This window comes from Erwinia phyllosphaerae, assembly GCF_019132875.1.
In the GTDB taxonomy this organism is placed as follows: Bacteria; Pseudomonadota; Gammaproteobacteria; order Enterobacterales; family Enterobacteriaceae; genus Erwinia; species Erwinia phyllosphaerae.
In genome coordinates this window covers 115,344-169,492 of the sequence record NZ_JAHSPF010000009.1, presented here as the reverse complement: position 1 = coordinate 169,492, position 54,149 = coordinate 115,344, and the positions used below count along the sequence as shown (strand labels likewise).

At 52.1% G+C, this 54,149-nt stretch carries 67 protein-coding genes, 1 tRNA gene and 4 pseudogenes (2 of these 72 cut by a window edge); 21 read left to right on the top strand and 51 right to left on the bottom strand.

All coding sequences use genetic code 11. The features are described from left to right. Positions 1–339: the 3' portion of a YbaK/EbsC family protein gene (locus tag KUE00_RS16360; protein WP_246760969.1), read on the top strand. The gene continues 129 nt to the left of window position 1, outside the view; only the last 339 of its 468 coding nucleotides appear in the window; its start codon lies off the left edge, out of view; its stop codon occupies positions 337–339. 220 nt (positions 340–559) lie between these two features. On the opposite strand, the gene KUE00_RS16355 is transcribed toward KUE00_RS16360, so the two are convergent. The 4 genes from KUE00_RS16355 to KUE00_RS16340 form a co-directional block, all read right to left on the bottom strand. Further along, on the bottom strand, positions 560–1,768 hold the full coding sequence (locus KUE00_RS16355) for an MFS transporter (RefSeq protein ID WP_246760967.1): 1,209 nt from the start codon (positions 1,766–1,768) through the stop codon (positions 560–562). A 172-nt stretch (positions 1,769–1,940) separates the two neighbouring features. Continuing rightward, positions 1,941–2,918 (bottom strand): nucleoside hydrolase, encoded by a 978-nt coding sequence (locus tag KUE00_RS16350; RefSeq protein WP_246760965.1) that lies wholly within the window; start codon positions 2,916–2,918, stop codon positions 1,941–1,943. Further along, positions 2,915–3,955 carry a LacI family DNA-binding transcriptional regulator gene (locus KUE00_RS16345; protein ID WP_246760964.1) on the bottom strand — a complete coding sequence of 347 codons (1,041 nt, stop codon included), beginning with the start codon at positions 3,953–3,955 and terminating at the stop codon, positions 2,915–2,917. Before KUE00_RS16345 ends, KUE00_RS16350 begins: the two co-directional genes overlap by 4 nt. A gap of 48 nt (positions 3,956–4,003) precedes the next feature. Further along, on the bottom strand, positions 4,004–5,389 hold the full coding sequence (locus KUE00_RS16340; RefSeq protein WP_246760962.1) for an MFS transporter: 1,386 nt from the start codon (positions 5,387–5,389) through the stop codon (positions 4,004–4,006). Positions 5,390–5,935: 546 nt separating this feature from the next. On the opposite strand from KUE00_RS16340, the gene KUE00_RS16335 reads away from it, so the two are divergent. Further along, positions 5,936–6,505, top strand: coding sequence for a histidine phosphatase family protein (locus tag KUE00_RS16335; protein ID WP_246760961.1), 570 nt, complete (start codon positions 5,936–5,938; stop codon positions 6,503–6,505). Between the two features lie 173 nt (positions 6,506–6,678). Beyond that, positions 6,679–6,754, top strand: a tRNA-Ile gene (locus KUE00_RS16330). A gap of 144 nt (positions 6,755–6,898) precedes the next feature. Here the strand turns inward: KUE00_RS16330 and KUE00_RS16325 are convergent. The 24 genes from KUE00_RS16325 to KUE00_RS16215 all read right to left on the bottom strand — a co-directional run bounded on the left by KUE00_RS16325 (position 6,899) and on the right by KUE00_RS16215 (position 25,867). Further along, a complete protein-coding gene (locus KUE00_RS16325) occupies positions 6,899–7,810 on the bottom strand; it encodes a toll/interleukin-1 receptor domain-containing protein (RefSeq protein WP_246760959.1) in 912 nt (303 codons plus the stop codon). A 280-nt stretch (positions 7,811–8,090) separates the two neighbouring features. Further along, on the bottom strand, positions 8,091–8,384 hold the full coding sequence (locus KUE00_RS16320) for a hypothetical protein (RefSeq protein ID WP_246760958.1): 294 nt from the start codon (positions 8,382–8,384) through the stop codon (positions 8,091–8,093). A 571-nt stretch (positions 8,385–8,955) separates the two neighbouring features. Then, a complete protein-coding gene (locus KUE00_RS16315) occupies positions 8,956–10,632 on the bottom strand; it encodes a phage baseplate assembly protein V (protein ID WP_246760956.1) in 1,677 nt (558 codons plus the stop codon). A gap of 2 nt (positions 10,633–10,634) precedes the next feature. Beyond that, positions 10,635–11,180 (bottom strand): baseplate complex protein, encoded by a 546-nt coding sequence (locus KUE00_RS16310; protein WP_246760955.1) that lies wholly within the window; start codon positions 11,178–11,180, stop codon positions 10,635–10,637. Next, positions 11,152–11,877 (bottom strand): hypothetical protein, encoded by a 726-nt coding sequence (locus KUE00_RS16305; protein WP_246761026.1) that lies wholly within the window; start codon positions 11,875–11,877, stop codon positions 11,152–11,154. Before KUE00_RS16305 ends, KUE00_RS16310 begins: the two co-directional genes overlap by 29 nt. Beyond that, complete coding sequence (locus KUE00_RS16300; RefSeq protein ID WP_201252116.1) at positions 11,867–12,397, bottom strand: tail fiber assembly protein; 531 nt, start codon at positions 12,395–12,397, stop codon at positions 11,867–11,869. Before KUE00_RS16300 ends, KUE00_RS16305 begins: the two co-directional genes overlap by 11 nt. Next, on the bottom strand, positions 12,394–14,301 hold the full coding sequence (locus tag KUE00_RS16295; protein ID WP_246760953.1) for a phage tail-collar fiber domain-containing protein: 1,908 nt from the start codon (positions 14,299–14,301) through the stop codon (positions 12,394–12,396). The genes KUE00_RS16300 and KUE00_RS16295 overlap by 4 nt, the downstream gene beginning before the upstream one ends. Before the next feature lie 9 nt (positions 14,302–14,310). Beyond that, positions 14,311–14,898 (bottom strand): phage tail protein, encoded by a 588-nt coding sequence (locus tag KUE00_RS16290; protein ID WP_187494304.1) that lies wholly within the window; start codon positions 14,896–14,898, stop codon positions 14,311–14,313. Continuing rightward, positions 14,891–16,075 (bottom strand): baseplate J/gp47 family protein, encoded by a 1,185-nt coding sequence (locus tag KUE00_RS16285; RefSeq protein WP_246760951.1) that lies wholly within the window; start codon positions 16,073–16,075, stop codon positions 14,891–14,893. The genes KUE00_RS16290 and KUE00_RS16285 overlap by 8 nt, the downstream gene beginning before the upstream one ends. Then, on the bottom strand, positions 16,072–16,401 hold the full coding sequence (locus KUE00_RS16280; protein WP_187494302.1) for a DUF2590 family protein: 330 nt from the start codon (positions 16,399–16,401) through the stop codon (positions 16,072–16,074). Before KUE00_RS16280 ends, KUE00_RS16285 begins: the two co-directional genes overlap by 4 nt. Next, complete coding sequence (locus tag KUE00_RS16275; protein WP_246760949.1) at positions 16,398–18,371, bottom strand: phage tail tape measure protein; 1,974 nt, start codon at positions 18,369–18,371, stop codon at positions 16,398–16,400. Before KUE00_RS16275 ends, KUE00_RS16280 begins: the two co-directional genes overlap by 4 nt. After that, positions 18,368–18,511, bottom strand: a complete 144-nt coding sequence (locus tag KUE00_RS21990; RefSeq protein WP_392391217.1) for a DUF6890 family protein — start codon at positions 18,509–18,511, stop codon at positions 18,368–18,370. Before KUE00_RS21990 ends, KUE00_RS16275 begins: the two co-directional genes overlap by 4 nt. A 47-nt stretch (positions 18,512–18,558) precedes the next feature. Beyond that, on the bottom strand, positions 18,559–18,822 hold the full coding sequence (locus KUE00_RS16270) for a putative phage tail assembly chaperone (RefSeq protein WP_246760947.1): 264 nt from the start codon (positions 18,820–18,822) through the stop codon (positions 18,559–18,561). A 132-nt stretch (positions 18,823–18,954) separates the two neighbouring features. Continuing rightward, positions 18,955–19,311 carry a hypothetical protein gene (locus KUE00_RS16265; protein ID WP_201252112.1) on the bottom strand — a complete coding sequence of 119 codons (357 nt, stop codon included), beginning with the start codon at positions 19,309–19,311 and terminating at the stop codon, positions 18,955–18,957. Further along, the gene (locus KUE00_RS16260; RefSeq protein ID WP_182687451.1) at positions 19,311–19,652 is read right to left on the bottom strand and encodes a M15 family metallopeptidase; all 342 of its coding nucleotides are present in this window, start codon (positions 19,650–19,652) and stop codon (positions 19,311–19,313) included. Before KUE00_RS16260 ends, KUE00_RS16265 begins: the two co-directional genes overlap by 1 nt. Before the next feature lie 2 nt (positions 19,653–19,654). Continuing rightward, positions 19,655–19,939: a phage holin family protein gene (locus KUE00_RS16255; protein ID WP_201252111.1), complete on the bottom strand. Its 285-nt coding sequence runs from the start codon at positions 19,937–19,939 to the stop codon at positions 19,655–19,657. 10 nt (positions 19,940–19,949) lie between these two features. Next, a complete protein-coding gene (locus tag KUE00_RS16250) occupies positions 19,950–20,405 on the bottom strand; it encodes a phage protein (protein ID WP_137241211.1) in 456 nt (151 codons plus the stop codon). Next, positions 20,402–21,538, bottom strand: a complete 1,137-nt coding sequence (locus KUE00_RS16245) for a DUF2586 domain-containing protein (protein WP_246760946.1) — start codon at positions 21,536–21,538, stop codon at positions 20,402–20,404. Before KUE00_RS16245 ends, KUE00_RS16250 begins: the two co-directional genes overlap by 4 nt. Next, positions 21,535–22,242, bottom strand: coding sequence for a phage virion morphogenesis protein (locus KUE00_RS16240; protein WP_246760944.1), 708 nt, complete (start codon positions 22,240–22,242; stop codon positions 21,535–21,537). Before KUE00_RS16240 ends, KUE00_RS16245 begins: the two co-directional genes overlap by 4 nt. Continuing rightward, a complete protein-coding gene (locus KUE00_RS16235; RefSeq protein ID WP_246760942.1) occupies positions 22,239–22,730 on the bottom strand; it encodes a phage tail protein in 492 nt (163 codons plus the stop codon). The genes KUE00_RS16240 and KUE00_RS16235 overlap by 4 nt, the downstream gene beginning before the upstream one ends. Next, on the bottom strand, positions 22,727–23,179 hold the full coding sequence (locus tag KUE00_RS16230) for a head completion/stabilization protein (protein ID WP_246760940.1): 453 nt from the start codon (positions 23,177–23,179) through the stop codon (positions 22,727–22,729). Before KUE00_RS16230 ends, KUE00_RS16235 begins: the two co-directional genes overlap by 4 nt. Positions 23,180–23,274: 95 nt before the next feature. Further along, positions 23,275–23,976 (bottom strand): phage terminase small subunit, encoded by a 702-nt coding sequence (gene gpM, locus KUE00_RS16225; RefSeq protein ID WP_246760939.1) that lies wholly within the window; start codon positions 23,974–23,976, stop codon positions 23,275–23,277. Positions 23,977–23,978: 2 nt separating this feature from the next. Further along, positions 23,979–24,998 (bottom strand): phage major capsid protein, P2 family, encoded by a 1,020-nt coding sequence (locus tag KUE00_RS16220; protein WP_182687438.1) that lies wholly within the window; start codon positions 24,996–24,998, stop codon positions 23,979–23,981. A gap of 56 nt (positions 24,999–25,054) precedes the next feature. Continuing rightward, entirely contained in the window at positions 25,055–25,867 is an 813-nt protein-coding gene (locus KUE00_RS16215; protein ID WP_182687532.1) for a GPO family capsid scaffolding protein, read from the bottom strand. Positions 25,868–26,052: 185 nt separating this feature from the next. Here KUE00_RS16215 and KUE00_RS16210 point away from each other — a divergent pair, with 185 nt between their 5' ends. From KUE00_RS16210 to KUE00_RS16200, 3 genes are read left to right on the top strand one after another with little or no spacing between them, the layout of a single operon-like run. After that, positions 26,053–27,822, top strand: coding sequence for a terminase large subunit domain-containing protein (locus KUE00_RS16210; protein WP_246760938.1), 1,770 nt, complete (start codon positions 26,053–26,055; stop codon positions 27,820–27,822). Continuing rightward, positions 27,819–28,850 carry a phage portal protein gene (locus KUE00_RS16205; protein WP_246760936.1) on the top strand — a complete coding sequence of 344 codons (1,032 nt, stop codon included), beginning with the start codon at positions 27,819–27,821 and terminating at the stop codon, positions 28,848–28,850. The genes KUE00_RS16210 and KUE00_RS16205 overlap by 4 nt, the downstream gene beginning before the upstream one ends. Continuing rightward, entirely contained in the window at positions 28,847–29,161 is a 315-nt protein-coding gene (locus tag KUE00_RS16200; protein WP_137241202.1) for an Ogr/Delta-like zinc finger protein, read from the top strand. The genes KUE00_RS16205 and KUE00_RS16200 overlap by 4 nt, the downstream gene beginning before the upstream one ends. On the opposite strand, the gene KUE00_RS16195 is transcribed toward KUE00_RS16200, so the two are convergent. From KUE00_RS16195 to KUE00_RS16155, 9 genes are all read right to left on the bottom strand, one after another. Next, positions 29,158–29,355: a hypothetical protein gene (locus tag KUE00_RS16195; RefSeq protein ID WP_246760934.1), complete on the bottom strand. Its 198-nt coding sequence runs from the start codon at positions 29,353–29,355 to the stop codon at positions 29,158–29,160. The genes KUE00_RS16200 and KUE00_RS16195 overlap by 4 nt on opposite strands. A 112-nt stretch (positions 29,356–29,467) precedes the next feature. Continuing rightward, entirely contained in the window at positions 29,468–31,462 is a 1,995-nt protein-coding gene (locus KUE00_RS16190) for a replication endonuclease (RefSeq protein WP_246761024.1), read from the bottom strand. Positions 31,463–31,512: 50 nt separating this feature from the next. Then, positions 31,513–32,349, bottom strand: a complete 837-nt coding sequence (locus KUE00_RS16185; RefSeq protein ID WP_246760933.1) for a DNA adenine methylase — start codon at positions 32,347–32,349, stop codon at positions 31,513–31,515. After that, positions 32,340–32,579, bottom strand: a complete 240-nt coding sequence (locus KUE00_RS16180; protein ID WP_143991422.1) for a DUF2732 family protein — start codon at positions 32,577–32,579, stop codon at positions 32,340–32,342. Before KUE00_RS16180 ends, KUE00_RS16185 begins: the two co-directional genes overlap by 10 nt. Before the next feature lie 73 nt (positions 32,580–32,652). Next, positions 32,653–33,081 (bottom strand): hypothetical protein, encoded by a 429-nt coding sequence (locus KUE00_RS16175; protein ID WP_246760932.1) that lies wholly within the window; start codon positions 33,079–33,081, stop codon positions 32,653–32,655. Between the two features lie 9 nt (positions 33,082–33,090). After that, positions 33,091–33,483 carry a hypothetical protein gene (locus KUE00_RS16170; RefSeq protein WP_246760930.1) on the bottom strand — a complete coding sequence of 131 codons (393 nt, stop codon included), beginning with the start codon at positions 33,481–33,483 and terminating at the stop codon, positions 33,091–33,093. Beyond that, the gene (locus KUE00_RS16165) at positions 33,467–33,619 is read right to left on the bottom strand and encodes a phage filamentation protein Fil family protein (protein WP_182687419.1); all 153 of its coding nucleotides are present in this window, start codon (positions 33,617–33,619) and stop codon (positions 33,467–33,469) included. The genes KUE00_RS16170 and KUE00_RS16165 overlap by 17 nt, the downstream gene beginning before the upstream one ends. Before the next feature lie 7 nt (positions 33,620–33,626). Continuing rightward, complete coding sequence (locus KUE00_RS16160) at positions 33,627–34,133, bottom strand: phage regulatory CII family protein (protein ID WP_246760928.1); 507 nt, start codon at positions 34,131–34,133, stop codon at positions 33,627–33,629. A gap of 30 nt (positions 34,134–34,163) precedes the next feature. Then, positions 34,164–34,385, bottom strand: coding sequence for a regulator (locus tag KUE00_RS16155; protein WP_246760926.1), 222 nt, complete (start codon positions 34,383–34,385; stop codon positions 34,164–34,166). 136 nt (positions 34,386–34,521) lie between these two features. Here KUE00_RS16155 and KUE00_RS16150 point away from each other — a divergent pair, with 136 nt between their 5' ends. From KUE00_RS16150 to KUE00_RS16130, 5 genes are read left to right on the top strand one after another with little or no spacing between them, the layout of a single operon-like run. Then, a complete protein-coding gene (locus KUE00_RS16150; RefSeq protein ID WP_246760925.1) occupies positions 34,522–35,106 on the top strand; it encodes a phage repressor protein CI in 585 nt (194 codons plus the stop codon). 50 nt (positions 35,107–35,156) lie between these two features. Next, positions 35,157–36,266, top strand: coding sequence for a hypothetical protein (locus tag KUE00_RS16145; protein WP_246760923.1), 1,110 nt, complete (start codon positions 35,157–35,159; stop codon positions 36,264–36,266). Next, positions 36,263–36,583 (top strand): STAS-like domain-containing protein, encoded by a 321-nt coding sequence (locus KUE00_RS16140; RefSeq protein ID WP_246760922.1) that lies wholly within the window; start codon positions 36,263–36,265, stop codon positions 36,581–36,583. The genes KUE00_RS16145 and KUE00_RS16140 overlap by 4 nt, the downstream gene beginning before the upstream one ends. Beyond that, positions 36,580–37,038 (top strand): hypothetical protein, encoded by a 459-nt coding sequence (locus tag KUE00_RS16135; RefSeq protein ID WP_246760921.1) that lies wholly within the window; start codon positions 36,580–36,582, stop codon positions 37,036–37,038. The genes KUE00_RS16140 and KUE00_RS16135 overlap by 4 nt, the downstream gene beginning before the upstream one ends. Before the next feature lies 1 nt (position 37,039). Beyond that, complete coding sequence (locus KUE00_RS16130) at positions 37,040–38,101, top strand: phage integrase (RefSeq protein ID WP_246761023.1); 1,062 nt, start codon at positions 37,040–37,042, stop codon at positions 38,099–38,101. 1,213 nt (positions 38,102–39,314) lie between these two features. On the opposite strand, the gene KUE00_RS16125 is transcribed toward KUE00_RS16130, so the two are convergent. The 3 genes and pseudogenes from KUE00_RS16125 to KUE00_RS16115 all read right to left on the bottom strand — a co-directional run. Then, on the bottom strand, positions 39,315–39,527 hold the full coding sequence (locus KUE00_RS16125; RefSeq protein WP_246761022.1) for an ogr/Delta-like zinc finger family protein: 213 nt from the start codon (positions 39,525–39,527) through the stop codon (positions 39,315–39,317). A gap of 15 nt (positions 39,528–39,542) precedes the next feature. Beyond that, positions 39,543–39,725, bottom strand: a pseudogene (locus KUE00_RS16120) (phage major tail tube protein); the annotation flags it as partial. 10 nt (positions 39,726–39,735) lie between these two features. After that, positions 39,736–40,314: pseudogene (locus KUE00_RS16115) on the bottom strand (phage tail sheath C-terminal domain-containing protein); the annotation flags it as partial. Positions 40,315–40,541: 227 nt separating this feature from the next. On the opposite strand from KUE00_RS16115, the gene KUE00_RS16110 reads away from it, so the two are divergent. Both KUE00_RS16110 and KUE00_RS16105 read left to right on the top strand, forming a co-directional pair. Continuing rightward, a complete protein-coding gene (locus KUE00_RS16110) occupies positions 40,542–41,207 on the top strand; it encodes a hypothetical protein (protein ID WP_246760919.1) in 666 nt (221 codons plus the stop codon). A 20-nt stretch (positions 41,208–41,227) separates the two neighbouring features. Then, on the top strand, positions 41,228–41,668 hold the full coding sequence (locus KUE00_RS16105) for a WapI family immunity protein (protein ID WP_246760917.1): 441 nt from the start codon (positions 41,228–41,230) through the stop codon (positions 41,666–41,668). A gap of 54 nt (positions 41,669–41,722) precedes the next feature. Here KUE00_RS16105 and KUE00_RS16100 read toward each other — a convergent pair. The 5 genes and pseudogenes from KUE00_RS16100 to KUE00_RS21985 all read right to left on the bottom strand — a co-directional run. Beyond that, positions 41,723–41,848, bottom strand: a pseudogene (locus tag KUE00_RS16100) (tail fiber assembly protein); the annotation flags it as partial. A 215-nt stretch (positions 41,849–42,063) separates the two neighbouring features. Next, a pseudogene (locus tag KUE00_RS16095) lies at positions 42,064–42,219 on the bottom strand (baseplate assembly protein); the annotation flags it as partial. Position 42,220: 1 nt separating this feature from the next. Beyond that, on the bottom strand, positions 42,221–42,568 hold the full coding sequence (locus KUE00_RS16090; RefSeq protein WP_281434653.1) for a GPW/gp25 family protein: 348 nt from the start codon (positions 42,566–42,568) through the stop codon (positions 42,221–42,223). Continuing rightward, on the bottom strand, positions 42,568–43,125 hold the full coding sequence (locus tag KUE00_RS16085) for a phage baseplate assembly protein V (protein WP_246760914.1): 558 nt from the start codon (positions 43,123–43,125) through the stop codon (positions 42,568–42,570). The genes KUE00_RS16090 and KUE00_RS16085 overlap by 1 nt, the downstream gene beginning before the upstream one ends. A 706-nt stretch (positions 43,126–43,831) precedes the next feature. Further along, complete coding sequence (locus tag KUE00_RS21985) at positions 43,832–44,167, bottom strand: STM2901 family protein (RefSeq protein WP_484840048.1); 336 nt, start codon at positions 44,165–44,167, stop codon at positions 43,832–43,834. 203 nt (positions 44,168–44,370) lie between these two features. On the opposite strand from KUE00_RS21985, the gene KUE00_RS16075 reads away from it, so the two are divergent. From KUE00_RS16075 to KUE00_RS16065, 3 genes are read left to right on the top strand one after another with little or no spacing between them, the layout of a single operon-like run. Beyond that, a complete protein-coding gene (locus KUE00_RS16075) occupies positions 44,371–44,694 on the top strand; it encodes an antibiotic biosynthesis monooxygenase family protein (RefSeq protein ID WP_246760913.1) in 324 nt (107 codons plus the stop codon). Beyond that, positions 44,687–45,079, top strand: coding sequence for an amino acid-binding protein (locus tag KUE00_RS16070; RefSeq protein ID WP_246760911.1), 393 nt, complete (start codon positions 44,687–44,689; stop codon positions 45,077–45,079). The genes KUE00_RS16075 and KUE00_RS16070 overlap by 8 nt, the downstream gene beginning before the upstream one ends. After that, positions 45,076–45,789, top strand: a complete 714-nt coding sequence (locus KUE00_RS16065; RefSeq protein WP_246760909.1) for an ArsR/SmtB family transcription factor — start codon at positions 45,076–45,078, stop codon at positions 45,787–45,789. The genes KUE00_RS16070 and KUE00_RS16065 overlap by 4 nt, the downstream gene beginning before the upstream one ends. Positions 45,790–45,945: 156 nt before the next feature. Here KUE00_RS16065 and KUE00_RS16060 read toward each other — a convergent pair whose 3' ends face one another. After that, entirely contained in the window at positions 45,946–46,245 is a 300-nt protein-coding gene (locus KUE00_RS16060) for a DUF1493 family protein (RefSeq protein ID WP_246760908.1), read from the bottom strand. Between the two features lie 224 nt (positions 46,246–46,469). Here KUE00_RS16060 and KUE00_RS16055 point away from each other — a divergent pair, with 224 nt between their 5' ends. Both KUE00_RS16055 and KUE00_RS16050 read left to right on the top strand, forming a co-directional pair. Continuing rightward, entirely contained in the window at positions 46,470–47,561 is a 1,092-nt protein-coding gene (locus KUE00_RS16055) for an acyltransferase family protein (protein WP_246760907.1), read from the top strand. A gap of 248 nt (positions 47,562–47,809) precedes the next feature. Continuing rightward, entirely contained in the window at positions 47,810–49,018 is a 1,209-nt protein-coding gene (locus KUE00_RS16050) for an FAD-dependent oxidoreductase (RefSeq protein WP_246760905.1), read from the top strand. 103 nt (positions 49,019–49,121) lie between these two features. Here KUE00_RS16050 and KUE00_RS16045 read toward each other — a convergent pair whose 3' ends face one another. Beyond that, entirely contained in the window at positions 49,122–50,231 is a 1,110-nt protein-coding gene (locus tag KUE00_RS16045) for an AI-2E family transporter (protein WP_246760904.1), read from the bottom strand. Between the two features lie 148 nt (positions 50,232–50,379). Then, positions 50,380–50,499: a Hok/Gef family protein gene (locus KUE00_RS16040; RefSeq protein WP_416706462.1), complete on the bottom strand. Its 120-nt coding sequence runs from the start codon at positions 50,497–50,499 to the stop codon at positions 50,380–50,382. 288 nt (positions 50,500–50,787) lie between these two features. On the opposite strand from KUE00_RS16040, the gene KUE00_RS16035 reads away from it, so the two are divergent. Beyond that, complete coding sequence (locus KUE00_RS16035; protein WP_246760902.1) at positions 50,788–50,949, top strand: hypothetical protein; 162 nt, start codon at positions 50,788–50,790, stop codon at positions 50,947–50,949. Between the two features lie 104 nt (positions 50,950–51,053). Here the strand turns inward: KUE00_RS16035 and KUE00_RS16030 are convergent, their stop codons facing one another. From KUE00_RS16030 to KUE00_RS16020, 3 genes are all read right to left on the bottom strand, one after another. Continuing rightward, complete coding sequence (locus tag KUE00_RS16030; protein ID WP_416706462.1) at positions 51,054–51,173, bottom strand: Hok/Gef family protein; 120 nt, start codon at positions 51,171–51,173, stop codon at positions 51,054–51,056. 300 nt (positions 51,174–51,473) lie between these two features. Further along, positions 51,474–51,632: a hypothetical protein gene (locus KUE00_RS16025; RefSeq protein WP_246760900.1), complete on the bottom strand. Its 159-nt coding sequence runs from the start codon at positions 51,630–51,632 to the stop codon at positions 51,474–51,476. A gap of 119 nt (positions 51,633–51,751) precedes the next feature. Beyond that, a complete protein-coding gene (locus KUE00_RS16020) occupies positions 51,752–51,907 on the bottom strand; it encodes a Hok/Gef family protein (RefSeq protein WP_246760897.1) in 156 nt (51 codons plus the stop codon). A gap of 648 nt (positions 51,908–52,555) precedes the next feature. Here KUE00_RS16020 and KUE00_RS16015 point away from each other — a divergent pair. Then, positions 52,556–53,935 carry an MFS transporter gene (locus KUE00_RS16015; protein ID WP_246760896.1) on the top strand — a complete coding sequence of 460 codons (1,380 nt, stop codon included), beginning with the start codon at positions 52,556–52,558 and terminating at the stop codon, positions 53,933–53,935. Positions 53,936–53,950: 15 nt separating this feature from the next. Continuing rightward, positions 53,951–54,149: the 5' portion of a gallate dioxygenase gene (locus KUE00_RS16010; RefSeq protein ID WP_246760895.1), read on the top strand. 1,061 nt of this gene lie beyond the right edge of the window; only the first 199 of its 1,260 coding nucleotides appear in the window; its start codon is at positions 53,951–53,953; its stop codon lies off the right edge, out of view.

Here is a 54,149-nt window from a genome sequence, read left to right as displayed (position 1 = left end):
GCCAAAACGCTGTCGCTAAAGGTGAAAAACCAGGTGATATTGATTGTCACCTGCGGCGATTTAAGGCTGGATAATCGCAAGCTGAAAGCGATGCTGGGCAGCAAGGCCCGCATGCTCAGCAGCGATGAGGTAGTCAGCTGGACAGGTCATCCCGTTGGCGGCGTCTGCCCTTTTGGTCTGGAAACGCCCTTGCCGGTTTTTTGCGATCTGTCGCTGAAGCAGTATGAGGAAGTGTTGCCGGCAGCCGGTTCAATTTACAGCGCGGTGCGCATTTCGCCGCAGCTGCTGGCGGAACTGACCGACGCGACCTGGGTTGATGTCTGCCAGCCAGCGGAATAGCCCGGCAGGAGCTGGGTTGACGATTGCCAGCCAGCGCAATAGCCCGGCGGGATCTGGGTTGACGTCTGCCAGCCAGCGCAATAGCCCGGCGGGATCTGGGTTGACGTCTGCCAGCCAGCGCAATAGCCCGGCGGGATCTGAGTTGACGTCTGTCAGCCAGCGGAATAGCCCGGCGATTCGGCAACGTGGCGACAAATTTCAAGCCACGTTGCCGGACGCGCTATTTCTTCTGCGCGGTAATTTCAATTCCTCTGGTTTCCTTACCGCAGGCGACAATCAGCGCAATCAGCACAGCAACCGTTCCGGCGACTATCGCCATCGCCAGCCCATAGTTGTTGTTGTGCGCTTCGGCGATATGCGACTGTAGCGTGGCGTTAACCGAAGCAATAAGGTTACCCAGCTGATAAACAAAGCCTGGCAGTACCGCGCGCGTATTGGCAGGTACCAGCTCGGTAAGATAGGTTGGCACCACGCCCCATGCGCCCTGCACCATAAACTGCATTAAAAACGCGCCCAGGCCGATAGTCAGCGAACCGGTTGAAAAAGCCCACAGCGGCAGTACCGGCAACGCCAGCAGCGCGGCAATCATCATCGCCTTCTTACGGCCAATTTTTTCCGACAGCGAACCAAAAAAGACGCCGCCCATCATCGCGGCAATGTTGTAAGCGATGGCAATCAGGCTGACCGTATGCGGATCGAAACCGTGCTGAACCTTAAGGAAGGTCGGATAAAGGTCCTGCGTACCGTGACTAAAGAAGTTAAAGCAGGCCATCAGCCCGACCAGATAGAGGCAAAGCTTCCAGTGTTTGCGTATCACCGGCAGCAGCGCCACGCTCTCCTTCCGCGCTCTGGCGGCCAGCCATACCGGCGATTCCGGCACCTTAAACCAGATAAACGGCAGCAGCAAAATCGGCATCGCGCCAATCAGGAACATCCCACGCCAGCCGACGTAGCTGTAGCAGAGGCCAAAAATGATGGAGGCCAGCAGATAGCCCGCCGGATAACCCGCCTGAAAAATACCGGACATCAGGCCGCGGGATCGATCGGGGATCGTCTCCATCGCCAGCGACGACGCCACGCCCCAGACCCCGCCCATAGCGATACCGTAAATTACGCGAAAAATAAGAAAGGTAGCCAGCGTCGGCGACCAGGCGGAAAGCAGCTCGAACAGCGAAAACAGGGTGATGTTAATCATCAATATGGGGCGGCGGCCATACTTCTCCGCCAGGCGACCAAACAGCAGCGCCCCAATCGGCCTTACCGCCAGCGTCAGCATAATCGCCAGCGAGACTTCAGAAACCCCGACGTGAAAATTCGTCGCGATATCGCTTAAAACAAAAACCAGGATAAAAAAGTCGAAGGCGTCCAGCATCCAGCTGGCAAAACTGGCGAAAGCCACATTGCGCTGTGTCGAAGTCCAGTCAAACATAATGATTCTTCCTGTCTCAAAGACGACAAAGGTCCGCCCGTCACGACGGCATAAATGTTAATCATTTGTTTATATCATGCTAAATGAAGTGAGAGAGGGAAGCAGTTGTCACGCTTTAATGCAGGATGTAAGCAACCTTTTCAAAACGGCACGACGCCGCTGAGGAAAAACGTTATCGGGCCAGTGCCTGCTCCAGCATCGCCAGTAGCCGCGCGTTATCTACCGTTTGCAGGACGTGAACCAGGCCGCCGCTCGGTTCACCCGCCGCAATATCAATCCGCAGCGGCAAACGATAACGCCACGATTTTCCGCGCGTCATGCCGGGCCGCACTTCGACGTCGACATAGTAATCTGCCGCTGTAGCAACCTGCTGATTGATCAGCCAGGCGACCACCAGCACATCGTGGATCCAGCAGCCCGGCAGCCGACGGACCTGCATAGAATAATCAAGCCAGGGACGCAGCGTTTCGCCGACAAATTTCGCCAGCGGCGTATCTGCCGCTTCAATGCGCTGTAAATCCTGATGGGTTAACATGGTTTGCGTGGTCACATCCATTGGCACCAGCGTAATGCACGCCCCGCTGTTCAGCACCCGCTGCGCGGCTTCCGGATCCAGGCCAAAGTTGGTGTCTTTGATAAAGTTATCCAGTGCAAACACGCCGCCCATAATCGCGATTTCCTGCACCGCTTCCGCCATCTGCGGATAACGCTCCAGCGCCAGCGCTACGTTAGTCAGCGGCCCGATAGCAACCAGCGTAATCTTCCCGGGATTGGCGCAGATCAGTTGCCCGATGGCATCCGCCGCCTCTTCGTCCGGTGCCTGATAAGCGCGAGGCTGGCGAACGCCCTGCCAGAGGTGATCCAGCTGCGAGTGCCAGACGCGATTATCCAGCGCCTCGCGCCAGGGCTCCGGCGGCTCAAACAGCGCGCGCGTCGCACCTTTCCGTACCGGTATATCCAGATCCAGCCTGTTCAGCAGATCTTTAACCACGTTATAACCGGTTTCGCACGGCGTATTGCCCGTCACAATCGTGACCAGTTCCAGAGAAATAGCCGGCGAACCGATGGCCAGCGCCAGCGCCAGTCCGTCATCCACATTGGCACCGATAATGCCGTTGCCCGGATCGCAGTCGATAATCACTCTTTTCATGGTTTTATCTTTCTTTGCGGCGTGTTGGCAGCAGCCAGCGTACAGCCGCAGGATTCGCCAATTTGTAGCTGATGTGCAAATTCGCTTAGCTGCACGTCGTTTTGCGGCGACGCCAGCATCGCCAGCGCTTTTTTCGCCATCGCTTCTACCGGCTGACGCACGGTCGTTAATGAAGGAACATGGTAGGCCGACTGCTCCGTACCGTTAAAGCAGACCAGCGCGATATGCTCCGGCACGCGAAGCTGCTGCTCTGCCAGCGCACGGATGCAGCCAATAGCCTGCATCTCATTGGCGATAAACAACGCCCGGGGCAGCTCTCCCTGTAGCATTTCTTTTGCCGCCTGATAGCCGCCTTCGCGCGTATAGGGGGCCGGAAAAATCCATTCTGGCCGTTCTGTCACGCCGTATTCCGCCAGCGCCTGTCGCCAGCCTGCCAGGCGGTCCTGGGCGTTAAACATCTCCAGCGGCCCGCTGATCATGCCTGCCTCTTTATAACCGTGGCTAAGTAAATGTAGGGTGACCTGACGGGCAGCTTCGCACTCATCCACGCGCAGGATATTGACGTTTAGCGCAGGATCAACCCGATCGAGCATCACCAGCGGCGTGCCGCTGGCCTGAATAATATCAATATAGGGATGACGATCGACGCTGTTGTAAAACAACCCATCAACCTGCTGGCTGAGCAGGCTGTTAATCAGTTCCAGCTCGCGCTGGCGGCTGTCGCCCGCATCGCCAAGTAGCATAACCATGCCGTTGCTCAACGCTTCCTGCTGCAAGGCATGCGCAAAGGAAGCAACAAACGCGTTGCTGATATTGGGCACCACCAGCCCGTAAGTTTTTGTGGAGCCCAGCGCCAGCGCTCTGGCCAGGCTGTTAGGTCGATAACCGGTCTTCTGCACCGCTGCCAGCACGCGCAGCCGCGTTGCTTCCGCTACCGGCCTGGGGCCGTTATTGATTACGTAGCTGACTACAGCGACAGAAGTTCCGGCTTCTCTGGCTACGTCGGCTCGTGTTGCGCGTAAACCCTGTCTGGCCAACGTCTTACCTCATTTCCTGAAGGGCCGACGCTTATCGGCCCGCATATTTTAAATAGCATCTTCCGGCGCGTTGAGATCGCGGCCTCGCGTTTCCGGCGCCACGAACGTGGTCAGAAAACCGATGCCTGCCATCACCGCAAAATAGGTTGCAATAACCCACCAGTGGCCGGTCCAGGAGAACAGCGCGGCCGCAACCAGCGGCGCGGTTCCGCCAGAAAGGATGGAACCCAGTTCTTTTGCCGTGGCCATTTTAGTGTAGCGGTGTTTAACGCCAAACAGCTCAACGCCCCACGCCGCCTGCACGCCGTAAATACCCAGCGAGGCTAACCCCATGCCGACAACGATAACCGCCATCACCACCGCTGGCTCGCGAGAATCCAGCAGCATAAAAGCCGGGAAGGCATAGAGAATTAATAGCAGGCAAAACCAGCGATAGGTAATGCGGCGGCCAAAACGGTCCGAGAGCCAGCCGGCAAGAGGGATAATTAAGAAGCCGAGCAGTGAAGCGATAAAGACGGCGGAGGTCGCGACGGATTTATCTACCGCCAGGACTTTAACCACGTAACCAATCATAAAGCCCTGCGCCAGATAGGACGGGCCATTTTCACCAATACGCAGGCCGAGCATCACCAGAAAGGAGCGGCTGCGCTGCCAGAAGGTGCGGGGGATTTCAGGCTGATAAGCTACCAGCTTGCCTTCGCGCTGCGCCTGCATCTCTGCATTTTTACGTTCAAAAACCGGCGTTTCCTTCAGGTGACGGCGGATCCACAGCGCCACCAGCGCTATCAGCGAGCTGCACAAAAAAGGAATGCGCCAGCCCCACTCCTGCAGCTGTTGCTGATCCATCTGTACTACCGCCAGCCAGACCAAAGAGGCAATCAGCGTGCCGCTGTTTGAACCAAGCGCGATAATCGATGAGACCAGCCCGCGCTTTTCGGCAGGCGCATATTCGCCCAGCATCACCGTGCCGCCGGAAAGCTCTGCGCCAGCACCAAAACCCTGGCTAAAGCGCAGCACGACCAGGCAGGCAGGCGCCCACAGGCCGATAGAGGAATATCCGGGGATGACGCCGATCAGCGTGGTAGAGAGCCCCATCAGAATGATGGTGGTGACCATGACAACTTTGCGCCCTTTACGATCGCCAAGCCAGCCAAAAAACAGCGCTCCTATTGGACGAGCGATAAAGCCCACCGACCAGGTCGCAAAGCTTGAAAGGAGCGCCATTGCGGGCGTCACGTTCGGGAAAAATACGTCGCCAAAAATAATACCGGCGGCAAGGCCGTACAGGGCAAAGTCGGCATACTCCATCGCCGTACCCAGCCAGCAAGAGACGGTAGCCCGCCAGAAATCTTTACGTCCTTCCGGAGTGGTTAAACGTTCATCCGCTGCCGAAACAGAGGAGGAGGCTTCCTGTCGGACAGGTTGTGTCAACATGAAAAAATCCCTGAGATGAGAGGTCTGTTTTGCCTTCCCTGGCTGCCCCGCAGAGTACGGAGGATTCGCCAGTGATGACACGCTTTTGCTGAGCCATAATTAAAGGTCAGTAACGGGTTCCCTGGTGTTGGGCTTCGTTTTGTTTACTTTGCGCCCGCCGGTTTTGGTAACCAGTCGATTAAAACGTAAAGTAAATTTGACCTTCGCTGCACAGACAAACATCAACACTGTGAATTCTTGCTACCGGTGCATTCTATCTACGCGCGTAGATAAAGCAAGTAATCTGACGTAATAAATTAGAATAACTTTACATTCATACAGAAAACAGGATATATATTTTCTTGCAAATCATAAAGTTAATTTATCATAGCGCAAAATGTTTTGTGCCTTTGCCGTGCAGCATAAATAATCTTTATTAACGCCTGATCCTGGTACGGGCTACAGCGTCAGCAAGATAACCTTTACAGATGACAATGCTGTGACGCTATGGCAATAACCATCTTCCCCCGGCGGAACGCCCTTCGTCTGAGACCCTTGAGGAAATTTATGACCATCATTCTTATGCGCCACGGGAAACCCGATCATCATTCCGGCGGTCGCCTGCCCGCGCTGGCAATGGCCGAATGGTGCGAAGCCTACGATATGTCGCTGGTGGCGGACATGCCGCCGGACAGGTGCCGGGAAGTTGCCGCCACGGCGAATTATATTGTCGCCAGCCCGCTGCCGCGCGCGCGTTCTTCACTGGAAAAGCTGGGGCTGGAACTTGATGCTGTCGATCCTCTTTTTAGTGAGGTTTCGCTGCCCATCATGCGTCTGGGCTACCCTAACCTTCCTCCTTCTCTCTGGCTTTTTGCATTACGCCTGATGTGGCTGTGCGGCTATGCCGGTTCTGTGGAATCTTATCAGCAGGCCGAGCAGCGAGCAGAACAGGCTGCTGCGAAGCTGATCGCGCTTTCCGCACGCGGCAATGTGCTGCTGGCCGGACACGGCATTATGAATAAGCTGATTGCCCGCCAGCTGCGCAAACAGGGCTGGATGGCCGAAAAACATGCCAGCAGCCGTTACTGGAGCACGGCGATTTATCATCCACCTATTATTACCGGTGATGATAAGTAAGGAAGCGACCTGCTTTAACGGGGCTGGATACAGAGATACACACGGGAGATAACGCTCAGGTAACGGATTGTTATTTAAACAGTTACAATGCTTAAGGATATGCGCAAAAAACAGGCACTCAGCAGCGGATCGCTGGATTGCAGCGGCAAGTTACATTATAATCCCGCGCCACAGGCCCCTTAGCTCAGTGGTTAGAGCAGGCGACTCATAATCGCTTGGTCGCTGGTTCAAACCCAGCAGGGGCCACCAAATTTATCCTGTAAAAACAGGGCATTAAGCCAGCCTTTCGAGGGTGGCTTTTTTATTTCCAGAACCTCAGTGTCCCTTTTTTGTCCCCCCGGCTCATTTTGTGCCGTGCTTTAGTCATTAGGTTTACACCTTAATACGCTAAAATTATAAAAATGGATTTGTACCAATAGGCGGTATTGGCATTGGCGCATTGTGTAATTCGCGTAGCAGAAGATGGAATTGAATGTTGTACGCCTCCCCTTCTTCAAGATTAAAGTAATATCGACCTTGTAGGGCAGGCGGCAAAGCGTTTGTATCTGGCAAGCTCCTGATTATAGGAATAAATTTGGTAGTATCCATTTGTTGTAAGATTTCGTTTGTAAGGATGTGACTCTCATAACCAACTCCTCCCACTCGCTCTCGTGCTTTCCGGCAATAGTTCGCTGAACAGATCACCAAAACCCGGTCTGCTTCCCTTATAGATCGCTCCATAAATACCGACATATCCTCTCCACCTCTCAGATGCCATTGATCTAAGGTCACATCTAATCCGTTTTGCCTTAAACTACCGGCAAATGCAGCAACCCACTGTTTATGTTCAGGTGAGTCCCACGAATAAGTAATAAATATTTTGGGTGGCCTAGGTTGTGAAAGTAGAACTTGGTTTTTCACAAAACCATGCTTTTTTAACACCTCAATTAAATTTACGTCTTTTATAGCCCAGTGATGACGATTAATCTCAAATCCATAAGGGTGTACGTCAATATCTGGAAACATCTGGAAAAGCTGAGCGTAAGGGATTTCAGGAATTTCTTTTTGTATAGAGAAAGTTATTTTTAACTCACCAAACCTTCTTTGTATTTCAGTTATTTGCCCAACTTTGGCTGGCGCATTAACATAACTCTCATAACAAAAAAGTGCTGGAAACGTTTTAATCTTGTCAATAACTTCATCGTTTAAGTTTTTAAACTTATCTTTGATAGCATCATGTGTATATTCTAAAAATCTTGACTCCTGGATTACCCATGTTGGCTCATCCCAAGTACCTTCTGCAGCAGACATTAACAAATTAAACACGCTCACCTCCTAAGTCCGATTAAATAAATCGTCAACGTTAAATTATTCTTAACAGAACTTCTGCTGCTATCCAATGACTTCTGAAGAAAAAAACCTGCTTCATCACAGTTAAGCTTTAATATGCGATAATACGACTAATAATTTGAATTAAGTTGCTTTCAATTTACTTTTTTGGGCACCAATGAAAATTAAAGCACACAATTCTTTTAACACTCAAAGTAATCAAAATCCGATAAAATATCTATTAATTTCATATGCTGATTAAGATTTCAGTTTGCAATTACTCTCGTATGGTCTTTCTTATTATTTCAAAAGCTTCCATACGCTTTTCCCAATCAGCATAAGCAACTTGCCAAGCTGCATCGCGGCTTTTGAATGGCTCATCTGCAACCTGGATCCACTCCAGTTTATTATTTTTAACCTGCATGAATCGCACATCCCAAAACTCCCCACGTGGCCATAGAACGTATCTGCTACCCGGTCCCCAGCGGTCATTCCAGATCGCATCGTCAGTTAGCTTTTCTCCTCGCTCCATAAACATAAAAAGCGCGCCATTAAGTGAAAACCGTCGCATTTTTTCGCCCCTTGCCAACAGCAGTACTGTACATAAAAACAGTATATAGCTTACTGAGGTTTTCAGTTTTGTAAAATGACCTGAAACCTCGCCAGCCCTTGCCCTGTCTACGCTGGCGGTTTACTCACTTAGATTTACTGAGATCCACTTGAGATCTAAAAGGTGAAGTAATATTTTTAATATCATTCAAATTCAACAACTTGCATTTATCCTGAGATCCAACAGAGATCCAGAAAACTGAAAAACACTGAAATTCTTTTCGCTCTTTTCAGTTGGCGAACTCCGGCAGAACCCCAGTACTGGCGCGGTCTGGCCACGCCCTTTGTAAAAAAATAAAACTGAAAAATTTTCGTGATGCAAAACCTGCAGGCGGGTGCGGTGTAGCGCCGATTTTGTCTGCGCAGCGATTATTTTGCCGGGGCTGACGCGCAGCCAGTGCCACGCTGTGCGGATGATCTATCTATGGTTGGCGTGCGAGATGGCTGCGCATGTGCGTGACGCATAGTGCGGCTGAGGCGCTCTGGTGACAGGTAATAAAAAACCCGCTGTGATAGCGGGTCAGTGTGATGGCTTAGCCAATGACGGGGGAATACTTCTTACTAAGCGCAGCAGCCTGCTGGCCACTCTGCCCGATAGCGCTGCTGTTCGTGGGCTGTCCTGTTGACGGGTGCGTATGACTGGCCAGTTGTTCAGCCAGCTGCTGCACAAGTGCCACGGTATCAAGCATCAGCTGGGCCACGTTAATCTTCTCTGAACCAATCCACACCACCGGCGCGATAATTTCCTGACGCGTCCCGGCAATGCTCTGGCGCAGCTGGCCAATTTTCTCAGTCAGTGCCTGACCGACTTTTATCGCCGCGCTGCCGGTGACGTCTGTTTCCGCATTACCGCCCACTTTAATCAGCTGGCTCTGCTGCGCGGCCACGCTGTAACTGCCGGTTGTAACGTGCTGAATGGCTCCGGCCATCAGTGACGCCGTGCCGATCACCGTGGTCCTGTCCGTTGCTTTCACAGTCGTTTCCCTGCTGATCAGCTCACGCTTTTCAGTATCGGCTTTAACCTCCCGGCTCATGGACGTTTCACGGATGGCCTGATCGGTCTGGCGCTCCCAGTCTCCCGCCTGTGTTACCCGCTGTGATACTTCCGCGCGCTGCTGCTGCAGCTGTTCGCCCGGCTTAACGTCCGGCAGACTGGTCCCTTCCGGCATCGTCTGGCGCACAAACGGCTTGTCCGGGCGTCCGCCGGTAAAACCGACCTCAACCAGCGTACCCTCTGGCGGGAACTGGAACATACCGGAATCATTACCGGCCATCGGTACGGGTAACGGCACGGCAGGATAAACCGGCGTACTGCCGTCCGGATTGCCGTCAGCATCAAGCAGCTGCAGATCGACGGCATAGCGTGGCCTGAAGGGGTCAGCAAAGTTTCCGCTTTTAACCGCCTCTGTCGGGGCAACAACGCGCGCCATTTTAGGCAGGTGCAGGCCGCTGGCCAGCTCCGGGTAATGGCTTTCAACCTGACGCTGCACGGGTGTTTTCTGCAGCGGCTGACCTGTTGTGCGGTTTCGCGGCGTCCAGGTGATTGTCATGGTGTCGCTGTTCAGCTGCACTTTTGTCACGCGCTGGCCGTTCACCTCCACGCCCGGACGAAGTGACTGGATCACAGGTACGGTCATCGTATTGCCACCGGCAGTGGACTGGCTGAACTCCGGCGGAATATCCACCGGCTTACCGGCAAACAGTGCCTTTTCAGCGCCGCCCAGATACATGCTGCCATCAGGCAGCTGATACCAGATGTAATCATTAATCCCGAAGGCGCGCCCCAGACTGGCCAGCAGCTGAAATCCCGTGCCGCTGTGCGTGAAGTGCGGGATCGGCCTGTCGCTGTAATCTGCCTGCGGCACGGTGACGGTCAGGCCGCTGTGTTCTTCCAGCCAGGCGGCAATCTGGCGAAGCGTCGGGTGCTGAAATGCGCACGGCCAGGCGCGATCAAATACGCCGCACAGCTCCCGGATGAAAAGGCGCTGATAGCCGGTTTCTGAAGGCTGCGAGCGCTCAACGTATCCGGTAAACCAGCGCAGCAGCCGGTCAGGGTAGCCGGTGTCAATGCGGACCATTTTGCCGGTGTAATCCGTGCTGGTCTTTGCCGTGATAAAACCACGGCCACAGCTGTTAAGCTCCAGTACCAGAGCGGCATCCGTCAGATGCACTTCGTCAGTTGACAGGTAAAGCCGGGTTACAGGTTTCATCGCTATTCCAGTGCGTCATTCACCGGCTTAAGCACTTTGCGCTCAAACCACGTCATTTGTTCTTCACTCTCGCCTGCGGCCTGCCCTCTGCCGCCCGCGCTGCCGCTGCCGGTCTGTTTCGTGGCCGTAGTTTTACCGCTTGCGCGCGCTTCGCGCTTTTCCTGAACGCTTACATGCTCAGTCAGCGTGAACGTTATCAGCCAGGACATTTTTCCTTCCTGCTGTGGTGCGTCCACGTTGCCAGTGAAAGTCGCCTCGCGAAAACTCACCGCGCGCGCCACCTCATGCGCCACGCGGTATTTCTGCCGCTGGCCACTGGCATCAGTTGCAGACGCCAGCTCAAAAATGCGCTTCAGCAGGGCAATATCACTGAACCCGATTTCGCCGCTGATCCGCAGCTCTTTTCCCTTGATGCCCTGCTCTGCCTTTGCCGTTGAACTGGTCTGCCCGGACTGGTCTTTGTCCTGAAAAGCCATTGAAACGGTAACCCGCATATTTTTAAGCGGGATGCCCTCACCGTTAAGCGCCAGCGTCGGGTTTGTACTCATGGATCATGCCTCTTATTCCTTCAAGATTGTCACCGACCAGCATCACCGCAGCCGTATGCACAGCGGACGGCTGCGGAATGTCTTTCACCAGCTGCGTGAGCGTAGTCACCACATCGCCGCTGCCGGTAAACACCCATGCCCGTGCGCTTTTGCCCTGCAGATCGCCCAGCCCGGCGGCAATGTCTGCCAGCATGGCATCACGTTTCTGGCCAAACGCAGCCAGCTGCGCTTTCAGCCCGTCAAGCCCTGCCGCCGCGCCTGCTTCGCTCTGTGCCTGTTTCACGGCAGCGGCTGCAAACGCGGCGCGGCTGGATGGCACGGACAGCGGCACTGACGGCGGCAGCGCAGCGCTCATACCTGCAGGCAGCTGCATCTTTTCCGTGGCCAGCGTGGCGGCTGACTGCGCCAGCCGCTTTACCTGCACAAACGCTGGTGCCGGAAAAACCTCAGTCAGCTGGTTCAGTGAGGACATAAAACTGTCATGCGTCTGGCTGGCCACCATCAGAATCACCACGTCAGACTTTCCGCCGATGCCTGCCAGCTTCTGCGCCAGATAGGCCGTGGCGTTAACCGGACTCAGATACGCGCCGTTATCGGTTTGCTGTCCCAGCCCGTAAATCCACGGATGCACCGGGACCATGCTGCAGTTCAGCGCGGTCACTGCATCCGTCAGCGCCAGCCGCGCCTCACGCCACATCATTCAGCTCCGGCCATACAATGTTATCCGGGTCTGAAACATCAAGCTCAATCAGATCAAGGCGGTAATTTTTCAGCGCTGTCAGACGGGCAGACTGCTCAGCGGTTGCTCTGCCCAGCTCAACCGCATCCAGTAGCGGGGACATTTCTGCAACCGCATCAGCAATAAGTGACAGGCGTTTTTTATCTGCCAGCTCAACCCTTTCAGCCTGGGTGTAGGTGCGCGGGACGATTGCGGAACCGTCAAACATCCATGAACCATCAATTGAGATACCTTCGGGAACCGCTTCTTTTTCGACTTCAGCAACGGAATATCCGCCAGGGTAAAGGCGCGATGCGTCAAACCCGAAAGAACGGATCACGCCGTCGCTGTCAAAGCAGACTTTAAGCGTGTCATCGCTGAAGCGCATACGGTGAAAATACCAGTCCTCACCTTTCTCACTCTGAAAATAAAGCGCGGGGATCATTAAATCCGCATATTCCGGAATGTACTGCGTGAAATTTTTGAGTATTAACATCATGCCGTATGCCCTACATTTACCCATCCCATTGACGGGACATATTTCTGAATGGGACGGTAAAACACCGTATCCCCGCCGGGATTGTCGCCTTCATAATTCCAGCCGGTCATCACACAACCACCGGGAACACGTTGCTGGCCGTTTTTAACAATGAGGAATGCGCCCTCACCACCCAGAGCAACATCCTGAACCCTGTTCAGCTGCGCATCATTTGCTTTGTTCCAGGCATCATTAGCTCTGCCATTTACCGCGTTGATAGTGTTATTTACGTTACCAAGCTGGCCGTTAATCCAGTTGCTAATCCATCCTCCCCAGATAGAGCCGTAAACATTGCCATCGGTAGAGACAATGGCCCCTCCTGCGTAAAGCGCGGCCGGTGCCCTGAAACTACCGTCATTGCGGAATGCAAAGGAATGGACCACGCCAAAACCATCCACCAGAACCTCTGCAAACGCATAATTTCCGATAACTTCAACCATGCGAAAACAGGCCGACGCGCCATCCTTAAAATCCCTGTCGCCGCCTCTGTTTTTGAGACAGGATCGAAACAAAGGGGCGTAAAGTGCCTGCCCCGCACTACCACTTTTAGTATTTGAAATTACGGTAACGCTGGCTTCCTCATTCAGCGTGCCACCGGTGACAGGATAAGCGCCTGTCTGTGCTGCACTCGGCGGGTTAGCCGTGGTAAACAGCGCCCCTACATCTGTTGTATCCACTGTCGCGTGCAGCTTTCCGTCATCGCCCCAGTCAATAAAAATACTGTGTGCGCCTGAAGAATGTTTACCGCCATTAGCCTGCACGGCTTTGTAGTTACCGACCTGATCCAGTGAAAGAGCCTTTCGCGCTTCGTTTTTATCCGCAAGGTCTTTAAGATTTTCAGATATCTTCAGTCGCGAGTTTGCATTGTCGTTTGCTGCTTTTACGGCTTTAGGCGTGGCTGCTGCCGTTTCGCTGGCGCTGTCTGTTGCACTGCTCAGTTGAACAAAGCCTTTCTCTTTCAGTGTCGCATCCGGGTGATTGCGTGATTGCTCATGTTTTTTCAGCGCATCAGTGGCCTGCTGATTATCCAGCGACCCTTTAGGGCGCAGGTCCGTGATGTTCCCGGCGGCGTCAATACCCGCCAGCGCTGACACGTAATGCTTCACGCCATCCAGCTCATAATCAGCAAGATCAGCCGCCACAGTGATTTTGCTCTGCACGCCCCAGACGCTGGCCAGCGTCCCGGTAAAGCACACGTCCAGCCACACTTTTACCGGCTTCACGCCGACCGTAATATTCTGGTCCGCATCCAGCTGCGCACGCAGCCCGCCCACGTATCCCGCACCACGGGAAACAAAAAACTGTGTGCCGCTTTTGCCGACCAGCCAGCCATCACCGAAAAACGCAGCCGGGCCGTAAATATCGCTGTTTTCCAGGCGCTGACGTTCATCCATCGCCCCCATGCGCGCGGTGAAATCAATCTGCCACGTTTCCGCTGGCGTACTGATACCGGTTTCCTGCTGTGCGCCGCTGTACTCCATCAGGAATGAACGTGTCAGAACGTTGCCCTGCTGGCCTTCACGGGTTTTCAGCTTCTGCTGTGCCGGGGCATGTACGATCATGGCCAGCGTGCCGGTTGCGCTGTTCACAAGGCCAATCCAGTTAAACGTAAAATCGCCCGTGTCCGCGCCCAGTACCACCGAATGCACCACCGCATTCTGATTCACCACGCCTTTGCGCGTGACCGCCTGCCGGTGAACGATTTGTGCCTCTGGCGGGATGCCCTCACTGCGGTCTACCGGCTTAGCCGGATCGAGGCCCGGCACGTTCGCAAAAATAAACCCATCCAGTAAAACCGGCTCACCGGATTCCGCCTGGCGCGCTTTCCACTGCTCAAATGCTGTCGTGATAACTGTCTGTGACATAGTTTTTCCTTAAATTCCTGCGCTGAACGTCGCGCTGGCCACGTCCGCCCCGGCGATGCGCGCCGGGTACACCACATATTCACCCTGGTCCCAGCCTGCACGGATGGCGAATGGCTGCGAGGTGATCACCTCAAACTGATAGCGGCGGCACGTCCTGCCGTACTGCTGGATAATCTGCAGCAGCAGCTGCGCGTTGTCCGCAATCTGGCTGTCAGAAACGCGTACCTGTATTACGTCCCAGTCAATGCCGGGCTGGCGCTCAACCAGCTCCACATAACCGATACCCAGCCGCTCAAAAATGCTGATAAAACCTGCCACGGACCCGGCATCGCGCGCGTTGATAAACGCAAACGCCACGCGCCTGCGGAACAGCGAAAGCGGCTCACCGTTAAAGCGGGTAATATCCCGGTCATATGCCAGCAGATTCAGCAGCGGTTCAGAACAGGTCAGCGGATCAAACTGGCTGACCGGCCACGTAATCCAGCCGTAAACCTGCGCCCAGAACCGGCGCGCGGCTTTCAGAAGTTTGTCCGGCTCCCCTTTGCGCATCCACGTGGGCAGACGCAACCCGGCCAGCTTTTTATCGAAATCAGTCATGTTCAATGCTCACTGTCAGGCTGTTAAGACGCGGCACACTTAAATCACTGACGATATCGTCCAGCGAAAAGGTGACCGAATCGACCTCCGGAAACGTCCTGTGCAGCTCACGCCCAAGGTTCGAAAATGAAAAGCGTGCGTAGGGCCACGTCTTTTTAACGTCATAATCAGCGTTTTCGCGGAATGCGCTGCGGATCAGGTTTCCGGCGTTTTTTATCAACAGCGCCTGATTTTCGGCTGTTACGTTGTCCAGGTTCTTCAGATACATTTTCACGCTCAGATCGTGCCGGGTTTCCGGCATTGCGAAGCACTGCATATCGTCGCCGTGGCCGTGATGGCCCTGTGTGTTGATGTAGTCATTCACCGCCGTAATAAACGGCTCTGACAGCACGCCGGAATCCAGCAGAAGATAAGCATTTGCCGTTCCCGGCCCGCGCGGCGCATCGTGCAGGAAGAAAATCCGATCAATGCTCAGCCCTACTACCCCGGCAATCATTGAGCGGTAAACCGCGTCGGTATGGTAGTTACCCACCAGGTTAAACTGATTGCGGCAGCGCTCGCGCAGCTCGTCATCACTCTCTTCATCTGCGCCCGGCACGGTCAGCCAGTCTTCCTCACTCTCCGCCTGCGTGATGCCGGTGACGGCCACCGGCAGGATGCGGTAATAACCCGGCGCAAGGTTCCACGCGGCCCCTACATCTGACGCACGCACCGGGATCAGCGCGCTGGATTCCCCTGCCGGAATGGTGAAATCAGCAACGGTCACAAGCTCGTAAACCACGCCGTTAATGCGCTCAGTCTGGATACGTGTACCGGCCTGCACAGTCACATCTGCCCCGGCGCTTTCCTTAGTGAACCGGATCACGCCCTCAGCGCGGCTGGCCGGTTTTGCCGTGACGTTTACCGCCCATGCCAGCAGCCGCAGCATCTGACCGCCCGCCGTGGCCACGAACATATTTACCAGCACCGTGTTGATCATGACGTCCGCCAGCCACAGCACCGGCGCGGTGATAATGGCCGTGACCAGCCGCCAGAACGGCGACATGCGCGACGTGTTGGTGATAAGCCCCTCCTGCGCGGCAATAGCCGTAAAGTGCGCTTTCAGCTCCACTTCCGTCACCGGCATCCCGCTTTCTTTCACCACCTCCGTAAAATCCACTTGCGGTTTGTCTGTCATATATCCACCCCGTAAGACAGTGCGCCGAAGTCATATGTGCTGGCCGTCACCCAAAGGCGTGACAGGCTTTCTTCTGTCAGCTCAATGGTGCCGGGGATAATCCGTTCATCGTCCTCAATCAGTAATTCAAGCCGCGTCAGGATATCCGCACGCATCGTCGGACTGCGCTCCGCGATTAATTCCGTCAGCAGCCCGGATTCAAGGATTGCGTGTGCAATATCCTGCTGAATACTTTTGCGGTTATTACAGGTGACCGGCTCTTTGCCGGTATTTAAAACAAAGTTTCCATTTTCAATCAGCAAATCGATATACAGTAATTCACTCATCCCGCCAGCTCCTGCCACTCCATCAGCTGCTGCGGCGTCATGCCGCCACCTGTATTAATTTCCACTTTTTCGATGCGTTTACTGTTATCCGTTACGCTCCGGCTGTTGCTGGAAATGGTTTTATTAATTCCGCCTGTCTCAACACCTTTTAACTGGCCGCCGGTTGTCAGGTTATTTTCGACGCGCGGCGGCGGTGCGGCAGGCTCACCAAATTCCGCAATATCCACGCCGGGAATTTTGTTTATTTTGCTGATAATCCAGTTCAGTGAACTCAGCGCGGTTTTTTTAATGTTGTCCCACAGGTTCGCGAAGAGGTTCATTATCCCGCTGGCCATATTCCCCAGCGTTTGCGTCACGGAAAAACCGGACAGCAGCGCCACGAAGCTATTCCAGCCCTCGCTGATAAACGCCCAGGCTTTACCAAATACACCGGCTACAGCGGCCACCGCACCGGATACAGCCTGAAAGGCTTCGGTGTTTATCACGGCGGCTTTAATCGCATCCCAGTGCGCGATCAGCAGATAACAGCCTGCGGCCAGCAATGCGACTGCGCCAATGATCAGCAGTATTGGCCAGCTCATGAAGTTAATGGCCACACCGGTCATTACCGATGCCATGCGCACGGCCAGCAGTACGCCGCGCAGGGTACGCATAACTATCGCGTAAGCCTTGACCGCTGCGCTGGCCAGCCAGATCGCCCCGGTGTAAAGGCGCGTTACCAGCAGCAGCCCCATCACGATGCCGCGCAGCCCGGTCATAACAAACGTGGCCATGCCCATCACGATATTGGCCACCGCCCCTGCACCGGCAAAGCTCAGCACGGCCAGCGCCACGTATCCGACCACGCGCGCGATGTTCGGAAACATCTGCATCCAGCGCGCGAACGTCTGCCCCATATCCGCCAGGCGGTTCAGTAGCGGATAAATCACCGGAATCAGCGTCAGACCAATCACGCGCCGGATGGCTTCCAGAATCTGAATAAACCGGTCCCACGGCTTAACCATCTTCGCGGCCATTTCCTGCGTGCGCTTAAGCCCGTCATTGCCGCCCAGCTCGGTGATGTTTCGCTGCAGTGCGGTCACGTTGCCCCAAAGCTGTTTGACCACCGCTGAACTGTCACCGAACGCATCATCCAGCGCCTTCTGCGCCTCCACGTTGCCGGTGATACTCGCGCCGTATTTAGCCTGCAACTTGATCAGGATTTCCGGCATGGACAGCATCTTTCCGGATTCATTTTTGAAGCTCATGCCCAGCTTTTTCGCGCCTTCCTCAGCACCGGTCAGGAATCCTTCATACGAACCGGACGCCTCTGTACCCAGCGTGCGCTGCAGCTCCCCCATCACGGCAAGCTGCTCATTAAGGCCGATGCCGTAGTTTGTGCCGACGCCGCGTGCGCCCTCCATCAAATCCTTGATTGCGCCCATTTCCACGCCGAAGCGCTGACGCATAAACGCCACCTTCCCCGAAAGCTGCTCCGCAAACTGCACGTTGCCCAGGCGCTCCGCATCCTCACGGAAGTTGCCGAACATCTGCCCCATGAACTCTGCCGACTCCGCTGCCGTACTACCCAGCGCAGCGGCTGTAAGGTTGGCAATCCGGGTAACCTTCGGCAGCTCGTCACCGGTCAGGCCGCTTATGGCGGCGTTAATGCTGGCCGTTGACTGCACAAACTCCACGGCGCTTTTGCCGTAGGTCATCGCAAAAAGGTTCGCGTCCTTTTCAACCTGCTGCAGCGCTGTGCTGTCGATGCCGCGCGCGGTCTGCTCCTGCAGCGCGTCATACATTTCAATGGCCGGACCCAGCGCGCCTTTGATGGCCTGACCCACGCCCCACAGCGCCGCGCCGCCAACACCCACGCGCTGAAACGCTGAGCGGGACTTGTCTGCAAATTCCGTGACGCCTGCCTGTGCCTGACGAAGCGGCCGCGTTACCTTGTCGATCAGCGATAACGTAAATTCCAGCTGTTTCATTCGCTTCCCTTAAACGCCAGCGCAATGCCGTTTGCTATGGCAATGCGCTGGTTTTCCCAGTGCCGGTTATCAAGCCACAGCGCGGCGGCAAGGTTATCCGCGCTGTCATCCTCTCCGGGCAGCCAGCGACGGCGTAAAATCAGATATTGTTCGAGTCCGTTGGCGTCAATATTACGGACCCGCTCACTTAGTTTTTTACGGTGATTTCCAGCTCAGGCGTATATTCTTCCAGCACCTTACCCACAATCTGTAATGCCGCACCCGGCAGCGCCAGTAATTCCTGCAACGCTTCTTTTGTGTCCGGCGTGACAATACGGACCAGAAAGTTATGCGCCGGGGAAACTTTATTTCCCATCGTGATTTCGTTGATATATTTGTTATAGGCGGTGACGTTCGGCGTAAAAGAAATGTCTTTGCCTGCGATGGTCATTTCAATTTTTTTATCACTCATGCTTTTTTCTCTCTTAAATTAATTTCGTCAATAAGCTGGTTATGGCGCGCCGCGCAGGTTGAATAAATATCAATCCACTGAATTAATAATTCTGCTGCGGCTCTGCCGTTGGTGCCGTTTAATCGGGGAAGATTAACGGGACATTTTGTTTTTAGATTTTCCTGATAGGGTATGCTCTGCGTTTTCACTGGCGGCGTTGTACAGCCTGAAATAATCACCAGACAGGCAATCATTACTGAAAACGGGCTTATCCAGTTCAGCGCGGATGCCTGCCGGTATCGCACCTTTTAATTCCTCCAGTTTGTTTTCAAGCTGCCTGGCGGATTCGCTTGCCACGCCCTGCAGCTGATCACGCGCCCTGTCAGCGGCAATCCCGGCGGCACGCTCTGCGACCAGCTCCATGCTGTCGCGCTTCCACTCCGCGCCGGTCCAACCTGCCAGAAACGCCAGCCCCAGACCGGCCAGCAAAAACAGCACGTTTCTGGCCATCAGCGAACACCGTTATGCTCAAGGCTGAAGTGGTTGCCGTCCGGATTCGACTTAAAACGCCCGCCCCAGCTGCCGCCCAGTGATTCCCAGTATTCACCCAGCGCCCGGTAATCCTCGGTGCGGGTTTTATACTCGCCGTTAACAAACAGGTTAAAATCCACCGCCAGCCGCTGCGTGTGCAGACTGTTGGCGATGCCGCTGCCCTTCTTCGCATTCAGCGCGGCCTGCTCCGGCGTGCGGTATGCCTCCCCGAACGTCAGGCGCATCCCGCGATCATTTGCCCAGGTGATCAGCTGTGCAATCAGCCCGGTAAATAACTGCTGCTTTTCCGATAGCGTCACTTTCACTTCTCCTTATCGTCGCCACCCAGACGGCGGCGCAACCACATTTCGCAGAACTGATAACCCAGAATCCCCAGTCCCGCCCCGACCCCGTTCACCGCCAGCGGCGACATATCCGGGAACTGCACCAGTGCCGCACCTGCTGCGACTGAAATGGCCGACCCCAGAATGACGCGCCCCACAATCAGGCGCGGCGTGATTTTTTCATTACTGGCCAGCACCTTGCCCAGCGCGATAATCCCGCCGAGCACCAGCAGCTGCATCAGTGTTTTTTCATGGTCCTGCATCGTATCCCCGTTAGCTGATCAGGCTTTCCGTTGCCGCCGCTTCCAGATACGGCACGCCGTTAATATTCACGAACTTCGGACTGGTCACGAAGTACTTCACCTTGTGCGTGCTGATAGCGCCGCCCTTCGGATCGATATCCAGCACGTTACTCAGCACCAGTTTGCAGCCGAAGGCTTCCACCTTCGTTTCTTCGCTGCCGACCTTCGCATAAAACAGAAAGTCCAGCGTATCGATGCCGCGCCATGACCCGGCGGCACGCGCCTTCGCGGTCAGCTGCTGAAAGGTTTTGCTGCTCAGCTCAATCTCACCTTCTGCAGCGACTTCCCCGGCTACGTGTCCGTCAGGGACGCCGCGCGTGGACGCCGCCGCCGTGCTGTCCGTGATATCGAGTGAGATTTTTTCGACGTGAAGTAATTCCCCGTCGATGTTTACATCGAATGACTGACCGCTGATGCGCTGGCTCATGCTGCCCCCTCAGTGCTGTCCAGGCTGGTATCCAGTAACAGCCCCACGGTAATTTCCTTTGGTGATTCAACCGGACGCATTACGATATAAATCTCCACCTGTTTAGCGCTTTTCCAGCTGATTGATACGTCACCGTCGCGCGGTGATTTCACTTCACCGGGGAAACGAATGCCGTTAATCTGGACTGACTGCGACATTTCACGCAGCGGCTTAGCAAAACTCTGCTGCGCGGCGGCAATGCTGCCCGGCGTGCTGTTCAGTGTGCGATCAGCGATGCGGGCGATGGCCAGCAGACGCACGCGGCGCGCAATTTTGTCAGCAATACGCAGGTATTCGATAACCTGATAATCACCGCCTTCCACATCCAGCGTGCGCCCGTCAGACCAGTAAAGCCCGTCATAGTCCGGATACCACATCGGCACGCTGAAACGCAGCGTTTCCAGCGCCTGCAGCGTGGCCAGCTCCAGCACTTTATCTGTGCCGTCCACCGGCAGACTGTCACTACCCAGACTTACCAGCGCTCCGGTTTTCACGCGCGCCGGGCTGTCAGCAATGGTCACGGCGCGATTACAGAGGCGACCGGCCAGCACGCCCGGCTCATTTCCCCACAGGCGCGGAACCAGCTGCACCGCTGACGCAGAAATTCCGCTCTGCAGCTTGCTCATGCGCGTCAGATAATCCGCCCAGGCTTCGCCAGTCTCCGGACCGCCAACTGACAGAATGAACCACACCCAGCGCCCGAACTTCGCCAGCAGCGCGCTGCGAAGCGTGGCGGCAGCGTTAATCTCTTTCTTATCCGGAACATCCGCGCACAACACCACCCCTTCCACGGATGCCACCTGCTGCGCGCTCAGTACGGCATCTGCCCAGGCCGACAGCTCTGCATCTTCGGCCAGGACGTGAACGAATGCGGACCAGTTCTGACCGGCATTTTCCAGCGCGGCCATAACCTGACTTTTCAGCACCGAATCCGCCGCACCCAGCTGCGCATCAAAATCGGTCTGCGTATTAACCGGCAGCGTCTTCCCGGCGTTAGTTGCGCCGCGTCCGATAAAGAGCACGACGCGCTCAATATCCTTTGTTTCACCCTGCAGCTGATTAAGCTGATTGACTGTTACATTTGGCCAGCTCATACCCTTCCCCTGATATCCTGCGCATTAACGTCCCAGCCGTAGCCAATGGCCTGCAGCTGGCGCGCCAGCGCCTTATTGAAATCGTCGCTGCCCATCCCAAGAAACGGACGGGACGGCACATCGACAGTCCATACCGTTTTTGCCGCCCGCCCTGTCAGCTTGCGGATCAGCAGACCGGCCTGCGCATATCCCATCGTTTCGGTAATTTCCTTAAACGGCGGCTTACGCCAGCGCTTACCGCGCCTTACCCTGTAGCCCAGCTTTCGCAGCCGTTTAGCCTGCGCCAGCGTGGCCATTTTCCCTGCCGGTGCGGTGCGACCCTTACCGCGCGCCCTGACGCTGGTTTTCATGCCTTCCTGCTGCGCGTAACCCACGGTCCCTGCCGGTACTGCTTTGTCCCCATTTCGGTATCCGCCGCCCTGCAGATAAAGCCGGACGGCTTCAATTTCGGGCATTTCGCGGATATGCAGCAGGTTCGGCAGATTGCGCAGCATCTTCCCCCTGCGTCGCGTTTTTCTTGCCTGCCACGGCGTGCCGTCCGGTGACTGCTGATTACGCACGTTGCGCTTTGCCGCCGGGATCACGCCATATTTCGCCATGCGCCAGATAAGCCGCTGGCGCTTTTTGTCGGGCAGCTCCAGCTTTGCAATCTCGCGGCGCAAGTCACGCAGCTGCGCGGCGTTAATCTCCGCCCCGAAAATCACTCCTCAACCTCCGTGTAAATCATCGCGCTCAGCGCCGTCCAGATTTCCGGATCGGCCAGCCGGTAGCGTCCGCCCTGATAAGGAACCGGCCCGTTTTCGTCCGGCACGATAATCAGCCGTTCCGCCATCGGCACCGTAACGGTCACAATTGCGGTTTCCTCGTCAATCAGCTCAATGTCCCAGTCCGGATCGGCATTAGTGATGCCGACCTGGCTGAATAAATCCCGGTCCTCTGTATCAGTCGCCTGCCACACTTCCAGCAGCGCCATAAGCAGACGCGGATCACACTCACGGTACGGGAAGCGCTCCCAGATTAGTTCTGCGTCATAGCGGATCACCGAAAGCTGCACCTGCCCCAGCCCCATATCACGCGCGGCGGGAATGGTTTTCAGTCCCGTCATTTCACTGGTGAATGACTGCATGGCACGCTGTGGCATTTCTGACTTAATAAAGCTGGTCAGTGATTCAAGCTGACTTTCTGTGCTCATACCTGCCTCACCGTGGCGCGCTTAAGCCCCTTAATCAGGCGGATAGTCACTGACGCCTCCGCCAGCAATCCCTTGCGCGTTTCATCGCTCTCCTGTCCCGGATGCGACTCGCGGCGGCCAACAGACGCAAACTCACCCATCAGGTCCGCTTTTGCCCTGGCATACACCGCCTTTTTATACTGCGCCGCCAGCTGACTGATGCCGTTCATGCTGACCCCCGGCACGTCAGCAGCGGTCTGGTATCCTGCCGCCCGGTGCATTTCCTGCACACCGGCAAGCCCGCTGTTTACCTCCGCTGCCGCCGTAAGCAGCGCATTCGCCACTGTTTCCGTGTCTACGTCAGCCGGAATACTGCGGCTGCGCTGGAAGTCTGACAGGTTCATATCCGGCCAGAATCCGTCATTGGTCAGCGGGCTGTCCTGGTATTCAATCGGCTTGCCACTGAACATAAAATCCCCCGTAAAAAGGTGGGCTGACCGGAATCCACGGCGCATTACACTGCGTGTTCTGCCCTCATCCGCGCCCACCCGGCTTGCGGTAGTCGTTATTCAGCCGTAAGCGCCCGGATGCGCGCCGCAATCGTCTTGCGCATCGTGCCTACGCCTGCTCTGTGATACTTCGCCTCGGCGGCCGCCAGCAGCCGGTCAGCCTCAGACAGCGTTTCGACGCTATCTGACGCCGCCGCCCGCGCCTGTCCTGATTCATCACGCAGCAGCAGCAGCCCCGCGAACTTGAACCATTTGGCGGTGATTTCCTCGTGCAGCCGCCAGCGCTGCGTGACGTTCTCAAACGTCCGTGAGAAATAAGGTTCTAAGTCTTCACCCGCCTGGCTTGCCTGCTCTGCCCAGTTCATCATCTGATCGGCCACAAAGACCGGGAATCGTGATTTGATGTTCTCCGGCGTGGCCTGCTCCTGCGCAATGGCAATGTCTGCCCAGTCCAGCGCCTGATCGAACTCGCCTACGTCAAACAGCCAGACAACGCAGTACGCGAACACCGGATTGGCATACACGCGGCCCAGTTCGAGATAGCTTTCTACCGTGGGCATCCACTTCGGCAGCAGCACATCACGCTTCATGTCCACGCGCTCTGCCGTTGTACCGAGACTGCGTAATACAGCCACGTCTTCCATGATTTCCTGCATCTGCAGGTGAAGGCTGGCCGTGGTGTTCACTTCCTCAAGCCGCGCCTGCTGCTGCTGCATGGCCACGCGCTGGCTGTGTCGCTGTGCGGGTGAAAGACTCATGGTTAGCCCTCTGCCGGTTCGGTCACCTTGCCGATGGTCACCGCATTTTCGTCAATGGCCGCATACAGCTCCGGCTCCTCAACGGCGTAACCCTCATTGCGCAGGTACTTGTTTTCGTACTGTTTGCGGTCTTCCACAAACTCCGCCTTACGCTGACGCGTGCCGCGCTGCGTGTAGATGTGCAGGTTTGACAGTGGCGTGACCACCATGCGCTTGCCTGGCATAAACGGCGGAATAATCGCGGTGCGCCCGGCAATGGTGCTGCCCAGCATCTGCGCGGCGATTTTCTCCGTGGGCTTGTCCGCCTTCTGATACAGGCGGTATTGCTCCGCCGCGACCAGATCGGCCCCGACCAGCACCACCAGACGCGGATCGTTACGGAACTGCGCCGGAATTTTGGCGTTAATCAGGTCAGAGGCCATAGCATCCAGCGAGTGATAATCACCGGCATCGTCCAGGGTGACCGCATCGGTCATAATCTGGTAACCGTCTTTGAAGCCTTTCATGCGCTGATGCCAGCCGATATTGACGTCTTCGCCGTTCGGGTTTTTCTCCGGATCGGTTGTCGTCGCCACCTCTTTGCCGTTAAAGCCGATGCGCAGCATGTCCAGCGCAAACGCCTGATTGGAAAACGTCTGTACCAGCTGGAAAAACTCACCTTCATCACCGGCGTTTGCCCACAGTGAAAGCAGATCCCATTTCAGCGCCGCGCAGGAATCGGTTTCGACCAGCTTGTAATCGTTGCCTTCCACACCGACTTTGCGACGGAAACGCCCGTCAGCCACGCGCCCTGTGTGAAGTGCTGACGCACCTACCGAAACAACCTGGCCGCTCAGCTGGTCCACGTCTGCCACGGTAATCATGTTCAGGAACTCCACGGACTCCAGCAGCGCAGCGCGGAGGCTGGTTTCCTGCGGATCGGTGAGGCTGAATGCGCGGGCCGGATTCGTCACGCTGTAATGCTCAGCCAGTCCGGCAGAGAAAGCGTCAATGAATGCCAGTGCGCGTTTGTTTAACTTCATAAATAACCCTCTCGCAAATAATGCGACTTATAGAAACTTCCCTGACGAAGGCGAAATTAGATGAATTTAAATTTGCGGCTTTCCTGCTTATCGCCGGGCTTACGCTTCGGCAGCTGTGTAATCTTGTTATCCAGCTTTCCAAAGTTTTTAATGACTGCCCCGATATTTTCACGCAGCGTTGCAAATTCCTGCGTATCCACCACTTCGGCAATGGTATCCACATCTTCCTGCGTGGAAGCCAGCTGCGTTTCGATTGCAGACACACGGCCTTCCAGATTATTCAGGGCTTCAGCCAGCGCCTGTAATTTGTCGCTGTCTTCAGGCGCGTCAGTATTCACGTCATCTTCAGCGAATTTTTTAGGCTGAATGCCAAACAGCTTTTGCCAGTTTTTCATTTTTGTTTCCTGTTCCACTTTTCCATTCCGGCCAAACTTATAGCGATAGCAGCCGGGTTTGATTTTTTTGCGCTGGCTAAAGCGCATACGTGAAGTGCCCACGCTGGCAGGCGAGTCCGTTGCCGCCAGCCCTTCGAGATAGCTGCGCCCTGTGCCGCGAAAGTTTCCGTCTTCGGTAAGCTCTACCGAAAAATAAAGAAGCTGATCGCGTTTATTGGCTTCAATCAGGCTCATGTTCGGACTGATTTTTGCGTAAAGCCTCACCAGCCCGTCATCACCCTCCTGCCACATCACCTGTTTTACACAGCCCCCATTTCCGTAATCGCGTTCATGCTCCGGCCAAATAAGTGCGGCGTATAATTCAGGGTCATATGTTTCAGCAGCGTCAATTAACCATTCCCGTTTTAATTCCCGGCGGTCAACCGTATCTCCCTCGGTGGCAATACACAGCCAGTCAGTACATAACTGTGACATATATTTTCCTGCCCTCCGTAACAGCAGAGCCATTATTAATGAATTAAACGCCTGCCGCACCCTGACAAATTCCGCTGTGTTCGGATAACAGCAATTAGGCGAACCATAAAGAATCAAAGCGGGATTTTTATTTACTCTGCATCGGCATAATAGCGTTCAGGCAAATAAAGGAATGAAATTAACGGATGGCTAAATACAGTGATGAATTACGCGGCGTTGCGCGCGCCCTGTATTTAAGGCGATACACGCCGAAGGAAATCGCCAGTGAATTAAATCTGCCGAATGCGCGGATTATTTATTACTGGGCTGAAAAGGAAGGCTGGGCAGATATGCTAAGCCACGAAAGCACTGAAGATGCGATAGAGCGCCGCATCCAGCTGCTGACCGGGCGCGATGGCAAAACAGAGCTGGAACTGAAAGAACTGGATCAGCTGATTGCCCATGCGGTCAAGTTGCGCACGCAGCACAACAAGCACAAAGAGAAGCTGGCCGCCGCGCGCCCGGCATCTGCAGGCAACAGCGAAGAGGAAGGTGACCAGCCTCGCAGCAAGCGCAAATACAATAAAAACGACGTATCCGGGCTGACGGAAGACGACCTGAATTTATGGGCTGAAGAACACCTTTTTGGCTACCAGAAACACCTGCGCCTGAACATCAGCCAGCAGGTGCGAAACATCCTCAAAAGCCGCCAGATCGGTGCGACCTGGTATTTTGCTTTTGAGGCGTTTGAAAACGCCGTGCTGACCGGCGACCCGCAGATTTTCCTTTCCGCTTCGCGCGCGCAGGCGGAGGTTTTCCGCTCATATATCGTCAACATCGCACAGGAATATTTCGGCATCACGCTCACCGGCAACCCTATCCGCCTGAGCAATGGCGCAGAGCTGCGCTTTCTGTCCACAAACAAGAACACGGCGCAGTCATACAGCGGCCACCTCTATTGTGACGAATATTTCTGGGTGCCTAACTTCGCGCGGCTGAATGAAGTGGCGTCTGCGATGGCCACACACGACAAATGGCGCACCACCTACTTTTCAACGCCGTCAGCCAAAACGCATCAGGCTTACCCGTTCTGGACCGGCGAAGAGTGGAAAAAAGGCAGTAAAAAGCGCGCCGCCGTGGTGTTTCCCACGTTTGACGCCATGCGCGACGGCGGACGGCTCTGCCCCGATGGCCAGTGGCGCTACGTCATCACAATGGAGGACGCGATTGCCAACGGCTTTAACCTCGCCAGCATCGACAAACTGCGCAACCGCTACAGCAAAGACACGTTCGATATGCTGTACATGTGCGTCTTCGTTGACAGTAAAGACGCGGTGTTCAGCTTTTCCGACCTGGAAAAATGCGGCACTGATATCACTTTCTGGCAGGACCACGACCCGAAAGCACGCCGCCCGTTTGGCGATCGTCCTGTCTGGGGCGGTTATGACCCTGCCCGTTCCGGCGACCTGTCTACATTCGTGATTATGGCCCCGCCGGTGCTGGCCGGTGAGAAATTCCGCGTGCTGGCCATCATCAACTGGCGCGGCATGAACTTCCGCCATCAGGCCAGCGAAATCAAAAAACTCTTTACCCGGTACAACTTCACCTATCTGGGCGTAGACGTGACCGGCATTGGCCAAGGCGTTTACGACAACATTCACCCCTTTGCCATGCGCGTGCTGAAACCTATCCGCTACGACCTGAGCACTAAGAATCGCCTGGTGCTTAAGGCGGCAGACGTCATTGAAAGCGGCCGCATTGAATGGGATGCGGATCTGAAGGAAGTGGCCGCGTCGTTTATGTCTATCCGGCGCGCCGTCACGAAATCAGGCAGCGCGGTGACCTTCGTCGCTGATCGCACGGCTGAAACCGGCCACGCAGAAGCAGCCTGGGCAATTATGCACGGTCTGGACAATGAGCCGCTCAACTACGAGCACAAACCTAAATCCAAATGGAAGTTTCAGAAGGCAGCATGAAAAAACGATATAAGCAACGCGCCAGCGGCGCACAGCAGGCGGCAGGTAAGCGCAAAATGTCCGTGCTGCGCTTCGGCAAGCCTGAACCAGTCCTGACCACCGGCACCGATTATCGTGATGTGTGGTATGACAACGATTTTGATCACTACAGCCTGCCGATTGACCGCCTTGCACTGGCGCAGCTGGTAAATCTTAACGGCCAGCATGGTGGCATCCTGCACGCGCGTAAAAATATGGTGTTGTCGGATTATCTGGGCGGCGGTCTGACATTTGACAGCCTTGAGGCTGGCGCAATGGATTTGCTGACGTTCGGGGATCTGGCGCTCGTTAAAATCCGTAACGGCTGGGGTGACGTGGTTGCCCTGGAACCGATGCCCGGCCTGTATATGCGCCGCCGCAAAGACGGTGAATTTGTGGTACTGCAGAAAGGCGAACCGCTGGTCTATGCCGAAGAGGATGTGATTTTTATCCGGATGTATGATCCACAACAGCAGATTTATGGACTGCCGGACTATATCGGCGGCATTCACTCCGCCCTGCTTAACAGCGAAGCGGTGATTTTCCGCCGCCGGTACTATCACAACGGAGCACACACCGGCGGCATTCTCTACACCACGGACCCGAACATGACGGATGAAGTGGAGGAAGAAATTGAGCAGCAGCTGGCCAACAGCAAGGGGATCGGCAACTTCAGCACTATTCTGGTGAATATCCCCGGCGGCGATAAGGAAGGCGTGCAGTTTATCCAGATGGGGGACATTGGCGCGAAAGATGAATTTGCCAACGTGAAGAACATCAGCGCGCAGGATGTGCTGAACGCGCACCGCTTTCCGGCTGGGCTTGCGGGGATTATTCCGCAGAACACTTCCGGCCTGGGTGACCCGGAAAAGGTGGAAGCCACCTATAAGAAAAACGAGGTGGCACCACTTCAGCGCCGCCTCATGATGGCGGTGAATAGTGATCCGGAAATACCAGAGCACCTTCACCTGAAATTTTCCCAGCAATCAAAGAACAAGGATGCGGCATGAGGCGTAATCGGATAAAATCCAGGCAAACTTACAACGCCGGAGCCGCAAATATGCGCGTGTTAAAAATTGAGTGCCCAGAGTGCAAATCAAAGGCGGTCATCCGTAAAACAAATCGCAAACATCGCGATATTGCTGATATTTATTGCTCATGCGCAGACGTTGAATGTGGACACACTTTTGTTATGAATTTGACGTTTTCCCACACAATCAGTCCTAGCGCCAAAAAAGGCGATTTACTGATTCAGCAGGTCATCAGCGGCATGTCAGCAGAACAAAAACAGCTGACTTTAAAACTTCTGCAGGCATCCTAATAAGAACGCCCCTCACTAACTGGGGCGCTTCTCCTCGCTTCGCTTTTCAGGTCAGCTAAAAGGTCTTCCGTCAGTTCGCCCAGCCATTCATCAAGTAATGCGCGGCGTTTATCTTCCACAAGTGAATGAGTCATCATTTTCACTATAAAATCAATCCGTTCCACCTTAACTATCTGACTTAACGACGCAGACATTTCAACCCTCCCTTACATTAAATACTGTATAACTATACAGTATAATATTCGTTGCGAAATATGAATTCTTTTTTGGGATTTTTCTACTATAAACATGAGCTAACACTCTGAGTTAGCCCGAAGGCCATCCCGGCCAGCACTCATTTTCATTGGTTTCAGCAACGTCTATTAACCGCTCCGCCTGATACTTCACAAGACCATGCCCCCTAAAAGAGATCGCCGCCCCGGTTAAGAGGCGATCAATTTCTTCATCACTGCCCTCAAACCCCCTGCTTTTCAGCTCCACTTCTAACCTGCGGCGCTTCGGCCTCGTACAGTTATTGACAGAACTCCAAGGGGCGGCGTTGCCGCCAGAAAAGCCAGCCTCCGCTGACGCTTCGGCCAGTTTGGCGACCTTTTCCCACTTAACCAGACGTGTTGGCACTTCCGAACCGGCAGCACGCGGACAATAAACCCCCTGCACCCGCTGAACGTCTTCACCGTACTCATTACCGCATTCGGTGATTTCATAAGCCAGACGCACAACCAGATCGCATCGGGCAACGAGCGGACCGCCCTGCGCCTGCGTGTATGCAGCCCAGTCAACAGCCACGCTTGCAGATGCCAGAACCGCATCCATTTCCGGCTGCTCAATCTGCTGGTCACCGAGCCTGCGCAGTTCACGCCACACCGTCACCGGCGCACCGCCAATCTGCTGAAACTGACGGATACGCCAGCGTGATGCCCAGGCTGAAACGGCTTTTGCCATTTCACGCACGTTACCGCCCGTTTCGCCGTCGCTTTCTTCATCAAGCGCATAGCCGTCGATGTTTTTAGAGATGTATTTTGCGATGTAGCCCGTTGCGCTCCCTTTGGTGGGATCAATTGGCTCAACATGAAAACGTGCTTTTAACGCCTTCTCTGTGTTCAGTTCCTCACTGTCAGCAATCCGCGCGTGGTAACACATAATGTCACGTACTTCTTCAACGTGTTCCGGACGCATGAAAAGCAGCATGTGCCAGTGTGGTGTTCCATCGTGATGCGGTTCCACAACGCGGAAGCCGAAAACGTGTATACAAGCACGGGACAGCGCTGCACGGATTTTTGCCCAGACAGAGCAGAGATATTTTTGAGTGTCGCGTGGGTTTGCCCCGTTCCACTGTGAAACGAATCCACCTTTGCTGTGTACGGCGTGAAAACGTGACGGCGCGGTGATCGTGTAAAAATCACCGGCATAGCCTTCATGATTGGCGATATCCTCAAACCCGCGCATACGTGCCATTAACTCACAGCGTCGAATAGCCGGATTAGCATTGCTGCGGTTGACCATATCGGCCAGCGCAATGCGATCACCCTCCTCATTAATCAGATCAAACTTTTTGAAAAATTCACGGTTACGCTTTTTCTGTTCCGCCCACTCTCCGAGTGTTCCGCGTGAAACGTAAGGACTGGCGGCCTTCTGGACCTGCCCCACAGCAATAGCCATATGCTCACGGTGCAGATCACGACGACGCTGCAGACGAACCCGCCACCATTCAGGTGACATCATGCGCAGAATCGCGCTTTCAGCGTTGCGACGTTTAATCTTGCCTGTCTTCTTAACAGACAACCAGAAAGGCGGCGTAGTGCCGCATTTCAGCGCTTCCTGTGCCAGAAATACATAACCCTGTGCTGTGCGTTGCTTCAGCTCGTCTTCATCAGGTTTATCGTCGGGCGCGGTCATTTCTGCCCAGGAGTGGAAAGCCTCGCCTAAGTGACTGGCAATGTTATAAGCCAGATCACGCACACGGTCCCGATCATAGCCTGGCAGATCATCAAGGTTATCTTTGAAAGGTGAAGGCATGCCGGTTGAGTAATCACGCTGCCATGCTGCGTTAACAAGTTTCAGACGTGGCAATACGCTCTTACCGATAGTATTGCGTAAGAACGTATTGGCACGGCGGCGACCGTTTTTAGATGACTTTAAAAGCGTTTCATATCGCTGGCCAAAATATCCGGACAGGTAATCCGGAATGTTATGCAGGTACTGGCTACGCCACTCATGATCGGTTGAATCACAATGCCATAGTTTAAGCTCTGTGTGAGTGATGCCCTGCGGTGCGCCAGGCGCAAAGTACTCACGCCGCATTTTATTTACGGCGTGATACTGACCATTGAGGCTTACGGACTCAGCCAGGTTCACGCTGGCTCCAGCACTGCAATGATTTCGGATGCGGTACTGTCGCCGCCAGTAGCTGCACCAACGGATCGGGCAACGGTAATTTTGTGCAGACTGAAACGGCCAGACCCGTAGTGTGTATGGGTTAAAGAACTATCACTGTTTGATGCAACAACAGGAAAGCCTTTGTCAGCGAGGTTTTCCAGCATTGCCGCCAGTCGCTGCTGACAGGCTGCATCAAAGTCTGAAGAGTGATATTTGGTAAAGCTGCTCTTACCTGATACAGGGTTATAAGGCGGATCGCAGTAAATCACATCGCCTGCACCTACCAGCCCCAGCGTTTCAGTGAAGTCAGCACAGACGAAAGATGCACGTTTTGCCTTCGCAGCAAAAGCGCGCACCTCGCTTACAGGAAAGTAAGGCGCTTTATATTTCCCAAATGGGACGTTAAATTCACCACGCAGGTTATAACGGCACATCCCGTTATAGCCGTGGCGGTTCAGATAAAGGAAGCTGGCAGCCAGTTCTACAGCCGATAAACCACCGTGATTAAGACGGGCGCGCACACAGTAATAAAACTCTCCGCGCTGTGATTCACTGCCAACGCTTCCGGCAGCAAACAGCGCTTCAAGCTCAGTCAGAAGCGCATCTGTATGGTGCGCCATCATGACATACGCATTAACCAGCTGATGATTCGCATCGGCGATCAGATAAGCGTCATAGTCCGTGTTCATCATCACAGCGCAGGAACCGGCGAAAGGCTCAACGAGTCGCTTACCGGCTGGCAGGTGTTTCAGTAGCTCAGGCATGACGCGGGTTTTACTACCGGCCCATTTCAGTGGCGGCTTCACTGCCATAGCGCACCGCCTTTACCGTCAATGGCTTCAGCTTCCTGCCGGATCAGTTCAACAATCTCAACAGCAGACAGCCCTTTATTTGCTGCGTGCGTAGCGAGACGATCAAGGCGGCCAGACAGCTTAGTTGCCATATCTTTGCCACCTTCAACATGCGCCTGCTTGCACAGCTCCTGTACTAATTCAGTGCTGCCGGCCGCTTCTTTTTTTAAATCCTGACGGGTCATTCTCATGGCGTTTTCTCCAATTAAGAGCGCACGAATCCCCGGCTATCCGTTGGAAAGCCGAAAATCGTGCGGCGGGTTATTAGCGTTTAAGCAGCGAATTAAGAATTGAGGAACGGAAGGACTTCATCTGCATCTGTGATTGGTTAGGGGATGACAACAGATGCAATTCATAAGATACGCTCCACCATGACCGGATAAGCGCCACAACGGGAGATGCTCCGAGGAAGCCAGCTGCAAAGTAAATCGCGCGGATTGCGCTCACTGCTTCTGTCTGCTGCGTGTGGGTTTCTGCCTCGCGAAACGCACGACACCAGAAAGCAGAACTTACCAGCAGCCACTGTATTTTGTCGTCCAGGTGGATCGTGTCATTGAAGACGAAAGACCTGAGTGCAACAGTGCTGCCTTCGGCGTCGCATTTGCTGATGAAGAACTCTGCATAATCCGGGTTAACGCCCCAGTCGCGGAAATCTTCAAGCAGCCCTTTTTTTTCTACGGTGATGATGTTCATAACATTTCCTCAGTGGGCACGATTGTCAGCGGGTTTACGCAGCTGCTGCCGCGCCTTTATCAGTTCATGTACTGGTGTACCCGGTACAGTGGGCACTGATCGCGCCGCGCTCAGCACGCTCGGTGATGGTTTCTTTTCCTGTTGAAACGCCAGCGGCCCCAGCCCCTTGAACATTTCAACCATGCATTTCAGACGCTGCAGGCCGCGCTTAATCTGGTGTAACTCGTGGTCAGTGAACTGGCTCCACGAATAACGACAATGACGCGCCTTTAAGCCTGCGGCGTGCAGAATAATTCCGCGCTGATGTTCGCTAAGCCGCTCCCATATGCTGTATGCCTGTGTGCTATGGCCAGAAACCATCTGGCGCAGCACCCCCAGCCATTTTTCATCGTTTGCATTCATGCTTTGCCTCATGATTTTTACGGGTAAAAGCAGGATTCCAGCGCTGCCCGTTTGGCAGCTGGATGGTGCCGTGGCCATACGCAGGCAGCTGCTTCGATGGCGACTGGCGCTTTAGCAGATTCACGAATACGAACATGTTCACCTCACGCAACGATGCCAGGCATTGAGGCGCTTACCACATCAACGGCAGCAGCCAACACCGGCACGGTTTGAAAACGACTTTCAACGGAATAGACGAGTAAAGACAGGCTGCGGATAGCATCACTGGCTCTGTTAAGAATCTGATTGCGGCGTGCAACGGTCATCTTTTCCGTTGAAACCGCTTCCCCAGCGATTACCCCGACACTGGCCACAGCAGTTAATGCGCAAAACTGCATGTTTTCAGGTCTGGCGTTGTTAACCGGCACAGAAGGCTGACAATTAATCTGACGTAGGAAACCGTCAAGAATGGTTGGGTCTTCAGTGAGATCGATGATCGCCAGCAACTCAGGTAATGTCAGTTGGTGCGACTGGTCAGGATTCAGCTTGTTTCGCAGTGTGGCCGGTTGCATTCCTACTTTTTTTGCCAGGTCTGTAACGTTATGTGCCAGCGAAAACTGGCGGCAGGCATCATCAAGATGGTTTCGTACTGAAACTTTATAATCGTACATGATTCGCACCTTACGAATTGTTAGCCTGAACTACGCCTGAAGCGAAATTCTGCATTCGCTTAAAGCTTCAACGGTAAGAGCGGCCATGTTCACTTCTACGCGTGAACGGGGCTTATCACCTTTACTACGTATTGGAAGGCGGCCATCGCGGATCATGTCTCGTGCAGTGCCCATCGCCGTACCTGTTAGGCGGCAGTATTCATCAAGAGGAAGGTAAGGTGTGGGAATGGTGATTGTAATATTAGGACGCATAAGGCAAACTCCCCGATTCGGCTGAATGCTGTAACATTCAGTGATATTCAACATTTAGCAAACTACGGAGAGACTCTAATTAGATTTATGCAAATTTGCAATACCATTTTGCAAAAAACTAATCGAGCGAAAGTCGATGAGCAAATTCCCGTTTGAACAAGCTGGTCATAGTAGTGATGTGCTAGACCGCATTACCGAGGCCTATGGCTTCGCTCAGAAACTTCAGCTGGCTGACCATTTTGATATGGCTGCAAGTAGTTTATCCGCACGCTTTAAGCGTGGGACGTTCCCGGCTGATATGGTTGTTAGATGTGCTGCTGAAACTGGCGCCTCCCTAGAGTGGCTGACGACCGGACACGGCAAAAAGTTTGACAATGACGAAACAGACATCATGAAGTTTGCAAGGAAGAAGCTTGTGGATGGCCAATTGTTTGATTCCGGCTATGTTTTGTTCGATAAAGCCTTCTTTCGGCCTGGCGTTCCATTGCCATCAGATCCCTTCTGTTTGATAGATGATAAACACCAGTACATCATTGATCGCAAATATGAAGAGGTGTTCGATGGTGAATGGCTAGTAAATATTGAAGGTAAAGTCAGCATCAGGAATCTTGTGCGCATTCCAATTAAAAAAGTGCGCGTAAGTGGCGTGGGAATGGCCTTTGATTGCAGCATAGATGATATTAATGTTTTGGGACGAGTAGTATTGACCATCACGAGCTAAATATTTTCAACACAGTGATTTAGAAAATTTTCTCCTCAAGGAAATGAAAAATGAAATTGATTGAAAAAAGGAATGACCCATCAATTTTAAGAGCAGCTCTGAAACGCGGCTTAAGAAAAACCATTTCTAATTACAATAAAAATAGAAAAACAAAAAAAGCAAGAAATGGAAATAAGTATGAAACCGGAAGGGTTAAAATAGTAGCCCCATCGGTTTTAGATTTATCAAAGATAAATTATCGTGACACATTTGTTGATTTCATACAAAAAATTAAAGACGCAGCCAAAAAAGGGCGAATAAGTAAAATAGCTCAAGTTCATTTATGCTTCAGAGAAACAAAAATGGTTACTGCTTCTGGCGGATTATATCTGCTTGCAAATTTGGAGCGTCTCAACTCTGAAGCACCGTATGTGAAATATAGTGTTACTCGTCCTCCAGCGACACGTATTAACCAGAACGATAAAAATCGGTATCCTGTAGTGGATAGCGTTATGAACTGGCTCGGAATCTATGCTGCGTTGGGGAAGGTAAAGAGAGAAATGAGACAGTTGCCTATGGTCGACTGCTGGGAAGCTACTCGAGGCTCACAGGTTTTAAGTGCAAAAGTTGGCGAGCTTTTAGAGAAAGTAACAGAAAGTACTGGGCAAAATCATCAAGCACTCTATCGCCCATTAGTTGAAGCAATGTCTAACTCGGTTGAGCATGCCTATAGGCCAGATCTCTATCACGGAAGTGTACCTAAGACCAAGTGGTGGTGTATTGCAACAATTATGAACAACAAGCTGATAGCTTTGGTGTGTGATTTAGGATTAGGAATCTCAAAAACGCTTCCTAAAACTCAAAGCTCGACGTTTTTCTCAAGGATAACCGAGTACATAGGACATGCGCTAACCAGTGATAGTGATTTCATAAGAGCTTCATTACAGTTGAAAAAATCTGCAACTAAGCTGGATTATAGAGGTAAAGGCGGGCCAGATTTACAATCAGTCATTGAGAAAATTCCCAATGCGAAACTGGCAGTCTATTCGAACAGGGGCTCTTACTCCTACACTAACAGAGGGAAAGCTAAACCTGAGACATGGTTTGATCATAAACTATCAATAAATGGAACCATAGTTGAGTGTAGCTTAGACTTACCTATTCAAGGAAAAAAACCATGAAAATCATAGAAGTAAAGAAATTTTCGAAGTATCCAGGACCTAGATATAAAAAGTTAGGTGACTATAGTGGCGAGGAATTTCGCGATGATATTCTCGCACCCGCTCTGAAAGAGGGAGACGTTGCTGTTGATTTCGACGGCGTTTATGGATACGGCTCATCGTTCCTTGAGGAGGCTTTTGGAGGTTTAGTGAGAAAAGGTATTGCAACTCAAAGAATGGTTTTTCTTAAGGATCATCTTAAGTGTGAAGATGACCCTTCGATTGTGGTTGAGGTTAAGAAGTACATTAGCGAGGCATTATCAGGGCGCACCTCATGACACCCGAGCAACCTATAGAGTGGTTTAAGTGGGTACCCTTCTTTTCATTGCTGGCAACTATTGCAGGCTGGATAATTTCTTCCTATCTTGCCAGCCGCAATACTTCGCGTCATGCGTCAAATGCGGAGCTTAATCGGCTAATTGATTCGCTTTATAAGGGCCTTGACGAAATCTATGATCAAATGCTTGATTTGGTTACAAAAGAATATGACGACCACGAAAAAACCGTTTCTTATCATAAATTTGTTAGCATGGTTCAAAATGTAAGGTTTATTTGTAACGCAATAGTCAAAATGGATAATGGTCAACAAAAAGCTGATAGTTTGGTCGCCGAACTCAGACAAGCTTGCACAGACGATAAAAAGTACTCACCGAAGATGATTGGTATCGCTTTACCAGAAATCAGAGACATCCAAGAAAGAATTAAGAATAATTTCAACAAAAAGTTTAATTAAATTGTCAATTAAGAAGCAAAGTAACGGTAAATGGCTTTTAGATTTTTATCCTGAGGGAAAACCTAAAGGCAAAGCGAGCAAGCGAATCCGGAAATCATTCGCAACTAAAGGCGAGGCCATAAGTTACGAGAATTACATCATGGAGAGTCTTGCGTCTAAACCTTGGCTAGACGGTAAAGAAGACAGACGCAAGCTTTTCGACTTAGTGCAGACATGGTATGACGAGCACGGTATAACACTGGATGACGGAGAAAAGCGACTAAGGTCAATGGAATTCGCCTGTCAAAGTATGGGAAGCCCGCTCGCACATGAATTTACCTCAACAATGTTTTCAATTTATAGAAAAAAAAGAATGTCTGGTGAAATAGCCAGAACCCAGCGAGTAAAGAAAATATCGCCCCGCACAATGAATCTTGAGTTAGCTTATTTCCGCGCCGTATTTAACGAGTTAAAACGCTTGGGTCACTGGAAACAAGATAATCCTTTAGAGATGCTTCGCCCTTTTAAATCTGAGGAGTCGGAACTCGCTTATTTAGAAGCTTTAGAAATAACTCGTTTGTTGGCAGAATGTAAAAATAGCCGTAACCCCCACGTTTACCATGTTGCGCATATTTGCTTAGTCACTGGTGCGAGATGGGATGAAGCTGAATCTCTGACCACAAAACAAATCAGAAATCTGAAAATTAGCTTTATTAAAACTAAAGGTAATCGCAATAGAACAGTGCCAATATCCCAGGCAGTATATGACAGTATTCCAAAGCCTGAGACCGCTGGGCGCTACTTTGACACTTGTTACTCTGCGTTTCGCAGCGCGGTAAAACGTGCAGAACTTGATCTCCCTGATGGCCAGCTGTCTCACGTCCTGAGGCACACTTTTGCATCTCACTTTATGATGAACGGAGGGAACATTTTAGTACTTCAACGCATACTGGGACACACTGACATCAAAATGACTATGCGTTATGCACATTTTGCTCCCAGCCATTTGCAAGAGGCAACGACGCTAAACCCAATGGCCAAAATCGCCCCCTTATTGTCCCCCCAGGACTCAGAAGTACAATAACATTCAATAGCATTCGTTTTTAACTTTTCATAAAAATCAGTAAGTTATTGATTTACAATGAATGAACATCGTTCTCATAATCGCTTGGTCGCTGGTTCAAGTCCAGCAGGGGCCACCAGATTTAGTGATGAAAATCATCCACTTAAGCCACCTTTTACGGGTGGCTTTTTTGTTTGTGCTTTTTGAGTGGCGATGAAATGGCGATGGGTTTTTTCTGCCTTTGCAGGATGCAGGCATAAAAAACCTGCTTTCGTGTTAAGAAAAACTCAGTAACAGGCAGTAGAAAAAAGACAGGCACAAAAGCATGTAACCTATTGGTTGTTTTTAGAAAGAATGTCTTAGCTTCGGCTGCTGATTTTTTTCAATAATACTAAGAAGTAATGTCATTTTGCGTATACTTTTTGCACACAAAAATCCGCCTACTTTTGCAACTGAGCAATAAAGCCGCGCTCAGCTATTTTTTGAATTTTTTTTCCAGCATGTTGACAAGGACGTGGAGCCTTAAGATACGCGGAGTTAGGAAAACCGCCAGCTCTGGATCAGTAAAACTGCCACTTCGTCAAGGCTTGTTAAGATCGCAGAACTTACTAAAATAATCACCATATTGTTATCAATATTTCCCTTACCCCCAACATCTAGTGTTTATCCACAAGGTTAATCACATCAGGGTATTTGTGGATAACATTATTAATTAAACGCAAAAAAGCCCGGCATAAAGCCAGGCTTTTTAAACCAGATACGGATTGGTGATCCATAAGTGGCTGTACCGCACTTATCTAACAGGTTCGTATAAAGGATATAGGCCTGTAGGCATAAGATCAAAAACTTTCGGGCCGCTACTCTTTAGCATTATGATTTTTCAAATTATTGATTTTTGCAAGTCGGGTATTTACGGGTGGTGCCGGAATGCCTCCCTCGTAGGGAAAGATACCGCACTATCTAACAGGTTCAGTTAGTATGTAAGGCGCATCAGAGGAAGGGTGACGCGCCAGGTATTGACCCGGCCCAGAGTTCAGGGTTTAACCGGTGCTGTTGCAGGAGAATGTCATGAAAGATATTTTATTCCTGATGTGCAAATTGCTGGGACCGCTATCTGCGATCATCAGCCTTATCTACGAATATTTTAATAAACGCTAATAATATGGCCACCAGTTCGTACTGGTGGCCATTTTTTGCATAAGAAAAAATTCGCAAGCTTCATTATCAGGCTTTATCAGTGAAGCAGCGAAGGCTGCTGCTCGTTGTGAGTAAAGTTCGGCACTCTGTTAGTTTGGCCTGGCGAAACAATCATTCCCGCTATGCTTTCATGCGTTTTGAAAGTACAGCTGCAATTGATGTTCTGGCACTGGTGATAACGTTCTTTTGTTTCGCGTGAAATATTGCGGCTGCTTTTGGCATAGGCAGCAGTCTGGCAATGATCGTCGATGCCGCCAATGCTCTATTCAAAAGCCAGCGCGTCGTCGTCGAGGCCCATATCAATATGCACCACGCCGCTCATGCCGCCGCCTCGGAACGCGTCAAGCTTGCGGCTCAGCTTCGGCAGCGTGACGCTGTTAACAACGCCCTGATAGCTGTTGGAATCTTTAAAGAGGTTCATCCCCTGGAGTTTTCTTGGCGGTGCCATTGTTCAGTCCTCAGCTGTTAACGGACGCGGCGAAGTTCGCCAGATACGAATCGGTGATGCGCTGGCGCAGGGTTAAATCTTCCAGCGGCGGCACCGGCGTATAGTCGTAATCAATAAAGAGCTTGCCTGCCTTCAGCGTGTCCTTGTCGTTGGCGCTGTCGTCATATCAGCAGGTTGCGCCCAGCAAATAACCGGCGTTGACCAGCTCGCGGAACCTGGCGTTGATGCCCGCAATAATCTTGCGCACCAGTACCGGCGTCAGCGGCCTGTCGTTCGCCCACATGTGCGCTTCGGCCAGCGCCTGCGCGGTGTGGGTGTAGTTTTCAAAGGCAAACAGCGGATCGTCGCTACAGGTGCGGTTTCCCCAGAAGCGAAAGCCGTCTTTGCGGATAAGCGTGGTCACGCAGGCTTCGTTAAGCAGGTCGGCGTCGGTGCCGGTCTGCTGCAAATCCCAGAAGACGCCCGCTGAAATACCGGTCACGCCGTTCACGCCGACGTTAGAAAGCGTTTTGTTCCAGCCGGTTTCGTTGTCGGTTTTTGCACGAATGCCCAGCGCGCGCGGGGTGGCATACGCGGTAGAGACGGTGGAAATGGTGCGCGTGCCGCCGTTGATTTCGACAACACGGACACCGTGATGGTAATCAGACACAGACATCTGATGCACTCCGTGTAATGGGTGCGCTCAGATTGTCAGGTCAGGCGGGACAGTGCATGCGGTTGCGGTTTGTTGAAGGATGAGCGGGCATTTAACGGGGAATGATCGTTTTGTCTTCCTGTGGCACTATTAACAGCCATCATCAAAAAGAGGGAACGAGAATGATCTCAGGAACAGCAGAAAGGCAGGAACCAGGACGGTATTACACCTTTGAGTCAAGATTGCCCCCCGGCGAATTTTTTGAGCTTCGGCCACAACATCTACCGCGTAATGCTCAGCCGGTGCTTGATGAAACAAGCGGTATGTGTATCGGCTACACCGTGGCTCAGGCTCCCGGCCTCTGGCAAATTTATGATGCACAGGGCCATTTTCTCCGGCTCGAAGAGGCTCCGCTTGAAACGCCTTTATTCGATCCAACTGATATTGCGCTGATTGCTTTTGGTGTTTTCCGCATCCTCCGCACTGGTCGTGCTTTATTTGAAGCAGGTACGCGAACGGCCATTACAGCAAAGCTTAGCCAGGGAACAATTTCATTTTTGCGCGCCCGATTTAAGCTCGGCTTATCTGCACGCAACCTGAAAATGACCGAAACGGCTGCTAAGCATATGTATGAGACGGGTCGGTATGTTCCTTTACATATTCAGGAAAAAGCTATTCGTTATGGTAAGCGAACTGCCGATCCCCGAAAAGTTAAAGGTCTGTACAGATACGAAATTGAGATGTACAAGCTCTATCGTAAAAAGGCCACTACTGAGTATAAAAAATACACGCTAGAAGTTGTGGTAAGAGAGTCCGACTGGACAATCACCCACTTTATGTATTTTTAAAACCCGACAGGAACGCATCAATGTTTGATATTAAAGACGAAGAATTCACGTTTGCGGTTTCTCCTTTTGAAAGAGTGGTCGATAACGACATTGACCCCGAACATCATCGCTGGGACTGGATAAAATCTTTTGTTGAATTTTCTGTTCCTGGCCTGAAAGCACAGTTTCAAACTGAATTCACGGTAGGCGAGCTGCTGGCACTACGCGAGCAATTTGAAGCGCACCATAACGCTTTAATTGCTCAACGTGAAATAAAGCCTTTCGAGTTTCAAAGCCAGTGCCATCAACTGAATATGATAATCAGGAAAGTAATCGGCGACGATGGTATAATTATTGAATATGATCTTCGCCCTGAAGCGCATGCTGACAGTGTTCAGGTTAAAGGCGATTTTGGCATCAATGAGAGCTACTTCCCCGATATTTTAAAACGGCTGGATGAAATGATTGAATGGCAGAATTAAGCGTTCCAGCCTCTAAAATATTACTCTAACATCCCCGCTATAACGGGGATTTTTTTATACAGGCTCTTCCGGCCAGGCAATGTCCGGCGCGGAGGCTGTATCAACCGCCTGCATGTCCTGCACGTACTTCATCCACGCGGTCAGCGAAAACTTATCCGCATCGGTGATAATATCGAGCCGGAGCTGCGTCTGCTACCTACCGTCGCGGTAAATTGCTACAAATCCGGCACCGATAGTACGCGGCCTGAGTTTTATCCAGCACCACGTCCTCAGCGGGCTGCGCCAGCTCCACGCGCTGAACGCCTTCAACGTGCAGCGCCGATTTACGAATGTCCCTGCCGAGCCTTGCCTGTGCGCTGACAAAGGCAGCGAGCTTCGCTTCGGCAGCGGTGCTGCTCGGCTTCCGGCGCCAGCGTGCGGGCGATGGCGTCCTGCTGGTCAGCCGGATACAGCGATACCAGCGTGGCCTTGCGCTCATTGAGTAAGGTTTCATAATCCAGCGTTTCCACCACGTCGGGCGCGGGTAGCTGGCTCAGGTCGATAGTTGCCATATCAGCTCACGGGAACGGTTAAGGAAAAATCCTGCGCGGAGTCGGTGCGGCTGCCGGTGATTTCAACCACCATGCCGCCGTCGAACGCGGATTCATAAGAAATGCCGGTCAGCTTTACGCGCAGCTCCCACTGCAAAATCGCCATATAGCAGGCCAACATAATTTGCAGGCGCAACGCCTCATTTTGCGGCTGGTCAGTCAGCGCGGATAACAGCGAGCCGTAGCTGCGGCGCATTACGCGGCTGCCAACCGGCGTTATCAGAATGTCGCGCATCGACTGGCGGATATGATCGAGGTCGGTCACGGCCTCGCCGGAGTCGCGGCTCATGCCGGAGTATTTTACGGCCATCACTGCGGCCCTCCCGACGTGTCGCCGCCGGACTTCACGCCGCCGTGTTTGTGAGAATCAACGACCACGCCGTTAGAGCTGAAGCTGCCGCCGCTGTGCTGAATACTGCCTTTCATTGTGCCGCCTTTAGTCACTTCAGGCGTGGCGGTTTTCAGCAGCGCCGAGCATTCGACTTCGGGCGAGTCCAGCATGATTTTGATGGTGGCCTGTATGGTTGCAATCCGGATGCCGGTTGCCTTCAGCGCGCCGCTGGCAGGTTCATACTCAATCACCGCGCCGTTGGGAAACGACCAGTGCAGCGCGTCAGCCGAGGCTGACGGTGCCGGGTTATCGTCAGAGAACACGCCCGGCAAAACAAAGCCGGTATCCAGCTCGCCGCCCAGGCACAGGACAAGCACCTGCTCGCCGACCGATGGCGCATTCCATGAACGGGTGCGACCGGCACGGGCAGTCAGCCAGTGCAGCCAGTTGGTTGTGTTATTACCGGTATCCACGCGGCACAGCCCGTCGTCGAGATTGACGGCGGACACGGTGCCGATGCGGATCAGGTTGCGCATCAGCCGCAAACAGGCTTAAATTTCATGATCCTTCATATTATCAGGCTCTGTGCAAAGAAAACCTTGAAATGCTTTACTTTCTTATTGAGCCACAAATGTCTGAAATAATTTACCAGGTGAATTCTGGAGATAATAACGAAGAGAAAATCGCAGATGCTTTGTATGAGATTTTACGCAAATGAAGCATGCAATTTTATGGTTAATCCAGTCATTTTTTTATTTGGTACCTGCCGCAATCATTGGGGCAGGTGTATATATATTTATCCGTTTCATCCCGAACTACGCAGCATTGCTTAGCTTATCATGGATAATTATCGTTTCTTTTATATATATTAGATATAATAAATGGTATTAGTGATATTCTGACATCCAGAAGGCTTAAATTTCAAATGATACGGTCGAAGAAACGACCAAGGAAGATGCCTGTATAGGGTTATAATTTCTCAGAATATGACTGTAAAACCTACTACTCAGCAATGGGCAAACGCCCTCCGTATGTGTGAGAGTAAAGCCGCATTTTTAAACCTGCATCCAGTTGAGCCTTGCTCGCTACTTTATTTGAAAAAAGATGGGATTCCCTTCAACTTTTCCAATTTCATACTTATGCGAAGCTTTAGTCTCATTAGTATCAGTACGGCGCGCACGCGGACTATATCCTGTATATGACCGACGCGACGCAGAATTCCATCGACGTTGACCGCATGCATCAGGCGATGCACGACACGAAAGGCCAGCGCAACTTCCGCAATCTGTTTATGTATGCCCCGGACGGCATCAAAATCCTGCTGCTCAGCGAAGTATCGTTAATCCAGTGGCGTAAATTTGTACTCAAAATGCTGCTTCCCTTTGTTGACCCGCCTGGCTTTGCTCTCGTAGATTTTGTTGGCTGACCAAGAATAAAGAGAGCGAGCACGATCACATCATCTGCGCCAGGCTGTTTTTGAGCCTTCTCCAGAAAAACCCAGAAAAAAAGCTCTCCGGCGGTAAAGTTGTGCATTCTTTTGTAGAAGTACGCTCCATTCAGCTGCTCCGTAGGATCCATATCATTCCCTTGAGTAAATGGCTTAATCGGCTAAAACTTTACCACATCGTTCCCTGCCAGAAACAGACATCACCAAGCCCACTCAGGCGCGTCCTGCAAGCCTTTCCCGTTTCGATGGATTCCCTAACGCATACTTCGGTGCCTGCCGAAGCAACATGCCTTCGTCGTCATTAAACTGTCGAAAATTGACGACGGAGCGAACCATGATTGCAGTACTTTTTGAGGCAGATGCCCTGCCTGAGGCTCAGGAAAGATATCTTCAGCTTGCTTCGGAGCTGAAGCCTCTCTTATCTAACACGCCCGGATTTATTTCAATTGAGCGCTTCCAGAGCCTGACTAACCCTGGAAAAATTCTTTCTTTATCCTGGTGGGAAGACGAGGAGTCTGTAGCCGGGTGGAGGCGAAATTTGGTGCATCAGGCCGCGCAGCAAGAAGGTAAACAATCGATTTTTTCATTCTACAGAATACGAGTAGCCAGCGTATTCCGTGATTACTCTTCTGATAGGGGAACAAATCAACATGTATGACATTCACGTTATTCTCAAAAATAGCCCGGGCTCACTTGGGACATTGGGTGGTGTACTGGGTGAAAATGGAGTAGGACTTGAAGGCGGTAGCGTATTTACTACACCAGAGGCCGGACATGCACACTTCCTGGTTGAAGATGGTGAAAAAGCCCGCAGGGTACTGACTGAAGCCGGTTTTATAGTCTACAACGTGTGTCGCCCTCTCCTGAGAAAATTACCTCAGGAACGCCCGGGCGAGCTGGGAGAAATAGCTGACACAATTGCCCGGAACGGCATCAATATTCTGGTACAGTACAGCGACCACAGCAACCGGCTCATTCTCATTACGGATGATAATACCCGGGCAGCTGAAGTTACCCAAAAATGGGCAATACATTCTGAATGAAACTTCTTGAAACACAGTGCGACAGTGAACCGGATGATGTTCTTGAAACATCAATGGCGATGGTAGCTTCCGCCATATCTGATCCGTCAAGAGTCAGTATTCTGTGCGCTCTGATGGACGGACGGGCATGGACAGCTACCGAACTTAGCGTAGTAGCTGGTATAGCAGCCTCGACAGCCAGCGGACATCTTAACCGACTTCTCAGCAACGGGCTGGTCATTTGCCTGACGCAGGGGCGTCATCGGTATTACAGCCTTGCGGGCCATCATATCGCTGGTCTTCTGGAAAACCTGATGGGAGTTTCTATGCATACTCATAAGGCCCTTGTTTCCAGTACGCCAGTCTATCTTCGGTACGCACGCACCTGCTATGACCATTTGGCAGGCGAGCTTGCTGTCAATATTTATGAATATATGCTGCGGGAAAAATGGCTTGCAGCCGATAGCTCGGGACTGACATCAGTCGGCAAAATACAATTTGAGAAAATGGGCGTCGAGCTTAACTCACGCATGCGCCGCAAGCCCTGTTGCCCCTGTCTGGACTGGAGTGAAAGACGTTTCCACCTTGGCGGTGACGCTGGCTCAGCACTGTTTACGCTATTCCTGCAAAAAGAATGGGTAACGCGTACGCAGGGATATCGTGAAGTAAACGTAACCGATCCGGGCCGGGTTGCAATGTATCGGCTATTTGAGCTAAATCACCTGATTTAAGGTCATGTGCCTGCTACTTAGACAGACCAGGTGATATTTAGCACCTTCATATTATTCACTTTTTCTGATGGCTCAGGTCCGCTTTTTGCTCATAGCCGCCTGAGCGACTAATAGCTCTTACAAACTGGCGTTCTGACGTTTGCTTTTAGGTGTTGTTCATTGTCCCAGCCAACGGCCAGCCCATGCGGATTCAACTAACAGACGGATGGTCAGAGGATCGTGTGACTTTTTGAAATCTTCAGGAAAGTAATCAATGAAAGTGATCGTGCCGAGTTTGATACTGAAATTTTTGGCATAGCGTTCTAACAGCTCATAGGCGTCTTCCGGGTCAATCCGAAAATCCTCGTTCAAATCGGTATCCAGTTGAAGCTTGTATCGCTTAAACGTAACAAAGCTTCTTCCGTTATAGCTTTCTACCAGTTCAAAAACTGCCTTTTCGATATTTTCAGTTACCATCTTTTATCGTCTTTATTGGCAATGCCGTTATATTTTACCTTTTCCCAGCTAATTACAGCAATATCGGCAGCCATATCTCCCACAAAGCATCACGGATGCCAGTTACAGCACTCCTTTTCTTCCTCTTTTTTCTCCCTTTCTCTGGAGCCATCTGCCCCTTAATGTTATAAGGACGAAATCCTTACACATTCTGAGCATTATGCTTACATATTAGAGTAATCACTATGAGTTCAAATACGCTGAAAGGCCTACAGGCACTCAGAGGGCTTGCAGCCTTAAGTGTCATGTTTTTCCATTTTCGCTGGAATATTAACGATGTCTGGCCCGGTACAGGAGATAAGTTGTTTGGCTGGGGGGCTACAGGCGTAGACCTTTTTTTCCTGATAAGTGGTTTTGTGATTACCTTAACGGCAAAAAAAAGCACTCCTGACTTTAAAGGCACTTTAAATTTCTTGAAGCGTCGTGCATTGAGAATACTTCCTGTTTATTACATTATTTTTCTAATCACGTTCTTCTTATCAGGAGCAATGAGCGTATTCCATTACCCGGATAAAACAGAAAATTTCATTAGTGCTTTATTTTTTCGACCAATTTACCCTGATCAAGGACCATTTTATGTTGATGATAGTGGAATGTTTGGTATTCGCTGGACTTTAAATTACGAACTATATTTTTATGTAGCCTTAGGTATTTTAATGATGGCCCCTTTTCGCTGGCTATCTACTTGCTTATTCTTTGCTGTGACATTGATTGGCGTTCCCTTACTAACAGGGAAAGGAATTTCACTTTCGGTTGAAGGCTATCCTACTGAATCAGCATTTTTCGGGCTGATTACTAATCCCATGATATTTCTTTTCCTTGCCGGAATGCTTGTAGGGCATGCATGGCCAGTCCTGAAACGCATAAACGGTGCTGTAATGAGTGTATTGCTTATATGCTCTTTAGTACTGGCTTGCATCCTGTTTGAGGATGGGCGATTTGCTAACCATGGCCTGCTAAATTCAGGATGGATTTATCTGCTGATTATGATTTTTGCAATTGGCGCAGAAAAAACGATTGGGAAATTCATACCCGCATTTTTGGTACGATTAGGAGATATTTCTTTTTCTCTTTACCTTATCCATACCCTGATGAATACCGGCATTGGTAAAAGACTAGAAGCATTAGGTATTGAAACTGGGCTGGAAAGGTTTCTAACTTCTTGTCTGCTTTCTTTAGTACTGGCATGGCTTTCATGGCGATTTATCGAATCGCCCTTTTTGGCCAAAAAGAATCGTATTGCACAAAAGAGTGAATCAGCAGATCCAATTGCATAGATATAATACTCTTATCCTTGATTCATCGTGAAATAATAAAAACCTGCACTATGCAGGTTTTTCCTTCGCAAGATAAGTTAATACAGATGGGTATCTGTAAAGCAGACCTTTCAATTTTTTTCATCCCGAATACGTCAAGCTTCCCTGCCGCCAGACTAAAAATTTACGCGTTACCAACCGCACTATTTGACCACACGGCCGACAAATGATAACTATTATCAGTTATATTTTTCGCCGGACAAGACCTTATGAACTCCGATCGCCACCGCTCACCTTCTTCCTGCTGCATCGTCGGCGCTGGCCCGGCCGGGCTGATGCTTGGTTACCTGCTGGCGCGCAACGGTATTCCCGTCACCGTGCTGGAAAAACATGGTGATTTCCTGCGGGATTTTCGCGGCGATACCATCCATCCTTCCACACTGGAGATCATCTGGCGGCTGGGTTTTCTGGAAGAATTTTTAGCGCTACCGCATCAAAAAGCCGAAAAGCTTTACGGCGAAATAGACGGTCAGACCGCCACAATGGCGGATTTCAGCCGCCTGCCTACGCGCTGCAAGTATATTGCCTTTATGCCGCAATGGGATTTCCTAAACTTTCTCAGTGCTAAAGCTCTTCAGCTACCAAATTTTCGGCTAATCCAGAATGCGCGGGTTCAGGAACTGGTTGAAGAGCAGGGACAGGTAAAAGGCGTCAAAGCCATCATTGATGAACAATTACAGGAAATCCGCAGCGACCTGGTGATCGCCTGCGACGGTCGTCACTCTGTAGTACGGGAACTGGCCGGATTGCCTTTACGGCGATTTGGTTCACCGCGCGATGTGCTATGGCTGAAGGTTGCTAAACAACCTGAAGACCCCGAATGGACGCCCGGCCACCGCGGCCCTAAAAAGCATTTTATTATGATCGACCGCGGAGATTACTGGCAGTGCGGTTACTCCATTCCTCAGGGAAGTTTAGCAACCCTGCAAACCGCCGGGCTTAGCGCTTTTTTACAGCAGGTTGCTGCCGCTTCGCCCTTTTCTGTCATTCGGCTACAACAGGAAATTACCAACTGGCAGCAGGTAAAACTGCTGAAGATTCGTATCGACCGTTTGCAACAGTGGGCAAAACCGGGGCTGCTTTGCATTGGCGATGCAGCGCATGCTATGTCGCCAATTGGCGGCGTCGGCGTCAATCTGGCTATTCAGGACGCAGTGGCGGCAGCCAATATTCTGTCGGCGCCGCTGCAAAAGGGCACGCTAAGCCTGAAAACATTGCAAAAAGTACAGCGTCGGCGCGCTTTTGCCACCTGGGCAACGCAATCGCTGCAAATTATGATTAGCAAAGCGGGACAAAAGCCGCGCAGCAAGCCACCGGGAAAAATGGAGCTATGGCTGCGCCGTCGGTCTTTTCTTCCTTTCCTGTTTGGCAGACTGATTGGGATGGGGTTTTATCGCGAGATCCCGAAAGGATTATAAAAAAAACGGCCCTGCGGGGCCGTTTGAAGTTTTTGATAATATTCAGGCTCAGGGAGCATGGGTTAGCCAGCAGTCTGAAACGAGACCGCAGGTTTACTCTTAATCAGACGCCCGGTGGCGTTTTGCCTTCTTCAATAAATTCCTGATCCAGCTCTTCGCTGTTGCCTTCGTGGTCGCGTCCGGAAAGCAGGTTCCAGCAGGCGATAAACATTGCGGCAATCAGCGGACCAATGACAAAACCGTTAATGCCGTAGATTTCCATCCCGCCCAGAGTGGAAATCAGGATTAAGTAATCCGGCATTTTGGTGTCCTTGCCAACCAATAGCGGTCGCAGGAAATTGTCTACCAGACCAACAATCACAACAAAGAACACGACCAGGAAAACGCCTTTCCAGATCAGACCGGTCGAGAAAAAGAAGATAGCGGCAGGTACCCAGACAATAGCGGAACCAATAGCCGGAACCAGCGACAGAAAAGCAATCAGCGCTCCCCAAAGCAGGCTGGCATCAATACCGGTAAAGTAAAATGCCAGGCCACCGAGCGCGCCCTGCACTATGGCGACCACTACCGTCCCTTTAACCGTGGCACGCGCTACCGCCGCAAATTTTGCCAGCAGGTGGTGCTTTACATAGCGCGTCAGAGGCAGCGACCTGAGGATAACGTTTACCAGCCAGGCACCATCTTTCAGCAGAAAAAACAGCAGATAAAGCATGATGCCAAACCCAAGCGCAAAGCTCAGGCTACTTTTGCCAATCAGAAAAACGCTTCCCGCCAGATACTGGCTGCCGCGCACCGCAACCTGAGAAAGCTTTTGCTGGATGCTGTTTGCCGTATTCAGCTGATGATTGGCCAGATAGTTTTGTGCCCACTGCGGCAGATGGTGTATGGCATCCGTTACCATCGTGGGTACCGGCGTGCTGTTAGCCTGAATTTTGCTGTAAACCACGTTAGCTTCAACCGCTAGTGAAGACAGGATCAGCGCCAGCGGCGTGATTACGATCAGGCAGATAATCGCCACGGTCAGCAGGGAAGCCGCGCCGTTCCTTTCGCCCATCCACTGGCGCAGTTTATTTTTCATCGGGTGAAAGATCACCGCCAGAATCGCCGCCCACAGCACGGCGGAATAATAGGGTTGTAGTACCTCGAAAAAAGCCACGGTTACGATAAGCAGGATCAGGATAAAAAATCCCTTTGTCAGGCCGTTAAATCTCATTTTATTTTCCCTGGAACAACAATTTGCTAACGCAGCATAGAAGGCTGCGCTGCTTTTGCAATACCGCGGGGAAAATAGATCGAAAGGGTGCTCGCGGATCATGCCGCAACATCCGGCCGGCGGGACGGATCCCGCCGCCGGGTTGCCCTTACCTTCCGGCTTCGTAAGCCAGGCTGGCGACAACCTCCGTTTCTCCCTGTCTGATGTTGAGTTCACACAGTGAGCCGCGCGTTATCCATGTAAATATCAACAGCGTTACACAGAACACGATCAGGCTCAAAAAGAGTAACTTTGCTGCCTTCACTGGCTTCCTCCTCCGTTGCTTTTCAGCGGGTAAAGGACTACCTTTATGTTGTGGAGCATAAGGGTTGACCTCACTTTGATTTTATCAGGTGGGGTCTTTCTCTTTCTGTCCCTTGCGTATGCTCAGGACCGAAAGATCCAGAGCACCCGCCGCGCAGTTTACTCCCCTTCTTCTTTTATCCCAGCGACAAAAGTCAGAGTTGCGTGAGCACTCGATAAACCGTGCAACGACGTATTCGGGTTTAATGAAAAATTGTCGGCCCGTTCAAAAGATTGTCCTGACGGCCGAACCAATCCCAATACCGACACCGACACCGACACCGACACCGACACCGACACCAATACCAATACCAATACCAATACCAATACCAATACCAATACCGATAAAAGCGTAAGTCATTTAAAACCTGAATAATGATTTTATGCCTGAGTAATCTGGCAGCGGAAAAATAGAAAGGGTGCTCGCGGATCATGCTACAACATCCGGCCGGCGGGACGGATCCCGCCGCCGGGTTGCCCTTACCTTCCGGCTTCGTAAGCCAGGCTGGCGACAACCTCCGTTTCTCCCTGTCTGATGTTGAGTTCACACAGTGAGCCGCGCGTTATCCATGTAAATATTAACAGCGTTACACAGAACACGATCAGGCTCAAAAAGAGTAACTTTGCTGCCTTCACTGGCTTCCTCCTCCGTTGCTTTTCAGCGGGTAAAGGACTACCTTTATGTTGTTGGGCATAAGGGTTGACCTCACTTTGATTTTATCAGGTGGGGTCTTTCTCTTTCTGTCCCTTGCGTATGCTCAGGACCGAAAGATCCAGAGCACCCGCCGCGCAGTTTACTCCCCTTCTTCTTTTATCCCAGCGACAAAAGCCAGAGTTGCGTGAGCACTCGATAAACCGTGCAACAGCGTATTCGGGTTTAATGAAAAATTGTCGGCCCGTTCAAAAGATTGTCCTGACGGCCGAACCAATCCCGACACCGACATTGATACCGATACCGATACCGACACCGACACCGATACCGACACCAATCCCGATACCGATACCGATACCGATACCGATACCGATACCGATACCGATACCGATAAAAGCGTAAGTCATTTAAAACCTGAATAATGATTTTATGCCTGAGTAATCTGGCAGCGGAAAAATAGAAAGGGTGCTCGCGGATCATGCCGCAACATCCGGCCGGCGGGACGGATCCCGCCGCCGGGTTGCCCTTACCTTCCGGCTTCGTAAGCCAGGCTGGCGACAACCTCCGTTTCTCCCTGTCTGATGTTGAGTTCACACAGTGAGCCGCGCGTTATCCATGTAAATATCAACAGCGTTACACAGAATACGATCAGGCTCAAAAAGAGTAACTTTGCTGCCTTCACTGGCTTCCTCCTCCGTTGCTTTTCAGCAGGTAAAAGGCTACCTTTATGTTGCTACGCATAAGGGTTGACCTCACTTTGATTTTATCAGGTGGGGTCTTTCTCTTTCTGTCCCTTGCGTATGCTCAGGACCGAAAGATCCAGAGCACCCGCCGCGCAGTTTACTCCCCTTCTTCTTTTATCCCAGCGACAAAAGCCAGAGTTGCGTGAGCACTCGATAAACCGTGCAACAGCGTCTCCAGGTTTAATCACTAAATGCAAACTCGTGCAAAAATAGCGCCTTTACCTCTTTACAACTCACTTTTGCCAATTGCGTAACGACCAAATCATCTACCCATCTTTAGCTGGCAATACACCATTCTCAGAAATGGTCCCGTCCGGCTCGATTAACGACACCACAGAAAGCGATGCGCCTCACACAATAAACAAAACTCATATCTCTATAACCATTTTATGGCAGACAAAGGCCAGCCTGCCGCCTAATTTGGTATGGCCAGCTCGCAATGCATTAAATTTAATTATTTGTTTTATATAAAAAAATACAACAACCCTTACCTCAAACAGTTTTTTTAAAGCCTGCTGTCAGTCCTGGGACCAGAGCATTTTTTTTACTCAGACCCGGCATTGATAAAAAAAACAGAGAGCGTGCTTATGAGCGATAACAACATTGTTGATGTGAAAGCGTGGATTGATTCCCGCCCCATCTCCGCAAAACAGTGGCTGATTTTAGCCCTGTGTTTCACCATCATCTTTTTTGACGGCTATGATGCCGCCGTGATGGGATTTATCGCTCCGGCCCTGATTGAGAGCTGGAATATATCCCGTAGCGAAATGGGGCCAATTCTGGGCGCGGCGATGTTTGGTGTAGCGCTTGGCGCGCTGATTGCCGGGCCCTGGTCGGATCGCTATGGACGTAAAAAGATCCTGCTGCTCGCCATTAGCGGTTTTGCCTGCTTTAGCCTGGCCAGCGCTTTTGCCCGTTCGCCCTTCGAAATGGCTTTGCTGCGTTTTTTGACCGGGCTAGGGCTGGGGGCCGTTATGCCGAACTGCGTCACGCTACTGGCGGAATATATGCCGGAACGCCGTCGCAGCCTGGCGATTGCCATCATGTATGGCGGATTTAATATTGGCTCCGGCATGAGCGGCTTTATTGCCGCCGCGCTGCTGCCCCATTTTGGCTGGCAATCGGTACTGATTTTTGGCGGCGTGGTACCGCTGTTAATGCTGCCCGTGCTCCTTTTTATGCTGCCGGAATCCGCCATGTATATGGTGGTGAATAAGGTTAGCCGCGAAAAAATAGCCGCCACGCTCAATAAGATCGGCGGGCATTTTACCGCTGCTACTGCTTTTGTGCTGCATGCGCCGGTGATGCCGAAAAAAGCACGCGTTTTACAGCTTTTTTCCGGTGGCTACGCACGCGGTACGCTGATCCTCTGGCTGACCTATTTTATGGGCCTGTTTGTGATCTATCTGCTGAACGGCTGGCTGCCTACCATTCTGCGTTCCGGCGGCGTATCGCTTGAACGCGCTGCCATTGTCTCCGGGCTTTTTCAACTGGGTGGCGCGCTCGGAGGCCTGCTGGTCGGCGCATTGATGGATCGCCTGAAAGCCAAATATGTTATTGGCCTGTTTTATCTGGCGGGCTGTATCTGTCTGCTGGTGCAAGGTATCTGGGGTTTTGGTCCCGCCGCGCTGGCAGTGCTGGTGTTTATCAGCGGCATCTGTATTAACGGCGCGCAAAATGGCCTACAGGCTTTTTCTCCTGTCTTCTACCCCACGGAAATGCGCGCCACTGGCGTATGCTGGATGCACGGTGTTGGCCGCAGCGGGGCAATACTTAGTTCCTCGCTGGGCGGCGTGCTGCTGGGAATCTTTCCAGGCCAGTCGACGATTTTTATCATTTTAGCGCTGCCGGCTCTGTTAGCGGCGCTGTCCATTATTCAACACAAAAACGTCCGGATTTCCCGGCAGATAAAAGGCGCCGGGCTGAACGATCTGCCAGCCCTGTCGCGCACCTTCAATAACCGATAAGTGAAGAGGCTTAAAATGGCGAAAATTATTGGCGGACTGGCGGTTTCACATACGCCTACTATTGGCTTTGCCGTTGATCACCATAAGCAGAAGGAAGCGGCCTGGTCACCTATTTTTGATGGCTTCGCACCCATGCAGCGCTGGCTGGAAGAAAAAAAGCCGGATGTGTTGGTCTATGTCTTTAACGATCATGTCACTTCTTTTTTCTTCGATC

Bases quoted from the DNA above. Each gene is read 5' to 3' on its own strand.
- KUE00_RS16355 (WP_246760967.1), bottom strand. From the start codon at position 1,768: ATGTTTGACTGGACTTCGACACAGCGCAATGTGGCTTTCGCCAGTTTT.
- KUE00_RS16350 (WP_246760965.1), bottom strand. From the start codon at position 2,918: ATGAAAAGAGTGATTATCGACTGCGATCCGGGCAACGGCATTATCGGT.
- KUE00_RS16340 (WP_246760962.1), bottom strand. From the start codon at position 5,389: ATGTTGACACAACCTGTCCGACAGGAAGCCTCCTCCTCTGTTTCGGCA.
- KUE00_RS16335 (WP_246760961.1), top strand. From the start codon at position 5,936: ATGACCATCATTCTTATGCGCCACGGGAAACCCGATCATCATTCCGGC.
- KUE00_RS16320 (WP_246760958.1), bottom strand. From the start codon at position 8,384: ATGCGACGGTTTTCACTTAATGGCGCGCTTTTTATGTTTATGGAGCGA.
- KUE00_RS16315 (WP_246760956.1), bottom strand. From the start codon at position 10,632: ATGAAACCTGTAACCCGGCTTTACCTGTCAACTGACGAAGTGCATCTG.
- KUE00_RS16310 (WP_246760955.1), bottom strand. From the start codon at position 11,180: ATGAGTACAAACCCGACGCTGGCGCTTAACGGTGAGGGCATCCCGCTT.
- KUE00_RS16305 (WP_246761026.1), bottom strand. From the start codon at position 11,877: ATGTGGCGTGAGGCGCGGCTGGCGCTGACGGATGCAGTGACCGCGCTG.
- KUE00_RS16300 (WP_201252116.1), bottom strand. From the start codon at position 12,397: ATGATGTTAATACTCAAAAATTTCACGCAGTACATTCCGGAATATGCG.
- KUE00_RS16295 (WP_246760953.1), bottom strand. From the start codon at position 14,301: ATGTCACAGACAGTTATCACGACAGCATTTGAGCAGTGGAAAGCGCGC.
- KUE00_RS16290 (WP_187494304.1), bottom strand. From the start codon at position 14,898: ATGACTGATTTCGATAAAAAGCTGGCCGGGTTGCGTCTGCCCACGTGG.
- KUE00_RS16285 (WP_246760951.1), bottom strand. From the start codon at position 16,075: ATGACAGACAAACCGCAAGTGGATTTTACGGAGGTGGTGAAAGAAAGC.
- KUE00_RS16280 (WP_187494302.1), bottom strand. From the start codon at position 16,401: ATGAGTGAATTACTGTATATCGATTTGCTGATTGAAAATGGAAACTTT.
- KUE00_RS16275 (WP_246760949.1), bottom strand. From the start codon at position 18,371: ATGAAACAGCTGGAATTTACGTTATCGCTGATCGACAAGGTAACGCGG.
- KUE00_RS16270 (WP_246760947.1), bottom strand. From the start codon at position 18,822: ATGAGTGATAAAAAAATTGAAATGACCATCGCAGGCAAAGACATTTCT.
- KUE00_RS16265 (WP_201252112.1), bottom strand. From the start codon at position 19,311: ATGGCCAGAAACGTGCTGTTTTTGCTGGCCGGTCTGGGGCTGGCGTTT.
- KUE00_RS16255 (WP_201252111.1), bottom strand. From the start codon at position 19,939: ATGCAGGACCATGAAAAAACACTGATGCAGCTGCTGGTGCTCGGCGGG.
- KUE00_RS16250 (WP_137241211.1), bottom strand. From the start codon at position 20,405: ATGAGCCAGCGCATCAGCGGTCAGTCATTCGATGTAAACATCGACGGG.
- KUE00_RS16245 (WP_246760946.1), bottom strand. From the start codon at position 21,538: ATGAGCTGGCCAAATGTAACAGTCAATCAGCTTAATCAGCTGCAGGGT.
- KUE00_RS16235 (WP_246760942.1), bottom strand. From the start codon at position 22,730: ATGAGCACAGAAAGTCAGCTTGAATCACTGACCAGCTTTATTAAGTCA.
- KUE00_RS16230 (WP_246760940.1), bottom strand. From the start codon at position 23,179: ATGTTCAGTGGCAAGCCGATTGAATACCAGGACAGCCCGCTGACCAAT.
- gpM (WP_246760939.1), bottom strand. From the start codon at position 23,976: ATGAGTCTTTCACCCGCACAGCGACACAGCCAGCGCGTGGCCATGCAG.
- KUE00_RS16220 (WP_182687438.1), bottom strand. From the start codon at position 24,998: ATGAAGTTAAACAAACGCGCACTGGCATTCATTGACGCTTTCTCTGCC.
- KUE00_RS16215 (WP_182687532.1), bottom strand. From the start codon at position 25,867: ATGTCACAGTTATGTACTGACTGGCTGTGTATTGCCACCGAGGGAGAT.
- KUE00_RS16210 (WP_246760938.1), top strand. From the start codon at position 26,053: ATGGCTAAATACAGTGATGAATTACGCGGCGTTGCGCGCGCCCTGTAT.
- KUE00_RS16205 (WP_246760936.1), top strand. From the start codon at position 27,819: ATGAAAAAACGATATAAGCAACGCGCCAGCGGCGCACAGCAGGCGGCA.
- KUE00_RS16200 (WP_137241202.1), top strand. From the start codon at position 28,847: ATGAGGCGTAATCGGATAAAATCCAGGCAAACTTACAACGCCGGAGCC.
- KUE00_RS16195 (WP_246760934.1), bottom strand. From the start codon at position 29,355: ATGTCTGCGTCGTTAAGTCAGATAGTTAAGGTGGAACGGATTGATTTT.
- KUE00_RS16190 (WP_246761024.1), bottom strand. From the start codon at position 31,462: ATGCGGCGTGAGTACTTTGCGCCTGGCGCACCGCAGGGCATCACTCAC.
- KUE00_RS16185 (WP_246760933.1), bottom strand. From the start codon at position 32,349: ATGGCAGTGAAGCCGCCACTGAAATGGGCCGGTAGTAAAACCCGCGTC.
- KUE00_RS16180 (WP_143991422.1), bottom strand. From the start codon at position 32,579: ATGAGAATGACCCGTCAGGATTTAAAAAAAGAAGCGGCCGGCAGCACT.
- KUE00_RS16175 (WP_246760932.1), bottom strand. From the start codon at position 33,081: ATGAACATCATCACCGTAGAAAAAAAAGGGCTGCTTGAAGATTTCCGC.
- KUE00_RS16170 (WP_246760930.1), bottom strand. From the start codon at position 33,483: ATGAATGCAAACGATGAAAAATGGCTGGGGGTGCTGCGCCAGATGGTT.
- KUE00_RS16165 (WP_182687419.1), bottom strand. From the start codon at position 33,619: ATGTTCGTATTCGTGAATCTGCTAAAGCGCCAGTCGCCATCGAAGCAG.
- KUE00_RS16160 (WP_246760928.1), bottom strand. From the start codon at position 34,133: ATGTACGATTATAAAGTTTCAGTACGAAACCATCTTGATGATGCCTGC.
- KUE00_RS16155 (WP_246760926.1), bottom strand. From the start codon at position 34,385: ATGCGTCCTAATATTACAATCACCATTCCCACACCTTACCTTCCTCTT.
- KUE00_RS16150 (WP_246760925.1), top strand. From the start codon at position 34,522: ATGAGCAAATTCCCGTTTGAACAAGCTGGTCATAGTAGTGATGTGCTA.
- KUE00_RS16145 (WP_246760923.1), top strand. From the start codon at position 35,157: ATGAAATTGATTGAAAAAAGGAATGACCCATCAATTTTAAGAGCAGCT.
- KUE00_RS16140 (WP_246760922.1), top strand. From the start codon at position 36,263: ATGAAAATCATAGAAGTAAAGAAATTTTCGAAGTATCCAGGACCTAGA.
- KUE00_RS16135 (WP_246760921.1), top strand. From the start codon at position 36,580: ATGACACCCGAGCAACCTATAGAGTGGTTTAAGTGGGTACCCTTCTTT.
- KUE00_RS16110 (WP_246760919.1), top strand. From the start codon at position 40,542: ATGATCTCAGGAACAGCAGAAAGGCAGGAACCAGGACGGTATTACACC.
- KUE00_RS16105 (WP_246760917.1), top strand. From the start codon at position 41,228: ATGTTTGATATTAAAGACGAAGAATTCACGTTTGCGGTTTCTCCTTTT.
- KUE00_RS16090 (WP_281434653.1), bottom strand. From the start codon at position 42,568: ATGGCCGTAAAATACTCCGGCATGAGCCGCGACTCCGGCGAGGCCGTG.
- KUE00_RS16085 (WP_246760914.1), bottom strand. From the start codon at position 43,125: ATGCGCAACCTGATCCGCATCGGCACCGTGTCCGCCGTCAATCTCGAC.
- KUE00_RS21985 (WP_484840048.1), bottom strand. From the start codon at position 44,167: ATGGATCCTACGGAGCAGCTGAATGGAGCGTACTTCTACAAAAGAATG.
- KUE00_RS16075 (WP_246760913.1), top strand. From the start codon at position 44,371: ATGATTGCAGTACTTTTTGAGGCAGATGCCCTGCCTGAGGCTCAGGAA.
- KUE00_RS16070 (WP_246760911.1), top strand. From the start codon at position 44,687: ATGTATGACATTCACGTTATTCTCAAAAATAGCCCGGGCTCACTTGGG.
- KUE00_RS16065 (WP_246760909.1), top strand. From the start codon at position 45,076: ATGAAACTTCTTGAAACACAGTGCGACAGTGAACCGGATGATGTTCTT.
- KUE00_RS16060 (WP_246760908.1), bottom strand. From the start codon at position 46,245: ATGGTAACTGAAAATATCGAAAAGGCAGTTTTTGAACTGGTAGAAAGC.
- KUE00_RS16055 (WP_246760907.1), top strand. From the start codon at position 46,470: ATGAGTTCAAATACGCTGAAAGGCCTACAGGCACTCAGAGGGCTTGCA.
- KUE00_RS16050 (WP_246760905.1), top strand. From the start codon at position 47,810: ATGAACTCCGATCGCCACCGCTCACCTTCTTCCTGCTGCATCGTCGGC.
- KUE00_RS16045 (WP_246760904.1), bottom strand. From the start codon at position 50,231: ATGAGATTTAACGGCCTGACAAAGGGATTTTTTATCCTGATCCTGCTT.
- KUE00_RS16025 (WP_246760900.1), bottom strand. From the start codon at position 51,632: ATGACTTACGCTTTTATCGGTATCGGTATCGGTATCGGTATCGGTATC.
- KUE00_RS16015 (WP_246760896.1), top strand. From the start codon at position 52,556: ATGAGCGATAACAACATTGTTGATGTGAAAGCGTGGATTGATTCCCGC.